This window comes from Kitasatospora sp. NPDC004615 (assembly GCF_042873545.1).
Classification (GTDB): Bacteria; Actinomycetota; Actinomycetes; order Streptomycetales; family Streptomycetaceae; genus Kitasatospora.
In genome coordinates, this window is record NZ_JBIALQ010000005.1 from 449516 (window position 1) to 505090 (window position 55575).

Here is a 55575-nt window from a genome sequence, read left to right on the forward strand (position 1 = left end):
TGAACCACCCGGTGAGGACGGAGACGAGGGGCGCCTCGGTGGTGGCGGCGAGCTGGTCGGCTGCATTGGCGTGCGAGGTCGCGGCGTCGAGGTCGCCGAGGGCCGAGGCGGATTGCAGGCGGACGAGTCGGCCGAGCACGGCGAAGTTCGGCAGCTCGTGCCGGGTGGCCAGGTCGAGGATCTCGGCGCCGGTCCTGTCCCGTGCGGCCGCGAGCCCGGGGCTGCTGAATGACTGCAGGAACACCCCATTGAGGGCGAAGGCCAGCAGGGCGGGATCGGCCAAGTCCCGTGCCAGTTCCTCGGCCTGACGCGCCGCCTGCTGCGCGTGCTTCAGCTCGGTCCCGGACAGATCGGCGCTGCGGCTCTCAACGGCGACCGTGGCCAGGAGGCGGGCGCGCAGGTCGGCGGGGCCGTCTGGGCCCAGCCCTGTGAGCGTGCGCTCGGCAGCCGCGACGACGGCGCGGGACTGCTCGGGGTCGTCGGCCCGGCTCCAGATGGCGGGCACGTCGTAGGCGCCGATGATCCGGGCGGTCAGGGAGAGGTCTCCCGTGCGTTCCGCCGCCTGGATGGCGGCGAGGCGGTCGCGCCGCGAACGCACGAGGGCGTCGCCACCCGCCAGTGCGAGGGTACGGGCCAGATCCACGGTGGTGCGCGGGCCGAGCCGGACACCAGGGCCGGTCCACGCCGTACGTGCTCCTTCGGGGGGCGCGGACCCGTTGAGGATGTCCGTCTCCAGGCGCTGAAGGTCGCCACCGGGGTCGAGTCCGAGTTGGTCGACGAGCATCGCGCGGGCACGGCGGAGGGTGGCCAGCGCGTCGGCCTGGCGGCCCGCGCGGTACAGCGCGCGGGCAAGCAGCTCCCAGGCCGGCTCGCGCCATGGGTGTTCGGCGACATGGGCACCCAGTTCGGCAACGAGACCGGCCCCTTCCCCGGAGTCGAGAAGGATCCGGGCGCGCAGTTCCACCCCCTCCAACCTCAATTCCTCCAGCCGGTTCCGCTCGCGCTGCGCCCATGCGGAGCCGGTCACATCGGCGTAGGCGGGTCCTCGCCAGGCCGCGAGTGCCGCGCCGAGGTCGGTCACCGCGGCGGGGTTGCGGCGGGCTCGGGCCAGGGTGTCCTGGAACCGCTGGACGTCCATGTCCTCGCGCGGCAGGCGCAGCGCGTAGCCGGGACCTTCGGTGACGATGACGCGCGGCGGATTGCGGGGCGGCCGGTCGGGTTCGAGGGCACGGCGCAGCGCGGCGACGAAGGTACGCAAAGCGCCAACGGCGCGGGCAGGCGGATCGGTCCACAGGTCATTGACAAGGGTGTCGGTGGTGACCATCCGTCCCTCGGCGGCGACGAGCCGGGCGAGTACCTCACGATGGCGGGGTCCGCCCAGGTCAACCGGGCTGCCGTCGTCGCGGAGGGCCCGCACCACACCGAGCACGTCGATTCGCATGCCCTCATCCTCCGTGCCGGGGGTCGGCTGCGCCCAACCGTACTGATCGGTTGCTGATCGCCGTCGCCCAGGCTGATCCGGTCAAGTCCCCGACCCGAAAGGGTGGTCCTTCATGACGCTCACCATTCCCGGCTTCGATCACATCCGCCTGCCCGGTGCGGACGGTGTGGAGCTGGCTGCAGCTGTCGGCGGCAGCGGCAGCCCGGTCGTGCTGTTGCACGGTTTTCCCCAGACCCACCTGATGTGGCGACACGTCGCCGAGCGGCTCGCCGACGAGCACACGGTGATCTGTCCTGACCTGCGGGGCTACGGCGCCAGCGACAAGCCGGCCGCCACCGACCCCGATGTGTACGCCAAGCGCACCATGGCCGCCGACGTCGTGTCCCTGGCGGCGGCGCTCGGCCACGAGCGTTTTGCCCTCGTCGGCCACGACCGGGGCGCCCACGTCGCCTTCCGGGCGGGGCTGGACCACCCCGAGACCATCACCCACCTGGGCATCCTCGACATCGTGCCGACGCTCGACATGTGGAACGTCCTGCATGGCGTCTCGGCGGCGGTCGGCTACCACCTCTTCCTGATGGCGCAGCCGCCGGGCCTGCCGGAGGCGATGATCGCAGGCAGCGCGGACGCGTTCTTCGGCTCGTTCCTCGACGCCTGGGCCAACGACCCGACCATCATGCCCGAGGACGTACGTGCCGAATACCTGCGCGCGAGCGCCGCGGCAGTGACGTCGATCGTCGCGGACTACCGGGCCTCGGCGGACATCGACGTCACGCACGACCAAGCGGACCTGGACGCCGGGTCGCAGCTGGCCATGCCCGTGACGGTCGTCCAGCAGGACTGGGGCGCGCACCTCGGCTACGACGCTGCCGGGGTGTGGAAGGCGTGGGCGCCGGACCTGGACCACCGGCTGACCCACTCCGGGCACTTCATGGCCGAAGAGGCACCCGACGAGATCGCAGCCGTGATCCGGGGCCTGCTGGCCCGCTGAGCCTCCTGCTCTCGACTCGTCGGCTGGGCCACGGTCGGTCGGCGAGCGCCAGGTTCTCGGCGATCAGCATTCTTTTCCTGCGCTGGGTCCCCAAGCGGTGCCGCCCGGCCTACCCGGGGTACAACGAACGGCCCAACGTCTTGGGTGCGCCGGCGGTCAGTTCTCTTCCTCGTCGTCCTCGGCCGCGGGGTCGCGGAAGGGGCGCAGGCCCTGGCCGGGGCCGCTGGCCGTGATGTTGAACAGGTAGCGGCCCAGGAAGTTGATGTGCCGGTCCTTGCGCGGGGAGAGGCGAGCTGCGTCCTCGTCCTTGATGTCGTGGCCCACGGCGCGGAGCCGGGCCACGGCGGCATCCAGGTAGCGGGTGTTCCACAGCACCACCGCACCGCGCCGAGCGCGTCCGACTCACCCAGCAGAGACAGGAACGGCCGGACGGTGTTGTAGCGCAGGGCCGGCTTCTCCCGCATGGCCGCCTCGGTCGACCCGTCGTCCTCCGGCACCAGGGCCTCCAGGGTCGCGACCGCCCCCGCGACCGCCGTACGCGGCACGGCCTCCTCGACCGCCGCCCACAACGCGCCGCTGGACCTGTTCGCGGTGCTGATGGCGAACCGGCTGATCAGCCCGGCCCGTCGGGCGTCGGACCGGGATCGTCTCGCGATGCTGCCGCAGTTGGAGAAGGCGGCCCGCATCCTGGCGAAGGCGTCGAAGATCCTGACCGAGGAGCTGGACCTGGTCAGCTCGGGCTCCGCTCAGGCGCAGCTCAGGCGCCGAGGTAGCGCAGGACGGCCAGGACGCGGCGGCTGTAGCCGGCGGTGCGGGGGAGGTCGAGTTTGTCGAACAGGGCGTTGAGGTGTTTTTCGACGGCGCTCAGGGAGAGGTGCAGGCGGGCGGCGATCGCGGTGTTGGTGTGGCCCTCGGCGAGGGCCTCCAGGACGGTGCGTTCGCGGGGGGTGAGGCGGGCCAGCGGGTCGGCGTGCTCGGTGCGGACGACCAGGCGGCGCACCACCTCGGGGTCGATCACCGTACCGCCGGAGCCGATCCGGGTGAGGGCGTCCAGGAACTCGTCCACCTCGGCGACCCGGTCCTTGAGCAGGTAGCCGACCCGTTCCGCGCCGGACGCCAACAGCTGGGCGGCGTAACCGCGTTCGATGTGCTGGGAGAGCACCAGCACGCCGACCTCGGGCCGGCTCTCGCGGATCCGCACCGCGGCCCGCACCCCTTCGTCGGTGTGCGTGGGCGGCATCCGGATGTCGACCACCACGACGTCCGGCGGGTCGGCGTCGACCGCCGCGAGCAGGGCCTCGGCGTCGCCGACGGCGGCCAGCACCTGGTGGCCCTCCTCGGCGAGCAGCCGGACCAGGCCCTCCCGCAGCAGGGTCGAATCCTCGGCGACGATCACCCGCATGGCAGCTCCGCAGTGACGACGGTGGGGCCCCCGGCGGGGCTGTGGACGTGCAGTGTCCCGTCGAGCGCGGCGACCCGGCCGCGCAGCCCGGACAGGCCGCCGCCCGCCGGGTCCGCGCCGCCCCTCCCGTCGTCCTCGACCCGGACGGTGAGCCGCGCGCCGTCCCGCCCCACGACGACCTCGACGGTGTTGGCGGCGGAGTGCTTGGCGGCATTGGTGACGCACTCGCTGACCACGAAGTACGCGGCGGTGAGCACCGGTTGGGGCAGCATCCCGGCCTCCCGGCAGTGCACCCGCAGCGGGATCGGGCAGCGTTCGGCGAGGCCGGCCAGCGCCTCGTCCAGCCCGAGGGTGTCCAGCGCGGACGGGAAGACCCGCCAGGCGACCTCGCGCAGCTCGGTCAGCACCTCGGCCGCCTCCCGATGCGCCTGGCGCAGCAGCTCGTCGGTGCGCTGCGGGTCACCGCCGCGCCGGGCCCGGCCGAGCAGCAGCCGCAACGCGACCAGCCGCTGCTGGACGCCGTCGTGCAGGTCACGTTCGATCCGGCGGCGTTCGGCGTCCACGGCGTGCAGCACCGCGGCCCGGCTGTCGGCGAGTTCGGCGATCCGGTGGCGCAGCAGCTCGGCCTCGGACGGGCCGAAACAGTCGCGGGCCAGCCGGGCGTCCAGGTCGGCGAGCGAGGCCAGGCCCTGAACGGCGAGAAACAGCAGCACACCGCCGAGCAGCACCTGCCCGAACAGATCGGCCACACTCAGCGTGCCGCGCAGCGCCCCCGCCGCGAGCAGCACCACCAGAACGGCGCCGAACCCGATCAGACCGAGCACCAGCCCCGCCACCAGCCCGACCCCGGTGCGACGGGCCAGGTAGCGCAGCAACTCGCGGTCCCCGGCGCGGTAGTGGACGGGGAAGCGGTCACCGAACCAGACGGCCCGGCGCGCCCGTTCCACGGCGGCCAGCCGGACGGCCCCGCCCTGCAACGCGGCCCGGGCCCCCGGCCCGATCCCCGGCCACGGCAGCAACGGACCCAGCAGCGCACCCGCCACCACCAGGTACAGCGCGGCCGGCGGTGCGGTCAGCACCCCCAGCAGCCCGCCGAGAGCGCGCCGCGGCCACGGCGCCGGTGCGACGCCGTCCCCCACCACCATCGATCCCTCCCCCATGGACGGGAGCCTACTGTCCACCACGATCACCCCACCCCCACGGGCCACTTGAGCCACCACCACCACCACCACCGGCCATCGGCGACACCCCGGTTGCCCGCAGCGATCGCCCCACCACCCACCGCCGGCCCCCACCCCTACCGCCCGCGGCGGGCGTCAGCGGGCGCGGCGGTGGCGGGCGTCGCGGCCGCGCAGGCGCAGGCCGAGGTAGACGGCGATCGCGATCAGGGCGAGCACCAGGACGGTCTTGGAGAAGATTCCGACGTAGCCCTCGACCACGTCCCAGCGGTCGCCGAGTACGTAGCCGGCCATGACCAGCACGCTGTTCCAGGCGAGGCTGCCGATGGCGGTGAGTGCGGTGAAGCGGGCCAGGGCCATGCGTTCGACGCCGGCGGGGACCGAGATCAGGCTGCGGAAGATCGGCACCATCCGGCCGAGCAGGACGGCTTTGGTGCCGTGGCGGGCGAACCAGGCCTCGGTGCGTTCCAGGTCGGAGGCCTTGACCAGGGGCAGCCGGGCCCAGATCGCGTGCATCCGGTCACGGCCGAAGACGGCGCCGAGCAGGTAGAGGGCGAGGGCGCCGGCCACCGAGCCGGCCGTGGTCCAGCCGAGTGCGGACAGCAGGCTGATGGTGCCGCGCCCGGCGGCGAAGCCGGTGAGCGGGAGGATCACCTCGCTGGGCAGTGGCGGGAACAGGTTCTCCAGCGCGATGGCGAGTCCGGCGCCGGGCCCGCCGAGGGTGTCGACCAGGCCGGCCGCCCAGCCGGCGACGCCGTCGGTGGGTGCCTGCTCGGTCGCCAGGGAAGCGGTCGCCAGGGAAATGAGCTGCATCGCCGGGGTTCTCCTCACGAGTGGGTGGCCCGCGGGCCGTTCGCCCGGGGTCGTCACTCATCCTGGAATCCGCAGCTCACCGGCGGTACGCGGTTTCCCACCCACTCCGATTACGGGTTTCCGCACCCCCGTCCGGAACGGTTCCAGACATGCCGCGGCCCCCTGCGGAACGAGTCCGCAGGGGGCCGAAGGGCAGAGCTGGCCCGGAAGCCGGCTTAGTAGCCCTTCCAGTAGGCGCCGTAGCCGCGGGCGGCGGCCATGTTGTCCATGGAGCCGTAGCGGGCGTCGCAGTAGCGCGAGCTGGCGATCAGGTTGTCGACGGGGTTCCGGATGTCCTTGTGGCCGGGCAGCGAGTAGGCGCGGAAGGTCGGCTCGATCATCTGGGTCAGGCCGATCGACGGGGTGCCCTTCTTGGCGTTGATGTCCCAGTTGTTGACGGCGTTCGGGTTGCCGGAGGACTCGGCGATCGCCGCGGCGTGCATCGCCTTCGCGGACGGGACGGGCTTTCCGGCGGCGGCCAGCGCGTCGCGGGCCTCGGCGATCCAGCCGTCCAGGTTGTTGGCGTAGGTCGGCTTGGCCGGCGCGGGGGCGGGCGCCGGGGCGGGGGCCGGGGCCGGGGCCGGGGCCGGAGCGGGGGCGGGGGCCGGCTCGGGAGCGGGAGCGGGGGCCGGCTCGGGCTGCGGCTGCGGCTGCGGCTGCTCGGCAGGCTGCTGCTGCGGCTGCTCGGCAGGCTGCTGCGCGGCAGGCTGCTGCGCGGCGTTCTGGCCGTCGGTGGCGACCGCAGCGGTCGCGGCGGGGGCGGGCGACGGGCTGGCGAACGCCTGGGTGGCGGGCAGCAGGGCGCCGACGGCGATGGCACCGGCCAGGCCCACGCCGAGGAAGGCGTCGGGCATGCGGTGGTGGCCCATGCGGATCTGGCGGATCTGCGGCAGTCGGCCCAGGTTGTTCTTGATGCGTCGCATTTCGGGTACCTCCGAGAGTCGTGTTCCAGGTCACGCCGCACCCGGTTTTTGCCAAGGGGGGACCTCCGCAGGACTGCGGGGGTTCCTCGGCCCGGGACGGCCGGCCCGGCGGCTCGTGCTCACCGGGGACGCTGCGCCGCATGTGTGCTGCGGTCTGCTGCGCCGTGAAGCCCCGTGAGCAGCTGAACGGCTCGGGGCACAACCACGACATTGCCTGAGCGCCCAACCCGGCCGCAAACACCGCGAAATGGGACGACCCGGGCCGGTCGACCGGCCCGCATCCCTTGCGTCCCAAGGGAATTGGCGCGTCGTCGCGGCCGGTTTTCCCAGCTGCTTATGAGCAGCCTCACAGCCGGCTCCCAGGAAGCGCCAACCCCGCCCGGCGCCACGGAATTTGGGCCGGAGCCCAGTCCTGCCAAGGGTTCCGCGCCATCGCCGACCGGCCGCCCGCCCGCTCCGGGCCGCGGGGCCCTGTGACCCCGGCCACCGCCCGTCCGCTGTGACCCGGCCCTCACCCCGACCACCCACCGCAGCCGCCCGGCCACCCGTCGCGGCGGGGCTGTGACGGGGGCCACCGGCCACCCCTGCCCGGCTGTGACGGGGGCCACCGACCGCCCTGCCGCACACCCGCACACCCGCACACCCGCACACCCGCGCCCGGCTGTGGCCCGGGCCACCCGAACCGGCCGACGGCCGCCGCCGGGCTGTGACGGGGGCCACCGCCGACCCCGCCGAACGACCGTTCGGGCACGCCTGGTTGACTGCGGCGGGAGGTCAGGTGGAAGCGTTGGTCGCGGCGTTCGCGCCGATCTGGGTGCTGACTGCGGTCGGGTGGCTGGCGGCACGGACGGGGCTGCTGGGTGCGGACGCCGAGTCGGTGCTCGGCCGGTTCGTGTTCCACGTGGCGATGCCGGCCGCGCTGTTCACGGTGGTCGCCCGCACCGATCTGGCGGGGTTCGCCAACACCTCGATGCTGGCGTTCGCCGCCGGAACGCTGGCCGCCTCGGCGCTGGCCCTGCTGGCGGGCCGCCGACTGTTCAAGCGCGGACCCGCCGAGCGGACCATGGCCGTGATGGCGGCGGGCTACGTGAACTCGGGCAACCTCGGCATCCCGGTGGCCGCGCAGGTGCTCGGCGACGCGTCCTTCGTCGCACCGGTGCTGCTGTTCCAGGTGCTGCTGGTGACGCCCGTCATGCTGGCCCTGCTGGACTCCGCGACCGGTTCCGCCGCCCGACCGGCCGAGCGGCTGCGGCGCCTGGCGCTGCTGCCGCTGCGCAACCCGGTGATCCTCGGTGCGGGGCTGGGCGCGGTGTTCTCGGCGGCCCACTGGCACCTGCCCGGGCCGCTGGCGCACTCCATGGAACTGCTGGGCGGCGCGGCCGTCCCGGCGGCGCTGGTCACCCTCGGCCTGTCCCTGCACACCCCGCCCGGCGCGGCGGCGCAGCGTCCGGACCGGGCCGAGCTGGCCGTCACGGTATTGGTGAAGACCGTCGCCCAGCCGCTGGCCGCGCTGGCGGTGGGCGCGCTGCTGCTGCACCTGCCGGGGCCGCAGCTGCTGGCGGTGGTGCTCCTGTCGGCGCTGCCGACCGCGCAGAACGTGTACGTGTACGCCCGGCTGTACGGGGCGGCGCCGGCGCTGGCACGCTCCTCCGTCCTGGTCTCCACGGTGCTGTCGATGCTCACGCTGTCGGGCATCGCCTGGGCACTGGGCGGACGTTGAGCCCTCTCGGGCGTGCTGCACCGAAGTGCGGCAGGTCACAGGCTTCGCCCCGGCCCGGCCCGCTCACGTAGAGTTCGCCGGTATCCATGGGGAGATAGAGGAAGCATCCGCAGTGACGAACGCGCAGAGCCAGCCGGGCACCGAACCGGTCGAGGACGACATCGACTACGGCAAGGGCATCGACCCCGATCGCCTTGAGCTGTGCCTGAGCGTGATCGCCGAGCTGGACGAGATCCACGTGGACCACCCGGACGCGATCCGGGTCCGGATGGCCGTCGGCGGGATCTTCCGCACGCTGAAGCAGCGCCGCCGCCAGGAGACCCGGGCCCGCAAGACCGCCAACGACCGCGCGGTGACGTCCCGGACCGCGACGGGTGCGCCGGGCCGGATCGACGACGAGACGGCGGGTGTGTTCGGTCTGAGCACCGAGACCACCAGCGAGCTGGCGGGCATCCTGGAGCGGGCCCGCTCCTGCTACATGTGCAAGCAGCGGTACACCGAGGTGGACGCGTTCTACCACCAGCTGTGCCGCAACTGCGCCGCGCTCAGCCGGCAGCGGCGGACCGCCCGCGCCGACCTGACCGGCAAGCGCGCGCTGCTGACCGGCGGCCGCGCCAAGATCGGCATGTACATCGCGCTGTGCCTGCTGCGCGACGGCGCGCACACCACCATCACCACCCGGTTCCCGAACGACGCGATCCGCCGCTTCTCGGCGATGCCGGACAGCGCCGAGTGGATCCACCGCCTGAAGGTGGTCGGCATCGACCTGCGCGACCCGGCGCAGGTGATGGCGCTGGCCGACGAGGTCGCCGCGGACGGCCCGCTGGACATCCTGATCAACAACGCCGCGCAGACCGTGCGCCGCTCCCCCGCCGCGTACCGCGAGCTGATCGCCGCCGAGTCGGCGCCGCTGCCCGCCGGCGTGCTGCCCGCCTCCACGGTCATCGGCCGGTACGGTTCGGGCGCGGTGGACGTGCCCGCGCTGCCCGGGCAGACCCGCACCGAGCAGCCCGCGGTGAGCGCCGAGGAGGTCACCTCGCTGGCGCTGGTGACGGGTTCGGCCTCGCCGGAGCGGATCGCGGCGGGCACCGCGATCGACGCCGGCGGCCTGGTGCCGGACCTGGCGGACACCAACAGCTGGGTGCAGACCGTCTCCGAGGTCGGCCCGATCGAGCTGCTGGAGGTGCAACTGTGCAACTCCACCGCCCCGTTCATCCTGATCAGCCAGCTGCGCCCGGCGATGGCCGCGTCCCCGGCCCGCCGCAAGTACGTGGTGAACGTGTCCGCGATGGAGGGCGTGTTCGACCGCGGCTACAAGGGCGCCGGCCACCCGCACACCAACATGGCGAAGGCCGCGCTGAACATGCTGACCCGCACCAGCGCGCAGGAGATGTTCGAGACCGACGGCATCCTGATGACCGCCGTGGACACCGGCTGGATCACCGACGAGCGCCCGCACCCCGACAAGATGCGCCTGCACGAGGAGGGCTTCCACGCCCCGCTCGACCTGGTGGACGGCGCGGCCCGGGTGTACGACCCGATCGTCCGCGGCGAGCTGGGCGAGGACCTGTACGGTTGCTTCCTGAAGGACTACCAGAAGGGCAAGTGGTGACGGAAGCTCAACTCCCGGTCGGTCCGCACCCGTTGCCGCTGGTCGGCGCGGGTGGCCCGCACCCGGTTCCGCCACTGGTCGGCGCGGGTGTGATCGTGCCGACCGGGGACGGCCGGGTGCTGATCGGACGGCGCACCACGGCCGGCGAGCCGCCGACCTGGAGCCTGCCGGGCGGCAAGGTCGACCACCCCGGCGAGTCCTTCGAGCAGGCCGCGGCACGGGAGTTGGCCGAGGAGACCGGCATCGTGCTGCCCGCCGAAGAGATGCGGGTGCTGGCGGTGCTGCTCGACCACGAGCTGGGCCGCACCCGGGTGACGGCGGCGGTGCTGGCCCCGCCGAGCCTGGCCGAGGCGCTGGTCACCGAGCCGCACGCGTGCGCCGGCTGGGAACGCTTCCCGGTGGACGCGCTCCCCGAGCCGATGTTCTACCCGTCCGCCCAGGTCCTGGCCGCCTGGCTGCCGAACCATCCGGCGCCCGGCGGCACTTGGCGCTACTCGATCTGACGGTCCGTCAGCTCCCGCTCACCGCGCGTAGCGTCGCGCCGCGAAACTTGCCCTACCATCCCACAACACCCGGTCCAGATGGTGCGGATGCGGATCGTCCGATTCTGCGAGCCGGCCCGCCGCGCCTCCCGGACCGCGCACCTCCGGCCCACGACCCCCTCGCCCCGCCACCGCTCGCCGCGCAACGCCGAAAGTTCGTCTGCCGCCGCACCCAACGCGACCTGCACGGACGTCCGTTCAGCGCTTTTCTCCGCGCCGCCCGGGTCGGTCACCGACCGACCGCGCCCCCACGATCTCCACGCCACGCGCACACCGCCGCCAGGTACCGGTTCGCTGACGATGCGGCAAACACTGGGGCTTACCAGGTGGTCGGCGGCGTGCGGTATGTGTATCGTCGCAATGCGCTATCAGGGACTTACCGCGGGCAGCAGCTGGGGGCGGCCATGGCAATCCAACTACCACCGGGGCTCAATGCCATCGTGGGCCTACTGGGCGTACGGTTCCCCGGTGCCAATGAAGATGAACTGAACCGGCTGGCCGACCAGTTGGAGAAGTTCGCGGGCTCTCTGGACTCCGCCCAGATGACGGCCGACAGAGCACTGACGATGCTCCACGAGGTGTATCAGGGCTCCTCGGCCGACCGGCTGGCGGAGTTGTGGAGCACCATCACCAAATACTCCAAGGTGATCGTCGAGGCCTGCCACACGATATCCAAGGTGCTGCGGGCCGCAGCCCTGGTGGTCGAGGGGGCGAAGACCGCGTCGATCGTCCAACTGGCCAGCATCCAGGCGAGCTTCGCGGCCGCGTCCTCCACCGGTCCGTGGAGCTCCGCGGCGGTCCTGCGGCTCGGCCGCGAGATCATGAAGCAGCTGCTGAACCAGGCGGTCAGCCGGCTCGCCCACACGCTGCTCCAGCCGATCGAGGACATGATCGTCAAGGCGGCGCAGCAGATCGCGCCGACCCCGTCCAACAACTCCAACGGACAGGGCTTCAGCGTCGACCTCGACCAGGTCGCCTCCTGCGCGGCCGATCTGCGCCGCGGCGCGGACGACATCGAGTCGCACGGCCTGGACTTCAAGCGCATCGTCTCGGGCCTGAAGCTGGGCGAGTCCGGCGACCCGTTCGGCCGGTTGGCCATCCAGATCGCGGAGAAGATCCTGCAGACCATCGCCGAGGACGTGCTCAAGCGCATCCTGGGCTCGTTCCGCGACACCGCGGCCAAGATGGACAAGATGGCCGGCAACCTCAGCGACAACGAGGACAGCAACCGGACCTCGCTGAACAGCATCGCCTCCCTGGTGGCGAACCCGCTCAGCCCCAACCTCGCGACCGGCACCGGGGTCAACTCGGTCGGCAGCAGCTCGCATATCGGCGGAGGCCGCGGCTCGGCCGACGCCGGACTCGCCGCGTTCGCCGCGCTGTCGCCCAAGCTCGGCCCGATCGGCGGCGGAGGCTCGCGCGGCGGCAGCAGCGGCAGCGGGCTCGACATGCTGGGCCTGAAGAGGCCGAACCTCGGCGCCGTCGGCTCCGGCAGCCACGGCGGTGGCGGCGGCGGTGGCGGCGGGGCGGGCGGCGGCTCCGGATCCGGCTCCTCGGGTTCGGGCGAGGGCATGGCGGGCGGCTTCGTCACCCGGCTCTCCACTCCCGGCGGCGCCGGCGCCAAGGGTGGCGCCCTGCGCCTGGGCACCAACCTGGACAACGGCCACGACGGCGCTTCCGGCGTCGGCGGCAGCGGCTCCGGCGGCAGCGGCGGCACCGGCACCAGCACCGCGGGCCTGTCCGGCCGTCCGCCGATGGCCGGCGGCATGATGGGCATGCCCATGGCCGGCGGCGGCTACGGCCCGGTCGGCGGCGGCAGCGGCATCCGCGGCGCCCAACGGCGCGGCGGCCAGGTCGCCGGCGACAGTGCCGGCGGCAGCGGTGCGAACGGCGAGAACCCCGCCGACGGCGTCATCGCCGACGCGAGCTCGGTCGGCGCGGGCATGCACTCCTCCCTGCAACTCGGCCGGGTCGCCCCGGCCCGCAAGGAGCCCGGCGAGGAGCGCGCCGAACGCGACGACCGCTACGACGACGACTTCGACGCGGACCTCTCCGACCTCCCGGACTTCACCGAGTTCTCCGACCCCGCCTGATCACCGCACCACCCCAAGGGCCCCGCGCCCGGGCCACCGCCCGGGCGCGGGGCCTTCGGCATGCCCCGGCAACGGACCTGACGGCCGGCCACTTCATCGCACGCCCCATTCCCCACTACTGCCCCTCGCGCCTCATCACACCCCCTGCGTTCCTCTCTTCCCTCCCCCGTGTTTCCTCTGTACCACTTCCCTTGAATTGACCGTGAACGGTAAACTTTCCCCCTTGGTGGTGTGGACCACGAACGAAGGCGGTGGCTAGGGTCGATTCCGGCCCGCACCCTCGAACCTGCGACGGGACATGTCCGTGACCGACACTCTGGCGGCAACCGATGCCGACGGCGCCCGCTACGAAGCCGACCGGCTCGACGCGACCGCCGCCTGGGTGGCCCGGCACCGTCCGCCCGGCAGTGGGGCGCTCGCCGAACTCGGCGCCCGGGACGGCGCGTTGACCGGCCGCTTACTCAGGGCTGGCTACACCGTGCACGCCGCCGAGCCCGACCCGGCACTGCGCCAGCGCCTGCTGTCGGCTTTCGGTCGCCGCACCCGCCTGCGCCTGAGCGCGGCCGATCTCGCCGCCCCGCCCCCGGTGCGCCGCCGTTTCGGTGCCGTGCTGCTGATCGAGGCCCTGCAGGCCGGCCAGGACCTGGAGTTGCTGCACGCCCTGCCCACCGACCTGCTGTTCGTCGCGCTCGCCCCGACCGCGCTGGACGTGTGTCTGCGGCCCTGGCTCTCCGCCCAGCAGGGCTGGCTGCTGGTCGAGGAGATCGATCTCGCAGCCCCGCGCGCCGCCACCCGCCGCCCGGCCCCGGGCAGTCGCGGCATCCTGCTGCGTCGGGCATGCTGACGGCATGTCGATTCCCGGAACCTACGCCGACCGCACCGCCCTCCCCCAACTTGTCGTCCGGGCGGTCGAGTTGGCCGAGCGGCTGGGCTTCACGAAGTCCTGCCGCCCGGAGCAGGGGCGGCTGCTCCGGGCGCTGGCGGCAGGCGCAGCCGGCCGGATCGGCGAGACGGGCACGGGCTGCGGTGTCGGCCTCGGCTGGCTGCTGGCGGGGCGGCGGCCGGGGGTGCGGGTGGTGAGCGTGGAGCGCGAGGCCGAACGAGTGGCGGCCGTACGGGAGTTGTTCGCCGACGTGCCCGACCTGGAGATCGTGCACGGCGACTGGACCTCCATCGCGCCGCACGGCCCGTTCGACCTGCTGGTCCTGGACGGCGGCGGCAACGGCAAGCAGTCGCCGCCCGCCGACCCGGATCTCCTGCTGACCCCGGCGGGCACCCTGGTGGTCGACGACCTGACTCCCCTCACCGCCTGGCCGCCGACCCACCAGGGCCGTCCGGACGCCGGCCGCACCGCCTGGTACGACCACCCGTCCCTGCTCACCACCGAGGTCCGGCTCGCCCCGGACCTCGCCACCCTGCTGGCCACCCGCCGCCCGTGAAGCCCGTGAGGCGTGAGGACCGTGAGGCGTGAGGACCGTGAGGCGTGAGGCCCGTGAGGCGTGAGGCCCGCCGTCAGTACCCGACCGCCTCCCGGAGCAGCAGCACGATGCCCTCGCTGAACCGGGTCGGGCTGTTGAACACCACCAGCTGGTTGACGGCGCTGGGCACCCCGTAGGCGGCCTCGGTGCGGGCGGTCTCCAGCGGGAGGGAGTGCTCCTCCAGGCGGCGCAGCGCGGTGGGCAGGTCGGGGACGATCTTCTGCGCGCCGATGATCCAGATCACCCGGGCGGCGCCGCCGGTGTAGGCGGGCAGTTGGCTTCCGCTGCCGGAGGCCACCACCAGGGAGCCGGTCTCGGTGAGCGCGGCGACGCTGCCGATGACCACGTCGGGGGTGGCGAGCAGGTGCCGGATCCCGTCGGCCTCGGTCTCCCGGTCCATGGTCAGCACGCGGGGCTTGACGGAGCGGGGGTACTGGTCGCTGTTGAGGTCGTCGTCAATGCCGGACAGCCGGAGCGTCTCGCTGGCCGTGGTGAACACGCTCGCCTTCTCCGGGACGAGTTCCCGGACGCGGGCGCGGGCGGCTTCGAGGTCCGGCAGGATCTCGACTCCGAAGCCGCGGGCGGCGAGTGCGTCGGCCGCCCGCTCCAGGCGTTCGGCGGTGGCCGGTTCGGTCCAGCGGGCCGCGGGCGCCTCGGCGGTCTCGCCGGGGGCGGATCCGGCGAGCGGGGTGGTGTCCAGGTAGCGGAGTTCGTAGACCCGCTCGGTGAATCGCCAGCCCTCCGAGGTGCGCCGGTAACTGTCGTGGTAGATGGCGTAGTTGAGGCCTTCGATGCCGTTGCGGGTGCGGGCGATCTCGTGCATGTGGGCGCGGCCGGTGGCGGTGTCGCCGTCGATGGTGATGGCGCCGGGGTGGGTGTTCTGGACGAAGAACACCCACTGTTCCTGGAGCTTCTCGCCGCCGAGCCGGATCTCCTCGGGGCCGGTGAGCTCGATCGGGATGTTGGGCATCCGCAGCACGCCGTCCGCGGTGAACAGCGCGGCGAGGCGGGCGCGGTCGCGCATCGTCACCGCGTCGGTGAACTCGGCCTGCAGCGCCTGGATCTCGACGCGGTCGGCGATCGCCTGAAACGTGGTCATCGGATTCTCCGTTCGTCTTCCTGACCAGTACGACAGAGCAGCCGCGCGAAATGTGACGCGGCGGCGCGACGTCACATTCCGACGCCCTGCGCGGTCCTACCGATGAGGGACGAGAGCCACCGAGAAGGAGACGGACGCGTGCGGAACCCCCTGGACCACCAGCCCCACAACGACCGCGACGACCTGGACGCGATCATGGGCGAGCGTCGCCGGCTGACCAATCTGGCGTACCGGCTGCTCGGTTCGCTGGCCGACGCCGAGGACGTCGTGCAGGAGACGTACGCCCGCTGGTTCGCGCAGTCCGAGCGGCAGCGGGCCGAAATCGAGTCACCGGGCGGGTGGTTGACGACGGTGGCGGGCCGGATCTGCCTCAACCTGCTGGGCTCGGCCCGGGTGCGCCGGGAGCGTTACGTGGGCGAGTGGATCCCGGAGCCGTTGCCCGCCCACCGCGAGGGGGCGGGCGGCGCGGCGGCCGACCCGGCGGACCGGATCACCCTCGACGAGTCGGTCCACATGGCGTTCCTGGTGGTGCTGGAGTCGATGACGCCGGCCGAGCGGGTCGCGTTCGTGCTGCACGACGTGTTCCAGTACCCGTTCGCCGAGGTGGCGCAGGTGCTGGGCCGATCCGCCGCGGCCTGCCGCCAGTTGGCCACCTCGGCCCGCCGCCGGATCCGCTCCTCGCCGTCGCCGACCACACCGGCCGGCGCGCAGGCGGGCATCGTGCGGAGCTTCAAACGGGCCTGGGAGAGCCAGGACGTCCGGTCGCTGATGGACCTGCTCGACCCCGACGCCACGGTGATCGCCGACGGCGGCGGCCTGGTCGGCGCCCTGCTGGAGCCGCTCACCGGCCGCGACAACATCGTCCGCGCCTACCTCAGCATCGCTCACTTCATCCCCGCCATGACGTTCCTGGAACGCACCGTGAACGGCCAGCCGGGCCTGATCGCCCAACTCGACGGCGTCACCGTCACGGTGTTCGCGTTCCGGATCGTCGACGACCGAATCACCCACATCTGGGGCATCCGCAACCCGGAGAAGCTCCGCCCGTGGACGGACGCGGACGCTCCGGCCTAGACACCGACTTGGCCTGGGTGCCGAATCGGCCTATTTGCCGGTCCGGCCGTCCAGCAGCTCCCGCACGATGTCGAGGTGCCCGTTGTGCCGGGCGGTCTCCTCGATCAGGTGTAGCAGGACCCACCGCAGGTCCATGTGCAGGCCGCCGCGCATCGGGCGGACGGCCTTCGCGTCGAGGTCGTGCTCGGCGACCAACTTCCGGAAGCGGACGGCCTGTTCCTCGTACTCCGCGAGCAGCTGCTCCAGCGGTACGTCGACGGCCGTCCGCATCTCCGGGTCGGGGTCCTCCTCGGTGGCGTCGACCAGCGGGCCGGCGTCCTCCCCGCCGAGGAAGACCACGTGGAGCCACCAGTGCTCCACCCACCGCAGGTGGCTGATCAGCCCGCACACCGTCATCAGCGGGGAGTCGGGCAGCGGCGAACGCCGCGCGTCCTCCGCGGAGATTCCCTCGCACTTGGACCGTGCGGTGGCCCGGGCGTAGTCGAGGAAGGTGGTCAGCTGCGTGCGCTCGTCCCAGGCGGGAGGCGTATCGGTTCGCTCAGTCATCGCGCGCAGTCTGCCCGACCGCTGACGATCGGTCGACGAGATTTCAGCCGACGCGGCGGGAGCGCCTCAACTCCAGTGCGCACAGCACCGTGCCGGCCAGGCCCACCAGCATGGCCACGAAGGCGCCGCCGAGCCCGTTGCCGGTGCCGAGCCCGCCGGACGCGGTGGCCGCGACCACGGCGCCGAGGGCCGTGCCGGCGATCGCCGCGCCCAAGGCAGCGGCGGCTCCACGCCGCCCGGGCCCGACGGCGGTCCTGCCCTTGCTGCGGGCCAGCGCGAGTCCGCCGGTGACGGCACCGGCCAGCGCCAGCAGCGCCGCCACGATGGCCCAGATCCGTCCGGCGCCGAAGGTGGTCACACTTGCTGCGACGGGTGCGTCGGCGGTGGCCGGTGCGGCGAGCGCGACGGCGGCGACGAGGACTGCGCAGGCCACAACGGTCAAGCGTCGTACGGACATTGGGGTGCCCCTCTCCTTCTGGCGGTGACCCCGATCCTGTCCGCGGCGCCCGCCCCGGTCGTCCGGCAGGCGCAGACAATCGGCGCTGCTGCGGGTGCCGCAGGGGCTACGGATGTACCGCGAACGCAGCAGCCGGATGATCATCCGCTCGGATGACCCGCCCGCGCGGGCCTCCCGGCTAGGGTGCCGCGCATGGGTAGCGGACGGTCCGGCCTGCGGGCCGTAGCCATGGACTGGGTGATCGCCGTCGGCGTGGCGGTGGCCCTGCTGGTCACCGGACTGTCCGAGCCACACGGCGCGACGGGCCCCGACCTGCTCGGCTTCGCGCTGCTGGCGGCCGGCGGGCTCGCGCTGGCGGCGCGCCGCCGGGCGCCGCGCACCGTCCTGGCCGTCACCGGGCTGTGCGCGGCGGGGTACCAGGCGGCCGGGTTCGACGTGCCGGCCGTCGCGTACCTGTTCGCGGTGTACGCGGCCGTGCGGGCGGGCCACCGCTGGTTCACGGTGGTGGCGAGTGTCGCCATGCTGGCCTCCCTCCCCGCCGCCGCGCTGCTCTCCGGCCTGCACGACACCGGCCAGGCGTTCGCGCAGGCCCGGGGCGCCCTGCAGATCGCCTGGCTGATCGCCGCCGGGGCCGCCGGGGAGGCGCTGCGGCAGGCCGAGTTCCGGGCGGACGCGGCCGAACGCACCCGCGAGGAGACGGCGTTGCGCCGCGCCGACGAGGAACGCCTGCGCATCGCACGGGAGTTGCACGACTCACTGACCCACCAGATCTCGGTCATCAAGGTGCAGGCCGAGGTCGCCGTCCACGTCGCCCGCCGACGCGGCGAGCAGGTGCCGGACGCCCTGCTGGCGATCCAGGAGGCCGGACGTGAGGCAGCACGCGAACTGCGCGCCACGCTCGAGGCGTTGCGCGACGACGACACCGCCCCGCCGCGCGGCCTCGAAGACGTTCCCGACCTGGTCGAGCGGGCCCGCACCTTCGGCCTGCACGCCACACTCACCGTCGAGGGCCAACTCCCGGACGTACCAGCAGCGGTGGGCCGGACCGTCTACCGGATCGTCCAGGAGTCGCTCACCAACGTCGCCCGCCACGCCGACGCCGCAACAGCCTCTGTACTGATCGATTGCCGCCCCGACACCCTGACGGTCCGCATCGACGACGACGGCACAGCCATGCCAACTACCGCCCCGACAGCGGGCGTTGGCCTGCTCGGCATGCGCGAACGGGTGACCGCCCTCGGCGGCCGCCTGCGCGCCGAACCCCGGGACGGCGGCGGCTTCACCGTGCAGGCCGAACTGCCCGTGGACCGGGCCTCGTGATCCGCGTCCTGCTGGCCGACGACCAGCCACTGATCCGCAGCGCCTTCCGCGCCCTCCTCGAACTCGAGGACGACATCGAGGTGGTGGCCGAAGCCGCGAACGGCCAACAGGCCGTGGAACTGGCCCGAACACACCTGCCCGACGTCGCACTCGTCGACATCCAAATGCCCGGCACCGACGGCATCGAGGCAACCGCCCGCATCGCCGCCGACCCCACCCTCACCGGGGTCCACGTCGTCATCCTGACCAACTACGACCTGGACGAGTACGTCTTCCACGCACTGCGCGCGGGCGCCGCCGGATTCCTCGTCAAGGACATCCTCCCCGACGACTTCCTGCACGCCGTCCGCGTCGCCTCCCGCGGCGACGCCCTGCTCGCCCCGTCGATCACTCGCCGCCTGATCGACCGCTTCGTCGCCCAACCGCCAATCGCCTTCACCAACACCGGACTTGAAGAGCTCACCGCCCGCGAACGCGAAGCCGTCACCCTGGTCGCGCAAGGCCTCTCCAACGACGAGATCGCAGCCCGCATGGTGATCAGTCCGGTCACGGCGAAGACCCACATCAACCGAGCCATGACCAAACTCCACGCCCGCGACCGCGCCCAACTCGTCGTCCTCGCCTACGAATCCGGCCTGGTCACCGCCCGCCACCCCTGACCGCCACGGCCCCCAGCCCCCCCGATCAGCACGGTCGGGCACCGACGCCCACCACCAGCACTGGCGGCTGATCCCCGTGGGCGCCCGGGCGTTTACGAGATCGCCAACCGCAGCAGCGGTCGGACCGCGCCCACCGGAACCGCCAGTGGCAGTTGCTCCCCGCGTGATGCCCGACAGCAGGTGTCAGACCGCGACGGCGGCGCTCTCGGCCACGGTCTCGGCGTCGGTCAGCGCGGCGAGGTGGCGCTCGGCGTCCAGCGCGGCGGAGGCGCCGGTGCCGGCGGCGGTGATCGCCTGGCGGTAGACACGGTCCACGACGTCGCCGGCGGCGAAGACGCCGGGGATGTTGGTGCGGGTGGAGGGGGCCTCGACCTTGAGGTAGCCCTCGGCGTCGAGGTCGAGCTGGCCCTTGAACAGGTCGGTGCGCGGGTCGTGGCCGATCGCGATGAACAGGCCGGTGACGGGGAGCTCGCGCAGATCACCGGTGTTGGTGTCCCGGAGGGTCAGACCGGTCAGCTTCGGGTCGCCGTGGATCTCCTCGACCGCGCTGTCCCAGGCGAAGGTGATCTTCGGGTCGGCGAAGGCGCGTTCCTGCATCGCCTTGGAGGCGCGCAGGCTGTTGCGGCGGTGGACCACCGTGACGCTGCGGGCGAAGCGGGACAGGAAGGTGGCTTCCTCGAGGGCGGTGTCGCCGCCGCCGACGACCGCGATGTCCTGGTCGCGGAAGAAGAAGCCGTCGCAGGTCGCGCACCAGGAGACGCCGCGGCCGGAGAGCTTGTCCTCGTTCGGCAGGCCGAGCTTGCGGTGCTGCGAGCCGGTGGTGACGATCACGGCGCGGGCGCGGTGCACGGTGCCCTCGGAGTCGGTGACGGTCTTGATGTCGCCCGTGAGGTCGACGGCGATGACGTCGTCCGGGACCAGCTCGGCGCCGAAGCGCTCGGCCTGGGCGCGCATGTTGTCCATCAGCTCGGGGCCCATGATGCCGTCGCGGAAGCCCGGGAAGTTCTCCACCTCGGTGGTGTTCATCAGCGCGCCGCCGGCCGTGACCGCGCCCTCGAACACCAGCGGCTTCAGCGAGGCACGCGCGGTGTACAGCGCAGCGGTGTATCCGGACGGGCCGGAACCGACGATGATCACGTCACGGACGTCACTGGTGTAGGTCATGGAAATCAACTCTCCGTGTTCTGGGGTGCGTTGGCGTCGATATCAGCGATCAGCCCCTCAATCAGGGTGCGGATCGCGTCGCGGATCGGGCGGACGGCCTCGACGCCCTGCCCGGCCGGGTCGTCGAGCTTCCAGTCGAGGTACTGCTTGCCGGGGAAGTAGGGGCAGGCGTCGCCGCAGCCCATGGTGATCACGTAGTCGGACGCCTGGACGGCCTCGGTGGTGAGGATCTTCGGCCGCTGGTCGGAGATGTCGATGCCGACCTCGGCCATCGCCGCGACGGCGGCGGGGTTGACCTCGCGACCGGGGGCGGAGCCGGCGGAACGGACCTCGACGCGGTCACCGGCAAGGTGGGTGAGGAACCCGGCGGCCATCTGGGAGCGGCCGGCGTTGTGCACGCAGACGAACAGCACGGAGGCGAGCGGCGCGGCGGTCATGGGTGGGCGGTTCCTTCGTTCGATCGGAAGTCGCGGGCCGGAGCAGGCCCTTCGAACAACGGCGTCCGGGCCGATACGCGGCAACGAGGGCAGGATCACACAACAGCTCAGCTGCCACTGATATCAGCCAGGACTGATGCGATAGTATCAGCACATGGTGATGTCAGTCGAGAGTGATGTGAACGGCACAGTGGACCTGCTGAAGGCCCTGGCCGACCCCCTCCGCATGCGGATCCTGACGCTGCTCGCGCACGAGGCGCTCTGCACCAGCCACCTCGTCGAGGAGACCGGCGCCAAGCAGACCAACCTGTCCAACCACCTGAAGATCCTTCGGGAGGCCGGCCTGGTCGACACCGAGCCCTGCGGCCGCTTCACCTACTACAAGCTCCGCCCCGACGCCCTGGAGGCCCTCACCGGCCTGCTCGGCGGTCTCGCCGCCACCGCCCGCGCCACCGCGAGCGCCGACACCAAGAGGTCCTGCCCGTGACCCCGACCAGAACCACCGCTCCCCCGGATCACCCCGAGGCCGGACCGGTCGGCAAGCTCTCCTTCCTGGACCGCTACCTCGCGGTGTGGATCCTGCTCGCCATGGGCCTCGGCCTGGGTCTGGGCCGGACGATCCCCGGCCTGAACGACGCGCTGAGCAAGGTCGAGGTCGGCGGCATCTCGCTGCCGATCGGCCTCGGGCTGCTGGTCATGATGTATCCGGTCCTCGCGAAGGTCCGCTACGACCGCCTGCACACCGTGACCGGCGACCGGAAGCTGATGGTCTCCTCGCTGGTGATCAACTGGCTGGTCGGCCCGGCCGTGATGTTCGCCCTGGCCTGGATCTTCCTGCCGGACCTGCCCGAGTACCGCACCGGTCTGATCATCGTCGGCCTGGCCCGCTGCATCGCCATGGTGATCATCTGGAACGACCTGTCCTGCGGCGACCGCGAGGCCGCCGCCGTCCTGGTCGCGCTGAACAGCGTCTTCCAGGTCGTGATGTTCGGCGTGCTGGGCTGGTTCTACCTCGACGTGCTGCCGGGCTGGCTCGGCCTGTCCCAGGACAACCTGCACTTCTCCGTCGCGAAGATCGTCGTCAACGTCCTGGTCTTCCTCGGCATCCCGCTGGTCGCCGGCTTCCTCACCCGCCGCCTCGGCGAGCAGAAGCTGGGCCGCGAGCGCTACGAGCAGAACTTCCTGCCGAAGATCGGCCCCTGGGCGCTGTACGGGCTGCTGTTCACGATCGTGATCCTGTTCGCCCTCCAGGGGAAGACCATCACCTCCCAGCCGCTCGACGTCGCCCGGATCGCCCTGCCGCTGCTCGCCTACTTCGCGATCATGTGGTTCGGCTCGTTCGCGCTCGGCAAGGGCCTCGGCCTGGCCTACGACCGCACCGCGACGCTGGCGTTCACGGCGGCGGGCAACAACTTCGAACTCGCCATCGCCGTCGCCATCGCCACCTTCGGCGTCACCTCCGGCCAGGCCCTCTCCGGCGTGGTCGGCCCGCTCATCGAGGTCCCCGTCCTGATCGCCCTGGTGTATGTCTCCCTCGCCTGGCGCAAGAAGTTCGCCGTCAGGACCACCACTTCTGTGGAATCGTCGCGCTGAAGCCCCGCAGGTCGCCCGCACCCCCTTTCCGGCGCGGGCGACCCGCCCCGCCGCACCCCTGGAGCAACAGCGATGACCTTCCCCGACCGCCACACCCAGGTCCTGGTGGTCGGTGGCGGCCAGGCCGGTCTCGCGGCCGGGTACTACCTGCGCCGCGCCGGACTCGACTTCGCGATCCTCGACGCCGCCCGGAGCCCCGGCGGCGCCTGGCAGCACTACTGGGAGAGCCTGCGCCTGTTCTCCCCCGCCGCCTTCTCTTCCCTGCCCGGCCGCCCGATGCCCCACCAGCCGGGGCACGAGTACCCGGACGCCGCCCACGTGGTGCGCTACCTCGCCGAGTACGAGGAGCGCTACGAACTGCCCGTGCACCGCCCGGTCGACGTGACCAGCGTCGAGAGCGCCCCCGACGGGCTCATCGCCCTTACCAGCCACGGGACTTGGCGAGCGGACGCGGTGATCTTCGCCACCGGCTCCTGGCAGCGCCCATTCACCCCGTACGTCCCCGGCCAACGCGACTTCGCCGGACACCAACTCCACACCCACCACTACCGCACTGCCGCCGGGTTCGCCGGGCATCACGTGGTGGTCGTCGGCGGCGGCAACTCCGGCGCCCAGATCGCCGCCGACCTCGCCGACGTGGCCACCGTCCGCTGGGCCACCCGCCGCCCGCCGCACTTCCTGCCCGACGCCATCGACGGCCGGGCCCTGTTCGAACTCGCCACCCGCCGCGTCAACGCCGCCGCGCGCGGCGAACATCACGGCGGCGTCGCCTCGCTCGGCAACATCGTCGCCACCGAACCCGTCCGCCGAGCCCGGGACAGCGGGCTGCTCGCCGCCCACCCAATGTTCGAACGACTCACCCCGACCGGCCCGGTCTGGGCCGACGGCAGCACCTTCAACTGCGACACGATCATCTGGTGCACGGGCTTCCGCCCCGACCTCGCCGCCACCCGCCCGCTCGACCTCGGCCGCGTCAACGGGCACATCCCCACCGACGGCACCCGCGCCCTCGCCGACCCCCGCATCCACCTGCTCGGCTACGGCGACTGGACCGGCCCGGCCTCCGCCACCCTGATCGGCGTCGGCCGCACCGCGCGCAGCGCCGTCCAGGAGATCAAGACGCTGCTGGGCTGACGACCCGCACAATCCGACATCGGCTCAGGACGTGAGCGGAGCGCTCGACCCACCCGCGTACGCGCACCGGTCCGAGACCGCGCCCGCCGCCACCCGGCCCAGCACCGCGCCCGACGCGACGACCGCGACGACCGCGACGACCGCGACGACCGCGACGACCCGATGGGACGCGAGCCCGGCCCGGCCGAACTCCTCCCAGCCCGAGGCGTACGTCTCGGCGTCGGCCGCACCGCCTGCCCCGCCCGCACCGCCGTCCAGCAGATCGACGCGCTGTTGAAGGAGCGGTCAGCAGGTGGCGGCGAGCAGCCCGGCCATGGCGGCCAGCACGCCGGGCGCGACGCGGTAGTACACCCACGTGCCGCGCCGCTCGGAGGTCAGCAGGCCGGCCTCGCGGAGCTTCTTCAAGTGGTGGGAGACGGTCGGCTGGGACACGCCCACGTCCTGGATGTCGCACACGCACGCCTCGCCGCCCTCGTGCGAGGCGACCCGGGAGAACAGCCGCAGCCGCACCGGGTCGGACAGCGCCTTGAACATCGCGGCCATCCGCTCCGCGTCCGCCTCCGACAGCGCGGCCGACGTGACCGGCGGGCAGCAGGGCACGGCCGACGCGTCAACGATCGGCAGCTCCACGGAAATCAAGTTCGACATATGTCTATGTTGACACCCGTCGAATCAGTGGGCAAGCTCGACTGTATCGACGAGCGTGGAATCAGCGCTCATCCCTCACGCGACCGCACCACCCGGAGAACCGAGATGAGCGAGCACCCTCCCGTCCCCCAGCTCCCCGTAGCCGTCATCGGCGCCGGACCGGTCGGCCTGGCCGCCGCCGCCCACCTGATCGAGCGCGGCATCGAACCCGTCATCCTGGAGGCCGGACCCAACGCCGCCACCGCGGTGCGCGAGTGGTCGCACGTGCGACTGTTCTCGCAGTGGGCCGAGGTCGTCGACCCCGCCGCCGAGAAGCTCCTCGCCCCCACCGGCTGGGTCCACCCCAACGCCGACGCCTACCCGATGGGCGGCGACTGGGTCGCCAAGTACTTGCAGCCGCTCGCAGACGTCCTCGGCGACCGCGTCCGCTACAACGCCCGCGTCACCGGCGTCGCACGAGCCGGACGGAACCGCATCGTCGACGCCGACCGCGCGGCACAGCCGTTCACCGTCCACCTCCGGCACGCCGACGGCTCCGAGGAACGCATCCTGGCCCGCGCCGTCATCGACGCCTCCGGCACCTGGTCCACCCCCGGCCCGGCCGGCGGCAACGGCCTGCCCGCCCTCGGCGAGCGCGCCGCGAGCGCGAAGATCTCGTACTACGTCCCGGACTTCACCGACCCCGCCACCCGCAAGCGGTACGCCGGCAAGCGCACCGCCGTCGTCGGCGCGGGCGCGTCCGCGTTCACCGCACTCGCCATGCTCGCCGACCTCGCCAAGGACGCCCCCGGCACCCACGCCGAGTGGATCCTGCGCCGGGGCATCTCCGGCTCCACCTACGGCGGCGGCACCGCCGACCAGTTGCCCGAGCGCGGCGCGCTCGGCCTGCGCGCCAAGAAGGCCGTCGAGGACGGGTACGCGAGCGCGCTGACCGGCTTCCGCACGGCGGGCATCGAGAGCGAGGGCGAGCAGCTCGTCCTGGTCGACGAGGACGGCCGCCGCAGCCGGCCCGTCGACGAAATCATCGTGCTGACCGGTTTCCGCCCCGACCTCTCCTTCCTCGACGAACTGCGCCTCAACCTCGACGAACGCCTCCAGGCCCCCGTCTTCCTCGCCGAGCTGATCGACCCCAACCAGCACTCCTGCGGCACCGTCTACCCGCACGGCGCACGCGAGTTGGCGCACCCCGAGCAGGACCTCTACCTGGTCGGCATGAAGTCCTACGGCCGCGCGCCGACGTTCCTCTCCCGCACCGGCTACGAGCAGGTCCGCTCCATCTCCGCCCTCCTCGCCGGTGACACGGAGGCCGCCGCCCGCGTCGAACTCACCCTCCCCGAGACCGGAGTCTGCGGCGGCGCCGGCCTCTTCGACGACCCCGACGCCACCCAGGGCGCAGGCGGCTGCTGCTCCACCCCCGCCGCCGAGCCCGAGACCGTCACCGCCCAGCCCGAAAGCGGCTGTTGCCCCACCCCCGCCGACTCCGAGCCCGCCACCACCCACGCCGACGCCGGTGGCTGCTGCTCCACGACGGCCGAGCCCGAGCTCCTCACCCTCGGCAGCAAGCCGAAGCCGATCCCCCTCGGAGCCCAGGAGCCCACCACCTCCACCAACTCCTGCTCCCCTAGCGGCAGTTGCTGCTGACCGTGGCGAACACCACCCACACCACCACGCACGGGGCAGCGACCGGAACGCCCCTCCGGTCGCGGCCGCGCGCCGCGCTGCCCGCCCTGTGCATCACCCAGATCACCGGCTGGGGCATCCTCTACTACGCCTTTCCCGTCCTGCTCTCGCACATCACCCGCTCCACCGGCTGGTCCACCCAGGCCACCACCGCCGCGTTCTCGGCCGCCCTGCTCACCTCCGCCCTCGCGGGCATCCCCGTCGGCCGGCTCCTCGACCGCCGCGGCCCACGCACCGTGATGACCGCGGGCTCCGTACTCGGCGCCGCCGCCCTGGCCGGGGTCGCCCTGGCGCCGAACCTGCCGGTCTTCTTCCTCGCCTGGTTCGCCGTCGGCACCGCGATGGCCGCCACCTTCTACCAGCCCGCGTTCGCCGCCCTGACCCGCTGGTACGGCCCGGACCGGGTGCGCGCGTTGACCACCGTGACGCTCGCGGGAGGTCTCGCCTCCACCGCCTTCGCGCCCCTCACCGCCGCCCTGGCCGGCCACCTGTCCTGGCGTTCCACCTACCTGACGCTCGCCCTGCTGCTGGCCGCCGTCACCGTCCCGCTGCACGCACTCGGGCTGCGCCACCCCTGGCCACCACCTCCCGAGACGTCCGCAACTCCCGTCCAGGGCAGGGCGGTCGAGCGCGACCCCGCCTTCTGGCGGCTCTCCGCGGCCTTCGCCTTCTCCGCCCTCGCCATGTTCACCGTGATCTTCGGCCTCGTCCCGCTGCTGACCGCACGCGGCGCCGGCCCCACCCTCGCCGCCTGGGCGCTCGGCCTCGGCGGCCTCGGCCAGACCCTGGGCCGCACCCTGTACGCCCCGCTCGCCAGCCGCATACCCGTCCGGGCCCGCACCGCCGTCCTGATCGCCGCCGGCGGCGCCACCACCCTCGCTCTCGCCGCAACTCCCGGACCGGCAGCCCTACTTGTCGCGCTGGCCGTCCTCGGCGGCACCGTCCGCGGCAACCTGACCCTCCTCCAGGCCACCGCCGTCGCCGACCGCTGGGGGACCGCCGCCTACGGCCGCCTCAGCGCCCTGCTCGTCGCCCCCGCCACCGTCGCCGGCGCCCTCGCCCCGTGGGTCGGCTCCGCCCTCGCCGGACCGGTCGGCGGCTACCCCCACCTGTTCCTGCTGCTGACCGCGGTCTCCGCCCTCGCCACCCTCCTGGCGCTCGCCTGACCGTCAACGCGCGCCACCCGGTAGCGATCTCGCCGGCCCGACCCCCTGTAACTTCCTGAAATCAGGCGAAGGAACCACGATGAGCACCGCCCAGGAGAACTCCGAACCTCCACCGGCGACGGCGTTCACCTGACCGCCCAGGGCGAGGACGGGACGTACGCGGCAGGCGAGCCGACCGTCAAGGCGACCACCGCCGGCGGACCGGTCGACCTGGTCGGCTTCGGCGGCCTCGGGGTGTACGTGACGCGCAACCTGTTCCGCCACTTCCGCACCCGTCAGGGCCTGTCCGGTGGGCAGCGCCGCCGCCCACCGGTAGCCACCGCCGGCGTCACACGAGTTGCGCGACCCCGCCGTAGCAGCCCGCCTGCGCGTCCGTGACGGCCGCGTCCCCGGCGCCGTCGGGGCGCCACCGGGGGCTGGCGACGACGCCCGGCGTGAGCAGCCGCCAGTCCTGGAACAGCCCGACGATCTCCGCCTGGGTGCGGGCCTGAAGGTCGGTGCCGGAGTTGCGGTAGACGTTCTCCATCCGGGCGGTGGCCTCGGGGTCGAAGTCCGCGGTGAAGTGGCTGATGACCAGGTAACTCCCCCGTGCGAGACGCGAGATGAACGACTCGACCACATCGGTGGCATTCTCGCCCGGCCGGTCCGCGACGAAGTGCAGCAGCGCGACCATGCTGAGCGCGACGGGGCGCTCCAGGTCCAGCGTGTCGGCGGCGGCGTCGAGTATCGCCCCGGCGTCCCGGACGTCGCCCTGAACGTACGCGGTGCGCCCCTCGGGGGTGCCCTCCAGCAGCGCCTCGGCATGCGTCAGGACGATCGGGTCGTTGTCCGCGTAGACCACCCGGGCCGCGGCGTTGACGCCCTGGGCGACCTCGTGCAGGTTGGGCGAGGTCGGGATGCCGGTGCCGATGTCCAGGAACTGGTCGATGCCGAGTTCGGCGATGGTCCTGGTGGCGCGCCGCATGAACGCCCGGTTGGCGCCCGCGGCGAGCCGGGCGTTGGGGAAGGCGTCGAGCGCCCGGCCGGCGGCCTCCCGGTCGGCGGGGAAGTTGGTCACACCGCCGAGGTAGTAGTCGTACATTCGGGCCGAATGGGCCTGGTGGATGTTCAGATTGATGCCGATCTGCGGCGTCTGGTGAGCGGTTTCGTCAGCCATCGCGCGTCCCCCCTGGTCGCTGAGTCTTCGTCAGCGCTCGGGTGACGCGGCAGGACGCGCCACCCAGCGCGGAACTCATAAGATCATGCCCATGGAACAGCCGGGCAACCGGCCAGGTCGCGCCCTGCCGACTGCATGCCCACCCCGGCCCCGGCCAACCCCCGCCGAGGCCGAACGACCGGGTACGACCCATGTCGAGCCCCCAAGTGGCCGCCCGGCTTTCACTTCTGTGCCCCTGATGTTCGTGGAGTTCCGTTTTCACCACAGGGATCCCGATACGCTGAAATGGTGGTGTGAGGGGAGCGACAATCCCCTCGTCGAGGCATCGGCGTCTGGCGCGAAGGGGGCGCGGGCCACGATCCGATCGGCGCGGGAGAGACTCTCCCGCTGGGAGGGGTGACGGTGGACCCGGAGTTCGGATTGGCGGTACCGCAACGGCGCGATCAGCTGACCTTCGACGCGTTCTGCGAGACCCACGAACAGGCGTGGCTCGGTGCCGCGCGGGCCTGCCGGCTGTCCGACGAGCAGGCCCACGCGGTGGTCGACGCGGTACGCGACTGGCTGTGGGGCGACTGGCAGATGCTGCTGCGCGAGGCGGCCCCCGCGGCCTCCGCATGGAAGGTACTAAAGGACGAGATCGCGAAGGCGGGCCTGGCGGCGACGGCCACCGGCGACGAGCACTGGCCCCACGACCAGTGGCGGGTGGCCATACGCACGGCCATGCACCGCATGCGAATGGAATTCACCCCGGACGTGCACGGCACCTACGAGGCGATCCTGTCACTGCCCGAGCGACAGCAGGACGTGATCATCCTCCGCTACGCTCTCGATCTCCGGGACGAAACGGTCGCGGAGTACCTGGGCTCGACGGTGGGGACGGTGCGCTCCAACGCCCGCCACGCCGAGGACCGCCTCAAGGAGAAGCTCGCCCGGAGGAACGCGTGAGTGGTAGATCCGCGGCAACCGAAGTGATGCTGGAACGCAGCCGGGGAGCCGCCCCGGCGCCGCTGCGCCTGGCACACCGTCAGGCCCGGCACGAGCTCGGCATGCTGTGCTCGCTGATCCTCGCCAACCCGGCGGCGGCGAGTTCCCTGGCCAAGCTCGTCGACAGCGAGGTCGAACGCCCGGACGGCGCGCTGGTCCTGGGCGTCCTGCTGAACCTCGCCGACTACGAGGAGGGTGCCCGCTTCTGGTGGGAGTTCGCGGCCGGCGGCGGCAGCCACCTCGCCGCCTCCTGCCTGTGGTTCCTGCACCAGTCGCGCGGCGAGCCCACGGACGCCAACTTCTGGCGTCTCCAGGCCGAGGCCCTGGCCGAACTCCCGCAACCCGACTGGCGGTTGACCTCCTCCGACCGCCCCCTGGTGTCCCGCAGCGTCCGCGCCGAGATACTCGCCCTCTGCAAGCAGGGCATGTCCCCGCGCCTCCCCCCGCGCCTGGCCGCCGTCCTCAAGTCCCTCCCGGTGGAGGACGACAACGGCGACTGGCCCGAAATCCCGCACTGGAGCCCCGACGTCGTCCACCACCTGCGCGCCGCCGCCGACGACGCCCCCCGCTGACCAGTCGGTCAGGAACGGGTGACGTCCTCGGCGATGCCCGCCAGGACCGCCTCGATGCCGGTGCGGAGGGCGGTGAGACGGGCGCCGACGATCGCCTCCTCCTGGTCCGGGTTGGCCTCGATGAAGGCGTGCAGCGGAGTGCGCAGGTTGCCCATCCGCATGCCGTGCCGCACCCGGGTGCCGGCGCCCTCGGGGGTCAGCTCGTAGTACCAGCGGGCGAACGCGTCGCCCTGGGCGGTGCCGATCTCCGGCAGGACCGACCAGCCGAAGCGCTCGTTCGGAGTGAATTCGGTGATCCGGTTGACCACCTGCCACTCGTACCCGTCCGGCCGGGCATTGTGCCCGGCGAAGTGGGCACCCACGACGGGCCCGTCCGCGTCCTGGAGCCACTCGGTGCGCTGGAGTTCCGGGCTGAAGCGGGGGGAGGTGGAGATGTCCGCCACCAGCTCCCAGACCCGCTCCGGCGGGGCGGGAATCGTCGCCTCGACCACCACGGCGAATTCGTCGGAGAGTCGCACGGTTGCCTCATTCCTGTTCACGTCGACCGGCCCGGCTCCCGCCGGGTCCCTGCTCCCGCAAGGGTGTCATGTACCGTCCGGGCCACGGGCGTTGGGGCGCGATCGGGTTCGACCTAAGGTCTGCTAAGCCCGGGAGCGGTTCAGCTCGGGTAACGTCCCGCACGTCGCGGCGCTCGGCATAGACACGATCAATGGCTTCCATGGACGGCAACTCTTGGACGCTATGCGCGCTGGTCATGCATGGTGGATCTCACCAGCCCACAAGGGTCGATCGCCACCGAGAGGAGTGACCCATGCAGAACCTCACCGAGGGCGTCGCCCGCTTCCAGAGGGACGTCTTCCCGGCCAAGGCGGAGCTCTTCGCCCACCTCGCCACCCACCACACCCCCGACACGCTGTTCATCAGCTGCTCCGACGCCCGCGTCGTCCCCGAACTGATCACCGGCACCGAGCCCGGCGACCTCTTCGTCATCCGCACCGCCGGGAACCTCGTCCCCGCCTACACCCCCGAAGCCGACGGCATCTCCGCCAGCATCGAATACGCGGTGGCCGCCCTGAACGTGAAGGACATCATCGTCTGCGGTCACTCCGCCTGCGGCGCCATGACCGCCCTCGCCGAAGGCCACGACCTCACCGCCGCCCCCGCCGTCGCCTCCTGGCTCCGCCACGCCGACGCCTCGATCGCCCGCACCACCAAGGCCGGGGACGTCGACGCCCTGGTCCGCGAGAACGTCCGCGCCCAACTCGCCAACCTCGCCACCCACCCCTCCGTCGCCAAGACCCTCGCCGCCGGCACCGTCACCCTCCACGGCTGGGTCTACGACATCCCCACCGGCAACGTCGACGACCTGACCGCCCCCACCACCGCCGCCGCAGCCTGAGAACCGAGGAACCCACCGTGGACTTCGCCCAGCGCACCATCGACATCGCCCGCCAGAACGTCATCGAGGGCGGCCGCCCCTTCGCCACCGTCATCGTCAAGGACGGCGAAATCCTCGCCGAAAGCCCCAACCTGGTCGCCCAGACCGGCGACCCGACCGCCCACGCCGAGATCCTCGCCATCCGCGACGCCTGCACCAAGCTCGGCACCGAACACCTCACCGGCACCACCATCTACGTCCTCGCCCACCCCTGCCCCATGTGTCTCGGCTCCCTCTACTACTGCTCCCCGGACGAGGTCGTCTTCCTCACCACCCGCGACGCCTACGAGCCCCACTACGTCGACGACCGCAAGTACTTCGAACTCGACACCTTCTACAGCGAGTTCGCCAAGCCCTGGCAGGAGCGCCGCCTCCCCATGCGCCACGACGACCGCACGGACGCCGTCGACGTCTACCGCCTCTGGCAGCAGCGCAACGGCGGCGAACGCCACGTCGCCGGCGTCCCCACCGCCGAATAACCGACGCGATCGGGACCCCCACCCGCCCCCACCCATCGGACGAACACACAGCCCGGCACAGGCCATCGGGAGCGCCCGGCCAGGACCGAGCCGGGCGGCACCCCCACAGCCCTCGCGGCAGCAGGTCAGCGACAGCGGGCCGGGTCCACCACACTCGTCAACTCCGTCCCCTTCAGCAACATTTGACCTCCCCCTCCCCGCCGATCGCGCCTTCGATACGGTGACGACCATGACCGACACCTTCGCCCCGCCCGCCGACGCCGCCGACGCGATCGCAGAACGGGCCGTCCACCTGCGCCTCGAGGCACACCGCGCCTCGCACGCCGCCGCCGAGTGGGGCGGCAACTACAACTTCCAGGCGGACATGGCCCATCACCTCAAGGCCGCGCAGGACGACGTCTTCCTGGAATGCCTCAGCCAGGTCCTGGGCACCGACGAGCCCGCCGCCGAGGCCTACATCGCAGGCTGGGCCACGAGGAACGGAATCGACCCGGACCCGGCGACCGTCCGCATCCAGGACATGCCGACCGCCAGCCAGCTCTTCATCCAGCGCGCCGAAGCAGAAATCCTGGCCACCCTCCGCGAAGCAGGCACCGCCGGGCTCCCCAGGAAAACCCTGCTGCCCATGCTCGCCAAGCTCGGGTGGCGCGAGGAGGAGACGTGGATCAAGCGAACCCTCAACGCGGGCACCATGGTTGAACGCCAACGCGGGCGCAGCACCGTCTACGTCCACAGCGCCGCCACGGCTCCCCACCCCGAAGGACCGGCCGAACCGACGCCGTGACCAATCGGCGCCCAATCGCTGCACCCGAGTCCACAACAGGCGTCTCCGCAGGTCAGCGCGCCCGCCCCCGCGCCTTCAGCGGCGTGTCGGGAAGCTCCGGAGCCCGCAACCGAGGCCCGTCGTAGCCGTGCACCTCCCCGAACCGGGCCCCCTTCTCCCAATCGGCCCGCGCCTGCGCGATCTCCTCGCCGGTGCGGCCGATGAAGTTCCACCACATCACCAGGCGTTCCTCGAAGGGCTCGCCACCCAGCAGCAGCACGGCAGCGTCGGTGCGGGCCCGGACGGAGAGTTCGCGGCGCCCGCACCCCAGGTACAGGATCGACCCCGGCTCGACCGGCACGCCGTCGATCTCGGCGCTGCCGGACATCGCGAGGACGGCGTACTCGAAGCCCTCCTCGACGGGCAGGCGGTGGGCGGCGCCCTCGCGCAGCGTCAGGTCGGCGCCGGTGATCGGGGTGTACGTGGTGCCGGGCGAGGTCGCGTCGTCGAGGGTGCCGAGGATCAGGTGGGCCGCGAGGCCGTCCGCGGTGACGACGGGAAGCTCGGGGTGGTGTTCGAACGAGGGGGCGGTGTGCCGGTACGCGTCCGGCAGGGCCACCCAGAGCTGGGCGCCGTGCAGGAGGCGGGCGTGGTCGCGCGGCGACTCCTCGGAGTGCGCGATGGCCCGTCCGGAGGTCATCAGGCCCAGCTCGCGCGGGCGGACGGTCTGCAGGCTGCCAAGGCTGTCGCGGTGCAGGATGCTCCCCTCGTGCAGCCAACTGACGGTCTGCAGGCCCATGTGCGGGTGCGGAGGCACTTGCATGCCGGGCTCGTCGGCGATGTCGTCGGGGCCGTAGTGGTCGACGAAGCACCAGGCGCCGACCATCCGCCGGCCGAGGTTCGGCAGCAGTCGGCGCACCACGGTGGACTCCCCCAGCGGCACCTGGCGGCCGGTCAGCAACTCCTGGACGGGGCCGGTCACGGCCTGCTGCCCGCACACCGCGGGGGCGGGCTTGAGATCGAGGTTGCTCATGGCGGCCAGTATCGGCCGCCGTCCCCGCCGCCCACCGCAGCGACTCGTCAGCGAGCCCCGAGCAGCGCCATCGCGTCCGGCATGACGCGTCGCCAGAACCCATCGGTGTGCTCGCCGCGCGGGAAGTGCGCCTGGACGCCGCGCACGCCGGTGAGCTTGCGGGCGGCGGGGCAGAACGGGTCCTCGGTGCCGCACCAGACTCCGGTCCGGTCGACTTCGCCGAGCTCACCGAGGTGCTGCAACGGCTCGTGCTCCCGCCAGTCGGCCTCGTCCCGGTACGCGCCGACGGTCCGGGCGTCGCCCCAACCCCGGAACAGCGCCGGGCCGAGCAGCGCGACCGCCGACAACCCGCCCCGACAGGCGCGCGCGTACTGGAGCGCGCCGGAACCACCCATCGATATACCCAACACCCTGGTGGGATCCGGTAGTTGACGGCTCGCCAACCAGCCGGGCAACTCCCCGGTGAGCATCGCCATCGGATCGTCGCCGGGACTGCGCGCATGCCAGTAACTGTCGCCACCGTCCACCGCCACCACCCGGAACGGCGGGACACCGGCCGCGACCGCAGCCGCCAGGAACTGCGGCACCCCGAGATCGACGAACGACGCCGCACCGCTCCCGTGCCCGTGCAACGCCAAACAGACCGGCAGATCGGCCTGGTCCGCCCCCGGCGGGTCCATCACGACGATCCGCACCTCGCGGCCCCGGGCCCGCGAAATCTCGCTCTCGCTGCGCACCCGCCCACCCGCGACCCCGGGCACCACCCCGTCCCGCCCGGTCATCCTGAGCGCCCGCCGAACCCGGGCACCCCCGGGCAGCACATCCTCGACCATCCCCCCACCGACCGCACCCGCCCCGACCACCGCAACAGCCAGCGCCCCCAACAACCGCCGCCGCCCCAAACTCGGCACCGCCGTCACCCCATCAACTTCCGCCGCCACCCGCACCCTTGCTCCGCCCCACCATCGACCTGACACCCGCCAATTGACCGGACGCCGCATCACGGGACGCCGGACAGCCACGGTCCGGTTTCACGGGATCGGGCCGCAGCGGGGCGAGTGCCGGCAGTGCGCTGCGCCTGCGATGCGCGGACAGGTCGCCAGCGGGAAAGCTGTGCATGGTGGATGCTGCGTTGACCGCCCCGGCAACCACCGCCGGAACTCGAGTGGCGCAGGCGCCAGTCACGGACGCCTGCGCCGGTCTCCGCGACCGGGTCCGCCGCCTCGGCCCCGGCCCCGGCCCACCGGCCCGAACACCGAGCACCGAACACCGAACACCGAGCACCGAGCACCGAGCACCGAGCACCGAGCACCGGCAGGCCGACCCACCCATCACCGTCACCGTCCGACCCCAACGGCCAACGCCGGCAGGGCCGCCCGCCCCTCAGCCCGTGCCATGCCGTCAGTACCGTCAGTGCCGCCAGTACCGTCAGTACCGTCAGTGCCGTCAGTGCCGGCAGCCCCACCCGGCCGCCGCCGTCGCCGTCTCGGCCTGGGCCCGCAGGGCGCTGACGGCGGCGGCCGGGTCCGCCGCGCCGTACACCGCCGAGCCCGCGACGAAGACGTCCGCGCCCGCCTCCGCGCAGGCCTCGATGGTGGCGGGGGCGACGCCGCCGTCCACCTGGAGCCACAGGTCGAGGCCGTGCTTGTCGATGAGCTGCCGGGTGCGGCGGATCTTGGGCAGCATGATGTCGAGGAAGGCCTGGCCGCCGAAGCCGGGTTCCACCGTCATGATCAGCAGCATGTCGAGTTCGGGGAGCAGGTCCTCGTAGGGCTCGATCGGGGTGGCGGGCTTGAGCGCCATCGAGGCCCGGGCGCCCTTGGCGCGGATCTCGCGGGCGAGGCGGACGGGTGCGGCGGCGGCCTCCACGTGGAAGGTGACGGAGCCGGCGCCGGCCTCCACGTACTGCGGGGCCCAGCGGTCGGGTTGTTCGATCATCAGGTGGCAGTCGAGCGGGATGTCGGTGGCCCGGGCCAGGGATTCGACGATCGGCACGCCCAGCGTGAGGTTGGGGACGAAGTGGTTGTCCATCACGTCGACGTGCAGCCAGTCCGCGCCGCGCACCGCCTCGGCTTCCTCGGCGAGGCGGGCAAAGTCCGCGGACAGGATGCTGGGGCTGATCTGGGCCATGATCGACCACCTTCGTGCGGGGGCTGGAACGCCGCGGGAAACGGGTACTTCGGCCCCATCATCCCGCGCCCCGTCACCCGCAACCGCACACCGCAACCCCCGGGTGACCGTCATCACACCCCGGCCGAGGTTACCGTGGCGGCCACCGTGGCCATCAGCCCCCTGTACCAACCCCCAGCCCCACCCCACCCGTCAATACCCATCAATACCCATCAATCCGACAGCGCCCGAGGAAGGCCTCCCCCATGTCCGCTACCGCCGCCGCCCACCCAGCCCGCGCACTGTGGCGGCTCTACGAGCCGGTGTACGCCGTCACCTTCCTCCAGCCCGAGAGCCGCGCCGCCTTCGAGGCGGTGGGGCTGGACGGCAGCTGGCGCGGCTACTTCGCCGGCCGCGCGGCCCCGTTGGGTGCGGTGGACGCGCCACAGGTGATCGCCGCGTTCTTCAGCTTCTCCCCGACGATGGTCGAGCAGGCCGTGCCGGACGTGTGGACGCACGCGAGCCCCGAACAGGCGCTGGCCGCCCGGCTCCAGAGCTCGGAGGCGGTGCTGGCCCGGCTGCTGGAGCCGGTGAAACCGGAGCAGGTCGACGCGGCGGCGACCGCGCTGGACGAGGCGGTGGCCCAACTCGACTGCGCGGGCCGGGTGTTGGCAGCCGCCAACGCCGCACTCCCCCGGCCGACGAACGTCTACGGGCGACTGTGGCAGGCCGCGACCGTGCTGCGCGAGCACCGCGGCGACAGCCATGTGGCGGCACTGGTCGCGGCGGGGCTGGACGGCTGCGAGGCCCCGGTTCTGCACTGCGCGCTGGACGCCAGCCGCGAGGTGCTCCAGCCGATGCGCGGGTGGACGGACACCGAGTGGGAGGCGGCAGCGGCGCGACTGGTCGAACGGGGCTGGCTGACGGCGCAGGGGACGGCCACCGAGCTCGGCCGCATCCAGCACCGGTCCATCGAGGCCGCCACCGACCTCGCCGCCGGCCGCGTCTGGGAAAGCATGCCGCAGGACGAACTCGACCACCTGAAAGCCGACTTGAAGCCGATCGCGGCGATCTGTCGCGATCGGATGCCGATCAACCCGCTCGCGATGCCACCGGCGGACCACTGACCCGACCGAACACCGGCGCCCCGCCCTGTCCGAAATCCGCTTGCCGGTACCCGCGCGGAGGAGGCCGCCGAGCGCCCCGGCACCCGGACAACCCGGCCGCGGCACACAGAAGTTCACACGGCGGCAACACATGCCCTTCCCGCCGCCGACCCGCTCTGGCAGGCTCACGAAGCAGCTGGACCCGCACAGCTCGACCCTCACCGAAAGGCGTCCGATGACCCAGGTCGTCCACCCCGCACGTGCCCTGTGGTGGCTGTTCGAACCCGTTCACGCGCTCACGTACTTCTCGCCGGAGGCCCGCGCCGCGTACGAGGCGGCGGGGCTGCGGGGGTACTGGCGCGGATACTTCGGTGGGCGGTCGGCGCCGCTCGGCGCGGTGGAGGCGGCGCCGGTGGTGGCCGCGTTCTTCAACTTCGCGCCGCAGATGGTGGAGCGGGCACTGCCGGAGATCTGGGGGCGGGCGACGCCCGAGCGGGCGCTGGAGGCCCGGGTGGAGGGTGCGACCGGTGCGCTCGGGCGGGTGCTGGCGGAGGTGAAGCCGGATCTGATCGACCGTTCGGTGGAGCTGCTGGAGCGTGCCGTCGAGGGCCTGGACTGCGCGGGGCGGGTGCTGGCCGCCGCGAACGCCGCGCTCCCGGCGCAGGACGGGCGGCTGGCCCGGCTGTGGCAGGCCACCACGGTGCTGCGCGAGCACCGCGGCGACGGACACGTGGCGGCGCTGGTCGCCGAGGGGCTGGACGGCTGCGAGGCGCTGGTGGTGCGCTGCGCGCTGGACACCCGCCGGGAGACCATGCAGCCGCACCGCGGTTGGACGGACGCCGAGTGGGACGAGGCGACGGAGCGCCTGATCGGACGTCAGTGGCTGGCGGCGGACGGTTCGCTGACCACCGAGGGCCGCCGCCGCCACCTCGCGCTGGAGGCCGCCACCGACCTGGCCGCGTCCCGGGTCTGGGCACACTTCCACCGCACCGAGCTCGACGAACTCGCCGACGCGCTCCGCCCGATCTCCACCGCGTGTCGCGCCGACCTGCCGCCAACCACCCCGATCGGCCTGCCGAACGCCTCCTGACCACCCATCTCGGGCCGCCGCCGTTCGAGTGTCAGTACGGCGGCGGCCCGAGCAGAACGCCGCGGCCCGCGTAGAACCGGTCGAAGTCGGCCCAGGGCACCCGGGCGGCGCGCTGGGATTCGTCGGGGAAGCCGGACGGGTTGTGGATGTACAGCGCGTCGTCGTCGGCGCCGACGGCCAGCACCAGGTGGCCGCCGGGGCGGGGGACCTCGGGGGCGAGGGTCCGGATGGCGGGGTGGACGGAGATCATCGGGAGGACGCCCCGGGCGAGTTCCTCCGGCAGCCGGTCGACGGGCAGCGGGCTGATCGCCTGCGCGTCCAGGCCCCAGCGGGTGCGGACGTAGTCGGCGAAGGGCGAGTGGATCAGCCCGTCGAGCCGCCCGTCGGGGTGCCGGATGTACGCGCCGGCCAGTTCGCACTCCTCGGCCAGCCGCACGGACGCGGGGGCGACGCCCCACCAGTGGTCGAGGACCATCCGCAGGCAGGCCATTCCGCACAGCCGCCAGGACCAGTACTCGTACTCGCCCTCGTCGGCCGCACCCGAGCGTTCCCACAGCGGGTCGTCGGCGGCCCGCAGTGTGCCGTCCAGGATGTCGGGCACGAGTTCGGGCGACTCCCACTGGGAGTAGTAGGGCACGGCATGGCTGATCGGCTTCACCCGGTCATCCTGACGTACTTTCATCCCGATCCGGCGCACCCTCGCCCGCGACACCTCAGAACCCCTCCACCACCCGAACAGCGGCACCCCGTACCTGCTCACCCGCACCCAGCCGAGTGACCGCCCACTCAACTCCCTGCCGTGCGATGATCGTTGCTCCCCACCGGACGGAGCCGGCAGTGAACGAAGCCCCACCGAACCTCGAACTCGGACCCCCGGCGCTGGTTCGAGAAGGCGCTGTGACCGGGCCCGTCGTCAGCCTGTGGCGGGCGGGGCTCACCGCCGTGCCGGACCACGTGTGGCAGCGCACCGACGCCGAGGTGCTGATCCTCGCCGAGAACGCGCTGACCGAACTCCCGGACACCATCGGCGACTTCACCGCGCTGCGCACGCTCGACCTGGGCCACAACGCGTTCACCGCCGTCCCCAAGCGGCTCGGCGACCTCACCGGCCTGCACGGGTTCCTCTACCTGCACGACAACCGGCTCACCCGGCTGCCGGCCACTCTCGGCCGGCTCCACCGCCTGCGCTACCTGAACGTCGGCGACAACCCGCTCACCGAACTCCCGGACACCATCGGCGACTTGGCCGAGCTCATCGAACTCCGGGCGCAGCGCTGCCAGTTGACCAAGCTCCCGGAGACCCTCGGCGCACTCTCCCGGCTCCGCGAGCTGCGCCTGGAGGCCAACTCCCTGACCACGCTCCCGGATTCGCTCGCCTCACTCCTCCAGCTGCGCTGCCTCGAACTGCGCGGCAACGCCCTGACCAGCCTCCCCCGCGCCCTCGCCGCCCTGCCGCTGCTGCGCGAACTCGACCTGCGCGGCAACCCGTTGGGGCCGCTGCCCGACTGGCTGGCCGAGCTGCCCGCCCTGGAGAAGCTCGACCTGCGGTGGACGCCGTCCGCACCGGACCCGCGACTGGTGGAGCGGCTCGAACGGCGCGGCTGCACGGTCTGGTACTGACCCCCGGGAGCACAGAACCGCCCCCCGGGGGCCCGGGATCACCAGGCGTAGTGCTCGGGGGCGGTGCGGTGGCCGGGGAAGATCTCGTCCAGCCGCTCCAGCGTCTTGGCGTCCAGCTCGACATCCAACGAGCGTACGGCGGCGGTCAGTTGCTCCTCGGTGCGGGGGCCGATGATCGGCGCGGTGACGGCGGGGCGGCTGCGCAGCCAGGCGAGCGCGACGTCGCCGGGCTGGTGGCCGAGTTCGTCGCACAGGTCCTCGTACGCCTGGATCTGCTCGCGCCGCTCGTTGAGGGTGTCGACGGCCCGGCCCTGGGTGCGGCGCACGCCCTCGCGTTCCTTGCGCAGCACGCCGCCGAGCAGGCCGCCGTGCAGCGGCGACCAGGCGATCAGGCCGAGGCCGTAGTGCTGGGCGGCGGGGACGACCTCCAGTTCGACGCTGCGCTCGATCAGGTTGTACAGCGACTGCTCACTCGTCAGGCCGAGGAAGTGCCGGGCCCGGGCGGCTTCTTGGGCCTGGGCGAGGTGCCAGCCGGCGAAGTTGGAGGAACCGACGTAGATGATCTTGCCCTGGAGGGTGAGCACCTCCATCGCCTGCCAGATCTCGTCCCAGGGGGTGGCCCGGTCGATGTGGTGCATCTGGTACAGGTCGATGTGGTCGGTCTGCAGGCGGCGCAGGCTGGCGTCCACGGCGCGGCGGATGTTGAGCGCGGAGAGCCGGCCTTCGTTGGGCCAGTCGCCCATGTCGCCGTAGAGCTTGGTGGCGATCACGGTCTTCTCGCGCCGGCCGCCGCCCTTGGCGAACCAGTTGCCGATGATCGTCTCGGTGAGGCCCTTGTTCTCACCCCAGCCGTAGACGTTGGCGGTGTCGAAGAAGTTGATGCCGTGCCCGTGCGCGGCGTCCATGATCCGGTGCGCGTCGGCCTCTTCGGTGTGCACGCCGAAGTTCATGGTCCCGAGGCACAGCGGGGAGACGGACAGGCCGGTGCGGCCGAGGTGGGTGTACTCCATGACCCCAACCCTCTGCCGCCCCGGACCGGTTGTCCAGTGCGCAACACCTTTACCAGGATTGACGCATCCTCAGCGCCCGGCGCGGGCGAAGTTCCGTACGGCGAGCGGCACCGCGATCGCCAGCAGCAGCGCGCACCAGCCGAGCGCGGCGGCCACCGGGTGCTGCGCGGGCCAGGCGTCGCCGGGCGCGGACGGGTTGCCGAACAGTTGCCGGCCGGCCTCCACCACGGAGCTGACCGGGTTCCACTCGGCGATCGCGGCCAGCCAGCCGGGCATCCCGCCGGTGGGCACGAACGCGCTGGTCAACATCGACAACGGGATGGCGAGGACGGCGAGTTGACCGGCCGTCTCCTCCTTGCCGACGGCCAGGCCGAGCGCGGTGCCCAGCCAGCCGCAGGCGAACCGGAACAGCAGCAGCAGGCCGAACGCGCCGAGCGCCGGGCCCAGTCCGTGCCGGATCCGCCAGCCGGCGGCCAGGCCGACCAGCGCGGTCGGCACCAGGACGACGGCGGCCACCAGCAGGTCGGCCAGCGCCTGCCCGGTGAGCAGGCCGAGCCGGGACACCGACATCGACCGCAGCCGGTCGGTGACGCCCCGTCCGGCGTCCCGCGCGCCGCCGACCATGGCGGGCATCACGGCGTTCACCGCGACCATCGCGAACAGGCCGGGCATCAGGTACTCGCGGTAACCGCCGCCCGGCACGTTCATCGCACTGCCGAACACGTACCCGAACACCCCGACCATCGCGACCGGCACCATCAGCGAGGACAGCAGCAGACCGGGCGAGTGCCGGTAGATCAGCAGAATCCGCCGGGCGGACGCAGCGGCGTCCACGGGCATCGTCAGCGCACTCATGCGGCCATCTCCGTCTCCGTCACGGCGCCCGCGCCGGTCAGCGCGAGGAACACGTCGTCCAGCGAGGGGGTGCGCAGCGCGACGTCCCGCGCGACCACCCCGGCAGCGTCCAACTCCCGTACCAGGTACGGCAGGACGAGCGGCCGGGCCGGGTCGGAGACGGCACTGACGCGGTACTGCGCTGCGTCCACCTCCGGTGCGCCGCCGGTGAGCACGGCCAGCACGGCGCGGGCCCGTTCCAGGTCGGCGCCCTCGGGCAGGGTGAGTTCGACCAGGGTCCCGATCGCGGCCTTGAGTCGCTGCGGGGTGTCGTCGGCGACGGCCCGCCCGCGGTCCAGCACGGTGATCCGGTCGGCCAGCCGGTCCGCCTCGTCCAGGTACTGGGTGGTCAGCAGGACGGTGGAACCCTGTGCGGCCAACTCCCGTACCGCAGACCAGATTTCCCGTCGGCTGCGCGGGTCGAGCCCGGTGGTCGGCTCGTCCAGGAACAGCACCCGCGGCCGGGTGATCAGGCTCGCCGCCAGGTCCAGCCGGCGGCGCATCCCGCCCGAATAGCCGCGCACCAGCCGATCGGCTGCCTCCTCCAGCGCAAACTCCGCGAGCAGCTCCGCCGCCCGCGCCCGGGCCTTCGCCGCTCCCAAGTGGTGCAGCCTGCCCAGCAGTTCGAGGTTCTCCCGGCCGGTGATCCCCTCCTCGACCGCCGCATACTGCCCGGCCAGCCCGATCACCCGCCGCACCGCCGCAGCCTCCCGCCGCACCTCGTGCCCGCACACCCGGGCCTCCCCCCGATCCGGCCGCACCAGGGTGGCCAGGATCCGCACCAACGTGGTCTTCCCCGCCCCGTTGGGCCCGAGCAGACCGCACACCGCCCCTTCCGGGACGTCGAGTTCGAGTCCGTCCAGCGCGCGTGTGGCGCCGAAGGTCTTGCCCAGGCCGCGAACGGCAATGACCGGGTCGCTCATGGCAGGCCCTTTCTAGGTACAACGTACGTAGTGTCGCTCCGCAGGAGATTACTGGGTACGACGTACGGAGTAAAGCCTCCGGGTCGGCGGACGCACCGACGGATGCCAGGCAGCGACAGCGAGTTGGACCGGGCGGACCTCGGACGGCGTCCGCACCGACGCCGGTGGGGCGCGCGCGGCGATCCCGACTACGGGCGGAGCAACGGCGTCCTCGGCCGGCGCCCCTCACCCAGGCCCCGATGGCGACGGGCCGACGCTCCGGGGGCGGGCCCGCCGCGACGGCCGACCGGGCCGACGCTCCCGGGTCCGGAGCCGGGCGGCGTATCCGGAGATCGCCCACTGCTCACCCAACTCCTCCGGCGCGGAAAGCGGTTGTTCCGGCACCGGGGCAACCGGGGTCTTCATCTGCCGCACAACGTCGACGCATCGACGCACCACGCTACGGCAGGCGCACCACGCCCCCCGGGCCGACACGGCCGCACCGGACCGCACCGGCACGAGGCGCCGACCACGCTACTCGCGCGGCGGCGCCCGGCGCGGAGCGGTCAGTCCTCGACGTCGAGCTCCGCGAGAAACTCCGGCACTTCCTCCAACTCCTCCGCGAACGTCTCCGGATCGTCCTCGACCAGCACGTGGTAGTGACCAAACGCTTCACGCAGCGCGCCCTCCTCCCGCCACACCGCGAGCCGCACCAGTCCCGCCGCCAGGACGGGCCGGGCCGCGGCCCCGGCGCGGAGCGGTCAGTCCTCGGCGTCGAGCTCCGCGAGAAACTCCGTCACTTCCTCCAACTCCTCCGCGAACGTCTCCGGGTCGTCCTCGACCAGCACGCGGTAGTGACCGAGCGCTTCACGCAGCGCGACCGCGGCCTCGGCGTCCCGGCCGTCCTCCGCCCGCCACACCGCGAGCCGCACCAGTCCCGCCGCCAGGGCGGGCCGGGCCGCGGGATCGGCGGCGGCCAGGTCTCGCCGGCAGGCGACCGACTCCTCGGCGACCGCCGCGGCCTCCGCCGGACGGTCCAGCTCGTGCAGGCCCATTGTCTGAATGTCCAGCACGTCGGCCAGCCACGCCGCAGGCGCGGGACCGCCGTCACGGGCTTCGAACAGCGCCCGGCCCAGCACGGTGCACTCCTGGGCGGCCGCCAGCGACTCGGCCGGGCGGTCCGCACCGAGCAGCGCGCCGGCCAGGGCGTGCAGCGCGTCGACGAGTGTCGGCAGCCACCGGTCCGGATCCTGCCCGGCCGCCCACCGCCGGTGCCCGACCGCCTCCCGCCAGGCCTCCGCCGCCTCGGCGAAGCGGTCCTGACGGGCCAGCGCCATGGCGACCGCGCCCCACCCGCCCGCGACCGCCGCCCCGAGCATGGCCGCCCCGGGCAGGTCCGCCGCCCGGGTCCACGCCACCGCTTCCTCGTTCACCGCGGCCGCTTCCGCGGGCCGGTCCAGCGCCAGGAGCCCGCCCGCCAGCAGACCTGCCGCCTCGGCCAGGGCGGCCCGGTACAGTTCCGGCCGGTCCTGCGCCAACGCTTCGAACTGCCGGAACGCGGCCACCCAGTGCTCCGCGGCCTCCGCCCACCGATCCGCCTCGGCCAGTGCCCGGCCCAGCATCACCACGACGCCCGCCGACAGTGACCGGTCGGCAAGCGGGGCGTCCCCGGGAAGCGGCCGGGCCCACTCCGGAATCTCCCGGCTCACCACCAGCACCTCCTCCCACCGCCCCAGCGCACCCAGGTGGAGCAGGTGGGTCGCCAACACCCGCTTCAGCAGCGGCTGGCAGGTGCGCGGATCGTGCGCCGCTGCGGCCCGCAGCAGCCCGGCGGCCTCCTCGGTGGCCGCAACTGCCTCCGGCAACCGGCCCGATGCCACCAGAGCGCCGGCCAGGCCCCCCAACGCCCCGGCCATTTCGACCCGTTGGCCATCGGCCGGGACGGCCGCCCGGAACAGTTCGACGGCCTCCGCCCCGGCGGCCAACGCCTCCTCGGCCCGCCCCGCCGGCACCAACGCCTCCGCCAGGCTGCTCAGCGCCAGCGCGAGGCGGGCCGGGCGATCCGGCGATCTGCGCAACAGTCCGACCGCTTCCTCGGCGTCCGCCAGCGCCTCCTCCCACCGACCCAGAATCAGCAGGCTGCCTGCTCGAAGCGTCAACGCACCGGTGAATTCCACCAGTTGACCACCGTCCTGGCCCAAACGGCGCAACCGCTCCACCACTTCGGTGCCCGCCGTCACCGCCTCCGCCCAGCGGCCGGAGGCGGAGAGCATCGCCGCCCGGAGACTCGCCACCCGTCCGTACAGCTCCGCGTGCCGGTCGGGATCCGCCTCGGCCAGCGCCTCGCCGATCTCCACCGCCTCCCCGAGGTCCGTCAGCGCCTCCGCCCACCGACCGGCTGCCCGTCGTCCCTCGGCCAGTGCGTGCAACGCCTCCACCAGGGCAGGCCCGAACGCCTTCGACAACCGGCCCGCCACCGACCGGAAGTACGCCACCGACTCCGCCCCGGCCACCAACGCCTGCTCCGACTCGCCCAGTTCACCCAGACCGGTGGCGAGGCCACCCAGCGCGATCGCCAACTGCTGTTCGACCAGCTCCGGTTGGACGGCTAGCCCCCGCCGGCATACCGCGACGGCCTCGCGCGCCACCTCCACCGCCCGCGCCCACTGCCCGTCAGCACCGAGGCTGGCCGACTGGACGTTCAACGCCAGGCACAGGCCCATCAGATGGGCGGCCGGGTTGCGGTCGGCCAGCGCCCGGCAGCGATCCACCGCCTCCTCTCCCACCAGCACCGCTTCGTCCGTCCGGCCGGCGCCGCAGAGCCCCTTCGCGTACAGCGTCAGCGCCACGCCGAGCGCGCCCGGCGGCACGCCGGGCGCCCGGTGCTCCTCGACCGTCCCGGCGATCACCGACAGCGCCTCCTCGTCCCTGCCGCTCTCGCTCAGCGCGCCGAACAGTGCGAACACGGCGGCGGCCGACCGCTGCCGGGCGCCCGGGGCCCGGCCACCCGTGGCCAGGGACTCCCGGCCCAGCGCCACCGCCTCGTCCCACTCGCCCAGCGCGCAGAGGCTCAGGGCCCGCAGCCCCAGCGCCTCGGCGAGCAGCTGGTCCCGCCCGCCGCCAGGCGGTAGCGCACGGAATCCGGCGGAAGCCAGCTCGGCGGCCGCCAGCGCCTCCCCGTACCGGCCCTGGGCATGCAGCGCGCGGGCACCGTTCGTCAGCGCCATCGCCTGGCCGAGCGGGTGCTCCCCGACCGCCCGGAACTGCTCGGCCGCCTCCCGGGTCGCCGCGAGCGACTCCTCCCAGCGGCCCAGGTCGCTCAACGCCTTGGACAGCACCACCAGGGACCCCGCCAGCGTCTGCCGGTGCACCCCGGAACCCAGGCCGGCCAGCCGGCGGTGGTGCCGCACCGACTCGGCCGCCGCCTCCAACGCCGCCTCCCACTCGCCCAGTCCGCCCAGCTGGACCGCGAGATTGTTCAACTCCTTCGCCAGACTGTGCAGATGGGTGTCCGGATCGTCCTCCGCCAGCGGCCGCAGCCGACCGACTCCCTCCCGGGCGAGCGCCGCGGCCTCCTCGGGGCTGCCCGCCTCGCCCAGGATCCGCGACAGGCCTGCCAGCATCTGCCCCAGGCCGGGCTCCGCCGCCGCGTCCGGCCCCCGCAGGCCCGCCACCGCCTCCCGCGCCGCCTCGGCCGCCTCCTCGGGCCGGCCCGCACTGCTCAGGCATCCGGACAGCACCCCGAGGGCCAGCACGCGGACCAGCACGATCTCCCGGTCCGGATCCGCCTGCGCCCGCAGCCGCTCCACCGCCTCCCGGGCCACCGTGACCGCCTCCCCGATGAGCCCGGCATCGGCCAGGCCCGCCGCCTGCAGGGCCAGCATCAGCGCCAGGTTCGGCAGATACGCCCACGCGTCCGCGGCGGCCAGCAGGCGGAACCGCTCCACGGACTCCCGGGTGGCCTGCGACAGCTCCGCGTCCGGCGGCCGCACCGCCAGCCCCGAAACGGCCGCGTCCAGCGGATGGTCGCCGTCCAGCCCGGTCAGTCCCCGGCCCACCACGACCGCCTCCCGGAGCACCGGCAGCGACTCCTGGTTGCGACCCGCCAGCAGCAGCACCTTCGACAGCGTGCCCAACGCCAGTGCGAGCCGCGGCAGTTGTTTCTCCGGGTCGCGCTCCGCGAGGCGCCGCCGCAGCTCCACGGACTCCCGGGCGGTCGCCACCGCTTCGTCGAGACGCCCGACCTCACCGAACGCCTCGGCGAGGTCCCGCAGCGCCGCCGCCAGCGCCGATTCCCCGCCGCCCGGGTCCGCCGCCCGGCACTCGTCGACGACCCGTTGTCCGAGCTGCACCGCCGTGTCCGCCAGCACCACGCTCACCGGCGGGAACAGCGCCTGCAGCAGCCGCAGTTCGAGAAGCGAACGGCCGCGGTCCTCGATCACGGCGCGCAGCGCGGCGACCAGCGGCGCGGGCCGGGCGCTGCGGGTGGCGGCGTCGACCACTGCCCGGGCCAGCCGGTCGTGGTGCCGGACGCACAACTCGGTGAGGTGCCGGTCCAGACCGCCGGCCAGCAGCGGGTCCGCGGCCGCCCGCACGTAGACGGTGACGAGCTGCGCCCGCTGGGCCCGGTCCGCCCCCGCCACCAGCCCGCCCGCCAGGCCGGGGTCGGCCAGCAGCACCCGGGCCACCTGCCGCTCGGCGAGCCGGTCCGGCTGCAGGGCGCCGAAGGGGTGCGGCGGAGCCACCGGGTACAGGTCGGCGAGCCAGCGGGTGACGCGCTCGCGCATGTCCGTCGGCTGGTCCGCGACCACCGGGACGCGCAGCCACAGCTCGCGTGCCTGCTCCAGGGTCGCGGCACCGCACAGGTGGGCGGCGGCGAGCGCCGCCTCCAGGGTGTCCGGCGACAGCACGGAAGCGAGCCCGCGCGCCTGCGCGGCACGCACCCAGTAGCTGCGCTCGTGGTCGAGCAGCCGGTCCTCGACCCGCTGCGCGCCGCCCCGGTGCGCGCCCGGGCGGGCGGCGTCCAGCAGGTCCGCCAGTGCGGTCATGTGCAGGGTGAGAGGGTTGCTGTACCGCTTCCCGCCGAGCCCGCCGGGGCCGGTCTGCGCCGCGGCGAGCGCCGCCCAGTCCGGCCCGTCGCACCCGGGCAGCGCGGGCAGTGCCGCCGCGAACCGCTCCACCACCGCCCGGTACAGCTCCGGCCGGTCCGCGGGCAGATCGTCCTCCAGCCCGCCCAGCGCCCACTCCGGCGCGCCGTCCAACTGCTCCCCGATCCGGCTGCGCAGGTCGCGTTCCCACCAGTCGCCGCGGGCGCGGGCCAGCAGCAGGACCTTGAACGGTCGGCTTCCCGAGTGGTCCGCCGCCGCCCGGACCAGCCCGACCAGCTGTTCGGTGCGGCTCTCCGCATAGTCGAGCACCACCAGCAGCGGCCTGGTCACCTCGCGCAGCTCGAGCAGCTCGTCGGCGCCCAGCGCGGGCTGCGGCCAGAGCACCGCCCAGCCCCGCGCGGCCTGTTCACGGGCGAACTCCTGTGCCAGCCGGGTCTTGCCCTGGCCGGCCGGCCCGTGCACCAGGCAGGCATCGAACCCGGCCGGTTCGGACCAGTTCCGCAGCTGCCCCAGCAGCGCGTCCCGGCCGTGGAACGGGACGATCCGGCGGGTGGCGTGCAGCAGCGCCGCGGGCGAACGCGCCGGCGCGCCGTACCGCTCGGGATGGGCCGCCTGGTCCGCCAGTTCGTGCAGTTCTACGGCCTCCAGATCGGCGACCAGGAGGCCGTGGGCGGCCAGCGCGGCCCCGAACGCCGGATCGTGGTGCAGCGCGTACGCGGGCGACAGCACCAGCTGACCGTTGCCGCTGTACGCGCGCTCGGCCGTCACCACGCCGGTCAGCAGCGGCCCGCAGAACACCGCGCCGCCCGACATCCCGCCCCACACCGGCACCGGCCGGTCCCAGCCCGGCGCACTCTCGCGCACCGTCATCACGTACCGGTCGGCGACGTACCCGGTGCCCGGGTTCAGCCACCCGGACGACTGCTCCACCTGCGCCGCCCAGCCGTCGCGCTGGGCATGCTCCGGCAGGCCCCACGCCTGGCAGTCCACCCCGGTCCGGTCGGTGACCAGCCGCCCCCAGCGCACCGGCCGCGGCTCGGCCCAACCCGGGCCGTCGTCCACCCGCAGCAGCGCCGCGTCGTCCCGGCCCCCGACGTGGCCGCACCACACCACGACCGCGCCGAACGTCCCCGCCTCCCCCGGCCGGAACACCCGCACCCGCACCCCGACAGCCGCCGCGCCCCCACCCGACGGCCCCGCCACCGCGTGCGCCGACGTCAGCACCAGCCGCCCGCCGATCGCACAGCCGGACGCCGGCCCGGCCAGCGCGTCCACCCCCACCACCCGTCGCCGATCCACCCGGCCCCTCCCCTCGCCCGCGGTGTACCGCCGGCCCCGGACGGGACCGGCGAACGCAGCCCTGCCCGACGGCCCGCTACTCCGGGATGCGGTCCGAGGTGTCACCCGGACCCGACGGACGGGTCGGGTCGCCGTGCACCAGCAGGTCACCACCGTTCGCAGCGCGCGGGGTCAGCGTGAACGAAACCCGGTGCGTCCGGCCGCGCGAAGCGCCCGCCTCGACCTCCGCGCCGACCGCGAAAATCTTGAACCCGCCCTTCGCCTTGGTGTCGGCCCGCAGTTCGACCTCGAACTCCATCTCCACCGGCCCCACCGCGAACACCAGATCCGGGTGCTCACCCCCGACCCGGGCCGCCGCCAACAACTCGTCCCGCACCGCCGCCACCGCATCCACCAGCGGAATGTCCATGCCCAACCCTCTCTGACGTCCTGCCACTTCGGCGGGCACCACGGTAGGCCGCCGCCCCCCGTGCCCGCAGCGGAATACGTCCGTCACTTGCGTAGACTGACCGCCGAGGTGATCCAACAATGTCGTCCGGCGAGGAACCCGAGCTGATCTGGCTGCGCCCGGAACACTCCGGCCGCGGCCCCCGCCCGGCACACAGCCGGACGTCGATCGCCCGGGCAGCAGTCGACCTCGCCGACCGCGAGGGCCTGGACGCGGTGACGATGCGCCGGATCGCCGCCGAACTCGGCGCCGGCACCATGTCGTTGTACAACTACGTGCCGAAAAAGGAGCACCTCTTCGACCTGATGGTCGACGTGCTCGCCGGCGAATACGACCTACCTGAACACCCCACCGGCGACTGGCGAACCGATCTCACCCTGCTCGCCCACCAGTTGCGAACCGTCCTCACCCGACACACCTGGGCCACCACCCTGATCGCCCACCGCCCCGGCCTCGGCCCGAACGGCCTCCGTGTCACCGAGTACCACCTCGCCGCACTCGCCGGAACCCCCCTCGACGGCACCGCCAAAATGGAAGCCTTCTCCCAACTGACCGGCTACGTCTGCCAATTCACCGACTGGCAACACCGCTCCACCGCCGCCGGCCACCGCTGGCTCACCGACCTGGTCCGTTACCTCCAGACCGCCACCGCCACCGGCCAGTACCCCCACCTCGCCGCCACCCTCGCCGAGAACGCCGCCCCACCCGACACCGACACCACCTTCGAACGCGGCCTCCAACGCCTCCTCACGGCCCTGGTCAAGGGCTAGGGGCGCTGGGGGTACCCCCAGCGAAGCGAGGGGGCGGAACTGCGCGAAGGGGAACGCACCCCGCCGCAAGATCGCGACGCACGACAATCACTTGCACGTGCTCGCGACCTCACGGACCGGTGAGCGCTCGCGCAGCGCCGAACCTCAGGCAGTCCGCCGCAGCAACGCCAGATACATCGCGTCCGTCCCATGCAGGTGCGGCCAAAGCTGAACGTCGGGCCCGTCCCCCAGCTCCGGCACGCCCGGCAGCAGCGGCCGGGCGTCGACCCACTCCACGTCCTCGCGGCCGCGCAGCACGTCGTCCACCACGGCGCGCGTCTCGGCCAGGTGCGGCGAGCACGTCGCGTAGCCGACCACGCCGCCGACCCGCGCCGCGTCCAGCGCGTTCCGCAGCAACTCCCGCTGCAGCGGCCCGAATCCGGCAATGTCCTCGGGTCGTCGGCGCCACCGCGCCTCCGGCCGACGTCGCAGCGCACCCAGACCGGAGCACGGCACGTCCACCAGCACCCGGTCGAACGCCCCTTCCTGCCAAGCCCCTTGCGTACCGTCCGCCGTAATGACCGCATACGGCCCGGGATTCCCGTTCAACGCACGCGCCACCAGCCGGGCGCGGTGCGGCTGCTTCTCGGAGGCGACCAGGGCCGCCCCGCGCGAAGCGGCGATCGCACCGAGCAGCGCGGCCTTGCCGCCGGGGCCGGCGCAGCCGTCCAGCCAGAGCCGGTCGGGGCCGTCCACGGGGGCGTTGGCGAGTGCGAGCGCGACCAGCTGGCTGCCCTCGTCCTGCACGCCGGCCCGGTTCTCGCGGACGGCGTCCAGCCCGGCGGGGTCGCCGCCCTCGGCGAGCCGCAGCGCGTACGGGGACCAGCGGCCGTCCTCGGCCTCCGGCAGCGCCTCGCGCAGTTCGGCGACGTCGGAGCGGCCGGGGCGGGCGACGAGGGTGACCTCGGGGCGGGCGTTGTCGGCCTCCAGCAGGCGCTCCATCGCGGCGCGGCCGGAGTCCTCGGGCTGCCAGCGGCCGAGCGCGTCCCACAGCGAGGAGACCACCCAGCGCGGGTGCGAGTGCACGACGGCAAGGTGGTCCTCGGCGTCGTCCTCGTACGGCGGGGCGACCTGGGCGACCCAGCCTTCCAGGTCCTGCGCGCTGATCTTGCGCAGCACGGCGTTGACGAACTTGGCGCGGCCGTCGCCCAGCACCACGCGGGCGAGTTCGACGGTCGCGGAGACGGCGGCGTGGCTGGGGATGCGGGTGCCGAGCAGCTGGTGCGCGCCGAGCGAGAGGACGTCCAGCACCGGCGGGTCGACCTCGCGCAGCGGGCGGTCCACGCAGGCGGCGATGATCGCGTCGTAGGTGCCCTGGCCGCGCAGCGTGCCGTAGACCAGCTCGGTGGCGAGCGCGGCGTCGCGACGCTCCATGCCCTTGCGCTCGGCCTCGCGGAGCAGCGACGGCAGGATCAGGTTGGCGTACGCGTCGCGCTCGTCGACGGCGCGCAGCGCGCGGAACGCGACGATCCGGGCCGGGTCCTTCTTGGGGCGACGGTGCGGACGGGGGGCGCGCTTGGCGCCGGCGGGGGTGCTCAACGGGTGCCTCGAAACAAAGTGCTGCGGATCAGGTCCGACCCGGCAGCGCGGCCGGGCCTCACCCCGAAGTCTAGGGCGCGACCCGGCCGAACCGGACATCAACCGGCGTCAGCCCTCGAAGCGCTCGCCGGACTCGATCCGCGCGCCGCGCGCCCAGTCGGCGGCCGGCATCGCCTTCTTGCCCTGCGGGCGGACCTCGCCGAGCTCCACCTCGTGACTGCCGGTGCCGACCCGCACACTGTTCTTGCTGACGGCCAACTCCCCTGCCGCCAGGCCGACTTCACCGGGCAGCAGCCGCACGGGGCCGGTCACCTTGAGCCGCTCGCCGCGGAACGTGGTCCACGCGCCGGGCGCGGGCGCGCAGCCGCGCACCACCCGGTCGACCCGCAGCGCGGGGTGGGTCCACTCGATCCGGGCGTCCTCGACGGTGATCTTCGGCGCCAGCGACACCCCGTCCACGGGCTGCGGCTCGGGGCGGGCCTGGCCGTCCTCGATCGCGTCCATGGTGCGCACCAGCAGGTCCGCGCCCGCGTGCGCGAGCCGGCCGAGCAGGTCGCCGCTGGTGTCGGTGGGCTTGACCGTCTCGGTCAGGACGCCGAACACGGGGCCGTCGTCCAGGCCCTCCTGAATCCGGAAGGTGGACGCGCCGGTCACCTCGTCGCCCGCCATGATCGAGTGCTGGACGGGGGCCGCGCCGCGCCACGCGGGCAGCAGCGAGAAGTGCAGGTTCACCCAGCCGTGCACCGGGATCTCCAGCGCACCGGGACGGATCAGCGCGCCGTACGCCACCACCGGGCAGCAGTCGGGGGCGATCTCGGCCAGCCGGGCCATGAACTCCGGCTCACTGGGGCGGGCCGGCTTGAGCACCTCGATGCCCGCCTCCTCGGCGCGCTGCGCGACGGGGCTGGCCACCAGCTTGCGCCCGCGCCCGGCCGGCGCGTCGGGGCGGGTCACCACGGCGACCACCTCGTGCCGGGAGGCCAGCAGGGCGTCCAGGGCGGGAACGGCTACCTCGGGGGTGCCGGCGAAGACGAGACGCACGGGCATGGGCCTTTCTTGAAGTCACACCGACCAGCAGGAAGTCCCACTGGTCAGAACATCGGATTGCCGGAAAATGATCGTCACTTGATCGGGCCTCCGGCTCATCGGGCCTTCGGCTCATCGACCCCCGCGACAATCCCGCAATCCCGTCGAAACACGTCGGAACACATCGGAACACGTGGAAACACGTGGAAACACGTGGAAACACGTCGAAACGCGGAGCACCAACGGGCGCTCGGCGTCGAACCCGTCAGCGAATGACGCCGAACGTGGAATGCGGCGAGATCTTCACCGTCGGCGCCGGAGCCCCGCCCCAGTCCGCCTCCCGGATCGCCTTCATCGCCGCCTTCCGGGTCTCCCGGTCCAGCCGGTCGATGAAGATAATCCCGTCCAGGTGGTCGGTCTCGTGCTGGATGCACCGCGACAGCAGCTCGGTGCCCTCCACCGTCACCGGGTCCCCGTACATGTTGAAGCCCTTCGCCACCACGCCGAACGCCCGCTTGGTGTCGAACCGCAGCCCGGGCAGCGACAGGCAGCCCTCGGGGCCGTCCTGCTCCTCCTCGGTCAACGACAGGTCGGGGTTGATCAGATGCCCCACCACACCGTCCACGTTGTACGTGAACACCCGCAACGAGACGCCCAGTTGCGGCGCCGCGAGGCCCGCGCCCGGCGCCTCCAGCATGGTGTCCGTGAGGTCCTTCACCAGCCTCCGCAGCTCCTTGTCGAAGGTGACCACCGGCTTCGCGGCGGACCGCAGCACGGGGTCACCGAAGATCCGGATCGGCTGAACTGCCAAGACTGCGACTCCCTCTGCACCCGGAACGGGATGTGAACAACGACCTACCGGGAAGTCTATGCAATCCCCGTCACCTGTTCGGAGCGGTCACCGACAAATCCCGACTCGCACTCCGGGCGTGACCCAACGACCCGACGTGCGTTGGTCAATGCGAATTGACCGGGACGCGCGAGCGCCCCGAGCACGCGACCCGACCGAGAGGTGGCAACCAGGCCATGGCCGAGCAGATCAACCACGACGCCCGGGCCAGGGCGTCCCTTCACCTGCTGGTGCGGGACATCGAGCGGGTCCGTCGCCAGGTCGACGCCCTCCGCACGCTCACCGCCCAGCTGGGCAACGTCTACCGCCCGCGCCGCCCCAGCACCTCCGCCGGCTTCGTGGTCTACGGCCGGGCCCCCGCCCCCACCGTCCGGCTCGCCCAGGAGCTGCGCGAAAGCGTCGAAACCCTGGTCGCCGCCGCCGTCGAGTTCGACCGCGCCCTCGGCTTCTCCTGGGACTCCGTCGGCTCCGCCCTCGGCGTCACCAAGCAGGCCGTCCACCGCCGCTACGGCGTCCGCCGCCCCACCACCGAACTCCTCCCCGCCCCCCGCGAAACCGAGACGGCGCCCCCGGCACCCCCCGCCCCCCGCCCCCCGATCCCCCAGGCCCGCCAGGCCAGCCCCTTGATGCCCCAGCGCACCCGGTAAGGAAGCAGGGGCGCGGGGAGCTGCGCGAAGGGGAACGCACCCGCCAGCAAGATCGCGACGCACCACAATGACCTGCACGTGCTCGCGGCCTCACGGACCGGCTTGCGCTTGTCGCCCAGCTCTCCCCGCGCCCAAAAATTTCGTACCCATTCCCCCCACCCCGGTGGTCCCCCTCCCCCTCCCGTCCAAGAATCGATCTCGCACGCCATCCTGCGCCGACGAGAGGGATCGATCCCATGGCCGTGGCCAATACCCCGATGAACCTGACCCGTGCCGCCCATGTCGGCATCTCCGTCTCCGACCTGGACACCTCGATCGAGTTCTACCGCGCCCTGACCGGCCGGGAGCCGGTCGTCGCCGACGAGACCATGCACAGCGTCCCGTTCGGCCTCTCCCAGGGCCTGCCATCGGCGAAGCTCCGCTACGCCACCATCAACCTGGACAACAGCCTCGGCATCGACCTGATCGAGTTCCAGCAGCCGATCGGCTACCGCACCAACGGCGCGGCCAACCGCCCGGGCTCGATGCACCTGTGCTTCCGGGTCGACGACTTCGACGCCGTCCTCGGCCGGATGAAGGAGGCGGGGTACGGCTTCCTCGGCGACGACTACACCTTCCAGGCCGGCGAGGTCACCCCGGAGTCGGCGCTGGGCACCAAGGTCGCCTACTTCAACGACCCGGACGGCACCAACCTGGAGATCATCCAGCCCAAGGGCGGCTTCGCGAGCTGACGTCGACACCCCGCGAGCCACGGACCCGACTCAACCGATGTCTGTCGGGTCCACCCGGATCCGCACCGTCTCCGCCCCTCGCAGCGCCAGCCGGGCGATCTGCGCCGCCTTCAGTGCCGAAGCCAGCGCGGCGCCCTGCCCGGGCGCGACCCGCACCAGCGCCCGCTCGGCGGTCTCGCCCTTGGGCCCGCCGTACACCGGCACCGGCCCGAGCACGTCCGCGCCCTCGGGCAGCCGCACCAACCCCAGCAGGTCCTCCACGGCCTGTGGGGGTCCCGTCACCGCGGCCATCCGGGACACCGGCGGGAACCGGAGTTCCTCCCGCTCGTCGAGTTCCATCCCGGCGTGCCCGGCGGGATCCCATCGCACCAGCGCCTGCACGGGCCTCGCGGCCGCCTCGGCGACCACCACCACCGTCCCGCCGTCCCCGGCCGGACGGACCAGCGAGGCGGCCGTCAGCCACCGCCGCACCGTCTCCTCGCCGGCCCGCAGGTCGGGCCGGTTCAGCAGCGCCCACCCGTCCAGCAGCAGCGCCGCCGCGTAACCGGGCCCCTCCGCCACCGGCTCCGCGCCCGGCGTCGAGATCACCAGCGCCGGAGACGAAGGGACGGAAGCAAGGATCGCGTCCCGCCCGGACGTCCGCACCGGCACCCGCGGGAACGCTTTCCCGAGCTCCTCCGCCGTCCGCCGCACGCCCACCACCTGTGCCCGCAGCCGGAACGACCCGCACTCCAGGCAGTGCCAGTCACTCTC

Annotated in this window: 53 protein-coding genes and 2 pseudogenes (2 of these 55 only partly in view); 26 read left to right on the plus strand and 29 right to left on the minus strand. The window is 73.0% G+C overall.

What is annotated here, in order from left to right; genetic code table 11:
• Positions 1 to 1441, minus strand: the 5' portion of a protein-coding gene (locus ACFYS8_RS19970; protein ID WP_387642832.1) for a BTAD domain-containing putative transcriptional regulator. It extends 497 nt beyond the left edge of the window; the window shows 1441 of its 1938 coding nt (coding positions 1-1441); its start codon is at positions 1439 to 1441; its stop codon lies off the left edge, out of view.
• 112 nt (positions 1442 to 1553) lie between these two features.
• On the opposite strand from ACFYS8_RS19970, the gene ACFYS8_RS19975 reads away from it, so the two are divergent.
• Positions 1554 to 2432 (plus strand): alpha/beta fold hydrolase, encoded by an 879-nt coding sequence (locus ACFYS8_RS19975; RefSeq protein ID WP_387642833.1) that lies wholly within the window; start codon positions 1554 to 1556, stop codon positions 2430 to 2432.
• Between the two features lie 156 nt (positions 2433 to 2588).
• Here the strand turns inward: ACFYS8_RS19975 and ACFYS8_RS19980 are convergent.
• The 6 genes and pseudogenes from ACFYS8_RS19980 to ACFYS8_RS20005 all read right to left on the minus strand — a co-directional run.
• A pseudogene (locus ACFYS8_RS19980) lies at positions 2589 to 2813 on the minus strand (Tn3 family transposase); the annotation flags it as partial.
• 2 nt (positions 2814 to 2815) lie between these two features.
• Positions 2816 to 3007, minus strand: a pseudogene (locus tag ACFYS8_RS19985) (hypothetical protein); the annotation flags it as partial.
• Positions 3008 to 3189: 182 nt separating this feature from the next.
• Positions 3190 to 3834 (minus strand): response regulator, encoded by a 645-nt coding sequence (locus tag ACFYS8_RS19990; RefSeq protein WP_387642834.1) that lies wholly within the window; start codon positions 3832 to 3834, stop codon positions 3190 to 3192.
• Positions 3825 to 4994: a sensor histidine kinase gene (locus tag ACFYS8_RS19995; protein WP_387642835.1), complete on the minus strand. Its 1170-nt coding sequence runs from the start codon at positions 4992 to 4994 to the stop codon at positions 3825 to 3827. Before ACFYS8_RS19995 ends, ACFYS8_RS19990 begins: the two co-directional genes overlap by 10 nt.
• Positions 4995 to 5150: 156 nt before the next feature.
• A complete protein-coding gene (locus tag ACFYS8_RS20000) occupies positions 5151 to 5825 on the minus strand; it encodes a DedA family protein (protein ID WP_387642836.1) in 675 nt (224 codons plus the stop codon).
• Positions 5826 to 6040: 215 nt separating this feature from the next.
• Positions 6041 to 6787, minus strand: a complete 747-nt coding sequence (locus ACFYS8_RS20005) for a transglycosylase SLT domain-containing protein (protein WP_387642837.1) — start codon at positions 6785 to 6787, stop codon at positions 6041 to 6043.
• 778 nt (positions 6788 to 7565) lie between these two features.
• On the opposite strand from ACFYS8_RS20005, the gene ACFYS8_RS20010 reads away from it, so the two are divergent.
• From ACFYS8_RS20010 to ACFYS8_RS20035, 6 genes are all read left to right on the plus strand, one after another.
• Complete coding sequence (locus ACFYS8_RS20010; RefSeq protein ID WP_387642838.1) at positions 7566 to 8507, plus strand: AEC family transporter; 942 nt, start codon at positions 7566 to 7568, stop codon at positions 8505 to 8507.
• A 112-nt stretch (positions 8508 to 8619) separates the two neighbouring features.
• Positions 8620 to 10119, plus strand: a complete 1500-nt coding sequence (locus ACFYS8_RS20015; protein WP_387642839.1) for an SDR family NAD(P)-dependent oxidoreductase — start codon at positions 8620 to 8622, stop codon at positions 10117 to 10119.
• Positions 10116 to 10622 carry an NUDIX hydrolase gene (locus ACFYS8_RS20020; protein ID WP_387642840.1) on the plus strand — a complete coding sequence of 169 codons (507 nt, stop codon included), beginning with the start codon at positions 10116 to 10118 and terminating at the stop codon, positions 10620 to 10622. The genes ACFYS8_RS20015 and ACFYS8_RS20020 overlap by 4 nt, the downstream gene beginning before the upstream one ends.
• Positions 10623 to 11203: 581 nt before the next feature.
• Positions 11204 to 12754: a hypothetical protein gene (locus tag ACFYS8_RS20025; RefSeq protein WP_387642841.1), complete on the plus strand. Its 1551-nt coding sequence runs from the start codon at positions 11204 to 11206 to the stop codon at positions 12752 to 12754.
• Between the two features lie 304 nt (positions 12755 to 13058).
• Positions 13059 to 13598, plus strand: a complete 540-nt coding sequence (locus ACFYS8_RS20030) for a hypothetical protein (RefSeq protein WP_387642842.1) — start codon at positions 13059 to 13061, stop codon at positions 13596 to 13598.
• Positions 13599 to 13602: 4 nt separating this feature from the next.
• Positions 13603 to 14193: an O-methyltransferase gene (locus tag ACFYS8_RS20035; protein WP_387642843.1), complete on the plus strand. Its 591-nt coding sequence runs from the start codon at positions 13603 to 13605 to the stop codon at positions 14191 to 14193.
• 73 nt (positions 14194 to 14266) lie between these two features.
• Here the strand turns inward: ACFYS8_RS20035 and ACFYS8_RS20040 are convergent, their stop codons facing one another.
• The gene (locus ACFYS8_RS20040; protein ID WP_387642844.1) at positions 14267 to 15331 is read right to left on the minus strand and encodes an LUD domain-containing protein; all 1065 of its coding nucleotides are present in this window, start codon (positions 15329 to 15331) and stop codon (positions 14267 to 14269) included.
• Positions 15332 to 15526: 195 nt separating this feature from the next.
• On the opposite strand from ACFYS8_RS20040, the gene sigJ reads away from it, so the two are divergent.
• Entirely contained in the window at positions 15527 to 16405 is an 879-nt protein-coding gene (gene sigJ, locus ACFYS8_RS20045) for an RNA polymerase sigma factor SigJ (protein WP_387643034.1), read from the plus strand.
• Between the two features lie 30 nt (positions 16406 to 16435).
• Here sigJ and ACFYS8_RS20050 read toward each other — a convergent pair whose 3' ends face one another.
• A complete protein-coding gene (locus ACFYS8_RS20050) occupies positions 16436 to 16951 on the minus strand; it encodes a DinB family protein (RefSeq protein ID WP_387642845.1) in 516 nt (171 codons plus the stop codon).
• A gap of 43 nt (positions 16952 to 16994) precedes the next feature.
• Entirely contained in the window at positions 16995 to 17408 is a 414-nt protein-coding gene (locus ACFYS8_RS20055; RefSeq protein ID WP_387642846.1) for a DUF6223 family protein, read from the minus strand.
• 192 nt (positions 17409 to 17600) lie between these two features.
• On the opposite strand from ACFYS8_RS20055, the gene ACFYS8_RS20060 reads away from it, so the two are divergent.
• Together ACFYS8_RS20060 and ACFYS8_RS20065 are read left to right on the plus strand one after the other, a co-directional pair.
• Complete coding sequence (locus ACFYS8_RS20060; protein WP_387642847.1) at positions 17601 to 18728, plus strand: sensor histidine kinase; 1128 nt, start codon at positions 17601 to 17603, stop codon at positions 18726 to 18728.
• A complete protein-coding gene (locus tag ACFYS8_RS20065; RefSeq protein ID WP_387642848.1) occupies positions 18725 to 19387 on the plus strand; it encodes a response regulator in 663 nt (220 codons plus the stop codon). The genes ACFYS8_RS20060 and ACFYS8_RS20065 overlap by 4 nt, the downstream gene beginning before the upstream one ends.
• Positions 19388 to 19570: 183 nt before the next feature.
• On the opposite strand, the gene trxB is transcribed toward ACFYS8_RS20065, so the two are convergent.
• Both trxB and ACFYS8_RS20075 read right to left on the minus strand, forming a co-directional pair.
• A complete protein-coding gene (trxB, locus tag ACFYS8_RS20070; protein WP_387642849.1) occupies positions 19571 to 20551 on the minus strand; it encodes a thioredoxin-disulfide reductase in 981 nt (326 codons plus the stop codon).
• Positions 20552 to 20556: 5 nt separating this feature from the next.
• Positions 20557 to 20988, minus strand: a complete 432-nt coding sequence (locus ACFYS8_RS20075) for an arsenate reductase ArsC (protein WP_387642850.1) — start codon at positions 20986 to 20988, stop codon at positions 20557 to 20559.
• Between the two features lie 154 nt (positions 20989 to 21142).
• Here ACFYS8_RS20075 and ACFYS8_RS20080 point away from each other — a divergent pair, with 154 nt between their 5' ends.
• From ACFYS8_RS20080 to ACFYS8_RS20090, 3 genes are all read left to right on the plus strand, one after another.
• Positions 21143 to 21475 (plus strand): ArsR/SmtB family transcription factor, encoded by a 333-nt coding sequence (locus ACFYS8_RS20080; RefSeq protein WP_387642851.1) that lies wholly within the window; start codon positions 21143 to 21145, stop codon positions 21473 to 21475.
• A complete protein-coding gene (arsB, locus tag ACFYS8_RS20085) occupies positions 21466 to 22581 on the plus strand; it encodes an ACR3 family arsenite efflux transporter (RefSeq protein WP_387643035.1) in 1116 nt (371 codons plus the stop codon). Before ACFYS8_RS20080 ends, arsB begins: the two co-directional genes overlap by 10 nt.
• A gap of 72 nt (positions 22582 to 22653) precedes the next feature.
• Positions 22654 to 23715 (plus strand): ArsO family NAD(P)H-dependent flavin-containing monooxygenase, encoded by a 1062-nt coding sequence (locus tag ACFYS8_RS20090; RefSeq protein WP_387642852.1) that lies wholly within the window; start codon positions 22654 to 22656, stop codon positions 23713 to 23715.
• 285 nt (positions 23716 to 24000) lie between these two features.
• Here the strand turns inward: ACFYS8_RS20090 and ACFYS8_RS20095 are convergent, their stop codons facing one another.
• The gene (locus tag ACFYS8_RS20095) at positions 24001 to 24363 is read right to left on the minus strand and encodes an ArsR/SmtB family transcription factor (protein ID WP_387642853.1); all 363 of its coding nucleotides are present in this window, start codon (positions 24361 to 24363) and stop codon (positions 24001 to 24003) included.
• A gap of 105 nt (positions 24364 to 24468) precedes the next feature.
• On the opposite strand from ACFYS8_RS20095, the gene ACFYS8_RS20100 reads away from it, so the two are divergent.
• The gene (locus ACFYS8_RS20100) at positions 24469 to 26004 is read left to right on the plus strand and encodes an NAD(P)-binding domain-containing protein (protein WP_387642854.1); all 1536 of its coding nucleotides are present in this window, start codon (positions 24469 to 24471) and stop codon (positions 26002 to 26004) included.
• A 2-nt stretch (positions 26005 to 26006) separates the two neighbouring features.
• Positions 26007 to 27209, plus strand: a complete 1203-nt coding sequence (locus tag ACFYS8_RS20105; RefSeq protein WP_387642855.1) for an MFS transporter — start codon at positions 26007 to 26009, stop codon at positions 27207 to 27209.
• A 328-nt stretch (positions 27210 to 27537) separates the two neighbouring features.
• Here the strand turns inward: ACFYS8_RS20105 and ACFYS8_RS20110 are convergent, their stop codons facing one another.
• Entirely contained in the window at positions 27538 to 28365 is an 828-nt protein-coding gene (locus ACFYS8_RS20110; RefSeq protein WP_387642856.1) for an SAM-dependent methyltransferase, read from the minus strand.
• Positions 28366 to 28767: 402 nt separating this feature from the next.
• On the opposite strand from ACFYS8_RS20110, the gene ACFYS8_RS20115 reads away from it, so the two are divergent.
• Positions 28768 to 29310, plus strand: a complete 543-nt coding sequence (locus ACFYS8_RS20115) for an RNA polymerase sigma factor (protein ID WP_387642857.1) — start codon at positions 28768 to 28770, stop codon at positions 29308 to 29310.
• Positions 29307 to 29921 (plus strand): hypothetical protein, encoded by a 615-nt coding sequence (locus ACFYS8_RS20120; RefSeq protein ID WP_387642858.1) that lies wholly within the window; start codon positions 29307 to 29309, stop codon positions 29919 to 29921. Before ACFYS8_RS20115 ends, ACFYS8_RS20120 begins: the two co-directional genes overlap by 4 nt.
• A gap of 8 nt (positions 29922 to 29929) precedes the next feature.
• Here ACFYS8_RS20120 and ACFYS8_RS20125 read toward each other — a convergent pair whose 3' ends face one another.
• A complete protein-coding gene (locus ACFYS8_RS20125) occupies positions 29930 to 30439 on the minus strand; it encodes an SRPBCC family protein (RefSeq protein WP_387642859.1) in 510 nt (169 codons plus the stop codon).
• Positions 30440 to 30732: 293 nt separating this feature from the next.
• On the opposite strand from ACFYS8_RS20125, the gene ACFYS8_RS20130 reads away from it, so the two are divergent.
• The 3 genes from ACFYS8_RS20130 to ACFYS8_RS20140 all read left to right on the plus strand — a co-directional run bounded on the left by ACFYS8_RS20130 (position 30733) and on the right by ACFYS8_RS20140 (position 32622).
• A complete protein-coding gene (locus ACFYS8_RS20130; RefSeq protein WP_387642860.1) occupies positions 30733 to 31320 on the plus strand; it encodes a carbonic anhydrase in 588 nt (195 codons plus the stop codon).
• A gap of 17 nt (positions 31321 to 31337) precedes the next feature.
• Positions 31338 to 31838, plus strand: coding sequence for a nucleoside deaminase (locus tag ACFYS8_RS20135; protein ID WP_387642861.1), 501 nt, complete (start codon positions 31338 to 31340; stop codon positions 31836 to 31838).
• Between the two features lie 229 nt (positions 31839 to 32067).
• Complete coding sequence (locus ACFYS8_RS20140; protein WP_387642862.1) at positions 32068 to 32622, plus strand: hypothetical protein; 555 nt, start codon at positions 32068 to 32070, stop codon at positions 32620 to 32622.
• A 52-nt stretch (positions 32623 to 32674) separates the two neighbouring features.
• Here ACFYS8_RS20140 and ACFYS8_RS20145 read toward each other — a convergent pair whose 3' ends face one another.
• From ACFYS8_RS20145 to rpe, 3 genes are all read right to left on the minus strand, one after another.
• On the minus strand, positions 32675 to 33634 hold the full coding sequence (locus tag ACFYS8_RS20145; protein WP_387642863.1) for a pirin family protein: 960 nt from the start codon (positions 33632 to 33634) through the stop codon (positions 32675 to 32677).
• A 47-nt stretch (positions 33635 to 33681) separates the two neighbouring features.
• A complete protein-coding gene (locus ACFYS8_RS20150) occupies positions 33682 to 34416 on the minus strand; it encodes an alpha/beta hydrolase (RefSeq protein ID WP_387642864.1) in 735 nt (244 codons plus the stop codon).
• 664 nt (positions 34417 to 35080) lie between these two features.
• Positions 35081 to 35767 carry a ribulose-phosphate 3-epimerase gene (rpe, locus tag ACFYS8_RS20155; protein WP_387643036.1) on the minus strand — a complete coding sequence of 229 codons (687 nt, stop codon included), beginning with the start codon at positions 35765 to 35767 and terminating at the stop codon, positions 35081 to 35083.
• Between the two features lie 242 nt (positions 35768 to 36009).
• Between rpe and ACFYS8_RS20160 the strand changes: the two genes are divergently transcribed.
• Together ACFYS8_RS20160 and ACFYS8_RS20165 are read left to right on the plus strand one after the other, a co-directional pair.
• Positions 36010 to 36870, plus strand: coding sequence for a hypothetical protein (locus tag ACFYS8_RS20160; protein WP_387642865.1), 861 nt, complete (start codon positions 36010 to 36012; stop codon positions 36868 to 36870).
• Between the two features lie 214 nt (positions 36871 to 37084).
• The gene (locus tag ACFYS8_RS20165; RefSeq protein ID WP_387642866.1) at positions 37085 to 37939 is read left to right on the plus strand and encodes a hypothetical protein; all 855 of its coding nucleotides are present in this window, start codon (positions 37085 to 37087) and stop codon (positions 37937 to 37939) included.
• 31 nt (positions 37940 to 37970) lie between these two features.
• On the opposite strand, the gene ACFYS8_RS20170 is transcribed toward ACFYS8_RS20165, so the two are convergent.
• On the minus strand, positions 37971 to 38621 hold the full coding sequence (locus ACFYS8_RS20170; protein WP_387642867.1) for a C39 family peptidase: 651 nt from the start codon (positions 38619 to 38621) through the stop codon (positions 37971 to 37973).
• Positions 38622 to 38836: 215 nt separating this feature from the next.
• On the opposite strand from ACFYS8_RS20170, the gene ACFYS8_RS20175 reads away from it, so the two are divergent.
• On the plus strand, positions 38837 to 39559 hold the full coding sequence (locus ACFYS8_RS20175; RefSeq protein ID WP_387642868.1) for a leucine-rich repeat domain-containing protein: 723 nt from the start codon (positions 38837 to 38839) through the stop codon (positions 39557 to 39559).
• A gap of 38 nt (positions 39560 to 39597) precedes the next feature.
• Here the strand turns inward: ACFYS8_RS20175 and ACFYS8_RS20180 are convergent, their stop codons facing one another.
• The 6 genes from ACFYS8_RS20180 to ACFYS8_RS20205 form a co-directional block, all read right to left on the minus strand.
• Entirely contained in the window at positions 39598 to 40569 is a 972-nt protein-coding gene (locus ACFYS8_RS20180; RefSeq protein ID WP_387642869.1) for an aldo/keto reductase, read from the minus strand.
• 69 nt (positions 40570 to 40638) lie between these two features.
• Positions 40639 to 41424 carry an ABC transporter permease gene (locus ACFYS8_RS20185; RefSeq protein WP_387642870.1) on the minus strand — a complete coding sequence of 262 codons (786 nt, stop codon included), beginning with the start codon at positions 41422 to 41424 and terminating at the stop codon, positions 40639 to 40641.
• Positions 41421 to 42386: an ATP-binding cassette domain-containing protein gene (locus ACFYS8_RS20190; protein WP_387642871.1), complete on the minus strand. Its 966-nt coding sequence runs from the start codon at positions 42384 to 42386 to the stop codon at positions 41421 to 41423. The genes ACFYS8_RS20185 and ACFYS8_RS20190 overlap by 4 nt, the downstream gene beginning before the upstream one ends.
• A gap of 545 nt (positions 42387 to 42931) precedes the next feature.
• Positions 42932 to 43078 carry a hypothetical protein gene (locus ACFYS8_RS20195; RefSeq protein ID WP_387642872.1) on the minus strand — a complete coding sequence of 49 codons (147 nt, stop codon included), beginning with the start codon at positions 43076 to 43078 and terminating at the stop codon, positions 42932 to 42934.
• A 48-nt stretch (positions 43079 to 43126) separates the two neighbouring features.
• Complete coding sequence (locus ACFYS8_RS20200; RefSeq protein WP_387642873.1) at positions 43127 to 48772, minus strand: hypothetical protein; 5646 nt, start codon at positions 48770 to 48772, stop codon at positions 43127 to 43129.
• Between the two features lie 76 nt (positions 48773 to 48848).
• Positions 48849 to 49181 (minus strand): trypco2 family protein, encoded by a 333-nt coding sequence (locus ACFYS8_RS20205; protein ID WP_387642874.1) that lies wholly within the window; start codon positions 49179 to 49181, stop codon positions 48849 to 48851.
• A 119-nt stretch (positions 49182 to 49300) separates the two neighbouring features.
• On the opposite strand from ACFYS8_RS20205, the gene ACFYS8_RS20210 reads away from it, so the two are divergent.
• Complete coding sequence (locus ACFYS8_RS20210) at positions 49301 to 49990, plus strand: TetR/AcrR family transcriptional regulator (protein ID WP_387642875.1); 690 nt, start codon at positions 49301 to 49303, stop codon at positions 49988 to 49990.
• A gap of 144 nt (positions 49991 to 50134) precedes the next feature.
• Here ACFYS8_RS20210 and ACFYS8_RS20215 read toward each other — a convergent pair whose 3' ends face one another.
• From ACFYS8_RS20215 to def, 3 genes are all read right to left on the minus strand, one after another.
• Complete coding sequence (locus ACFYS8_RS20215) at positions 50135 to 51568, minus strand: RsmB/NOP family class I SAM-dependent RNA methyltransferase (RefSeq protein WP_387642876.1); 1434 nt, start codon at positions 51566 to 51568, stop codon at positions 50135 to 50137.
• A gap of 108 nt (positions 51569 to 51676) precedes the next feature.
• Positions 51677 to 52609, minus strand: coding sequence for a methionyl-tRNA formyltransferase (gene fmt / locus ACFYS8_RS20220; RefSeq protein ID WP_387643037.1), 933 nt, complete (start codon positions 52607 to 52609; stop codon positions 51677 to 51679).
• A 250-nt stretch (positions 52610 to 52859) separates the two neighbouring features.
• Positions 52860 to 53405 (minus strand): peptide deformylase, encoded by a 546-nt coding sequence (def, locus tag ACFYS8_RS20225; protein ID WP_387642877.1) that lies wholly within the window; start codon positions 53403 to 53405, stop codon positions 52860 to 52862.
• A gap of 215 nt (positions 53406 to 53620) precedes the next feature.
• Here def and ACFYS8_RS20230 point away from each other — a divergent pair, with 215 nt between their 5' ends.
• Positions 53621 to 54091 (plus strand): hypothetical protein, encoded by a 471-nt coding sequence (locus ACFYS8_RS20230; RefSeq protein WP_100585116.1) that lies wholly within the window; start codon positions 53621 to 53623, stop codon positions 54089 to 54091.
• Between the two features lie 236 nt (positions 54092 to 54327).
• Positions 54328 to 54822, plus strand: coding sequence for a VOC family protein (locus ACFYS8_RS20235; RefSeq protein WP_387642878.1), 495 nt, complete (start codon positions 54328 to 54330; stop codon positions 54820 to 54822).
• Positions 54823 to 54852: 30 nt separating this feature from the next.
• Here ACFYS8_RS20235 and ACFYS8_RS20240 read toward each other — a convergent pair whose 3' ends face one another.
• On the minus strand, positions 54853 to 55575 hold the final stretch of the coding sequence (locus ACFYS8_RS20240) for a primosomal protein N' (RefSeq protein ID WP_387642879.1). It continues 1374 nt past the right edge of the window; only the last 723 of its 2097 coding nucleotides appear in the window; its start codon lies off the right edge, out of view — the gene reads right to left on this strand; the stop codon is at positions 54853 to 54855.

What these genes read in the sequence shown, in the direction of transcription:
- ACFYS8_RS20095 (WP_387642853.1), bottom strand. Translation starts at nt 24,363, where the DNA reads ATGTCGAACTTGATTTCCGTGGAGCTGCCGATCGTTGACGCGTCGGCC.
- ACFYS8_RS20000 (WP_387642836.1), bottom strand. Translation starts at nt 5,825, where the DNA reads ATGCAGCTCATTTCCCTGGCGACCGCTTCCCTGGCGACCGAGCAGGCA.
- ACFYS8_RS19990 (WP_387642834.1), bottom strand. Translation starts at nt 3,834, where the DNA reads ATGCGGGTGATCGTCGCCGAGGATTCGACCCTGCTGCGGGAGGGCCTG.
- ACFYS8_RS20050 (WP_387642845.1), bottom strand. Translation starts at nt 16,951, where the DNA reads ATGACTGAGCGAACCGATACGCCTCCCGCCTGGGACGAGCGCACGCAG.
- ACFYS8_RS20060 (WP_387642847.1), top strand. Translation starts at nt 17,601, where the DNA reads ATGGGTAGCGGACGGTCCGGCCTGCGGGCCGTAGCCATGGACTGGGTG.
- ACFYS8_RS20160 (WP_387642865.1), top strand. Translation starts at nt 36,010, where the DNA reads ATGTCCGCTACCGCCGCCGCCCACCCAGCCCGCGCACTGTGGCGGCTC.
- sigJ (WP_387643034.1), top strand. Translation starts at nt 15,527, where the DNA reads ATGGGCGAGCGTCGCCGGCTGACCAATCTGGCGTACCGGCTGCTCGGT.
- ACFYS8_RS20230 (WP_100585116.1), top strand. Translation starts at nt 53,621, where the DNA reads ATGGCCGAGCAGATCAACCACGACGCCCGGGCCAGGGCGTCCCTTCAC.
- ACFYS8_RS20235 (WP_387642878.1), top strand. Translation starts at nt 54,328, where the DNA reads ATGGCCGTGGCCAATACCCCGATGAACCTGACCCGTGCCGCCCATGTC.
- ACFYS8_RS20040 (WP_387642844.1), bottom strand. Translation starts at nt 15,331, where the DNA reads ATGACCACGTTTCAGGCGATCGCCGACCGCGTCGAGATCCAGGCGCTG.
- ACFYS8_RS20090 (WP_387642852.1), top strand. Translation starts at nt 22,654, where the DNA reads ATGACCTTCCCCGACCGCCACACCCAGGTCCTGGTGGTCGGTGGCGGC.
- ACFYS8_RS20150 (WP_387642864.1), bottom strand. Translation starts at nt 34,416, where the DNA reads ATGACCGGGCGGGACGGGGTGGTGCCCGGGGTCGCGGGTGGGCGGGTG.
- ACFYS8_RS20055 (WP_387642846.1), bottom strand. Translation starts at nt 17,408, where the DNA reads ATGTCCGTACGACGCTTGACCGTTGTGGCCTGCGCAGTCCTCGTCGCC.
- ACFYS8_RS20100 (WP_387642854.1), top strand. Translation starts at nt 24,469, where the DNA reads ATGAGCGAGCACCCTCCCGTCCCCCAGCTCCCCGTAGCCGTCATCGGC.
- ACFYS8_RS20130 (WP_387642860.1), top strand. Translation starts at nt 30,733, where the DNA reads ATGCAGAACCTCACCGAGGGCGTCGCCCGCTTCCAGAGGGACGTCTTC.
- ACFYS8_RS20185 (WP_387642870.1), bottom strand. Translation starts at nt 41,424, where the DNA reads ATGAGTGCGCTGACGATGCCCGTGGACGCCGCTGCGTCCGCCCGGCGG.
- ACFYS8_RS20190 (WP_387642871.1), bottom strand. Translation starts at nt 42,386, where the DNA reads ATGAGCGACCCGGTCATTGCCGTTCGCGGCCTGGGCAAGACCTTCGGC.
- ACFYS8_RS20210 (WP_387642875.1), top strand. Translation starts at nt 49,301, where the DNA reads ATGTCGTCCGGCGAGGAACCCGAGCTGATCTGGCTGCGCCCGGAACAC.
- ACFYS8_RS20035 (WP_387642843.1), top strand. Translation starts at nt 13,603, where the DNA reads ATGTCGATTCCCGGAACCTACGCCGACCGCACCGCCCTCCCCCAACTT.
- ACFYS8_RS19975 (WP_387642833.1), top strand. Translation starts at nt 1,554, where the DNA reads ATGACGCTCACCATTCCCGGCTTCGATCACATCCGCCTGCCCGGTGCG.
- ACFYS8_RS20180 (WP_387642869.1), bottom strand. Translation starts at nt 40,569, where the DNA reads ATGGAGTACACCCACCTCGGCCGCACCGGCCTGTCCGTCTCCCCGCTG.
- ACFYS8_RS20145 (WP_387642863.1), bottom strand. Translation starts at nt 33,634, where the DNA reads ATGAGCAACCTCGATCTCAAGCCCGCCCCCGCGGTGTGCGGGCAGCAG.
- ACFYS8_RS20025 (WP_387642841.1), top strand. Translation starts at nt 11,204, where the DNA reads ATGACGGCCGACAGAGCACTGACGATGCTCCACGAGGTGTATCAGGGC.
- ACFYS8_RS20005 (WP_387642837.1), bottom strand. Translation starts at nt 6,787, where the DNA reads ATGCGACGCATCAAGAACAACCTGGGCCGACTGCCGCAGATCCGCCAG.
- ACFYS8_RS20080 (WP_387642851.1), top strand. Translation starts at nt 21,143, where the DNA reads ATGGTGATGTCAGTCGAGAGTGATGTGAACGGCACAGTGGACCTGCTG.
- ACFYS8_RS20205 (WP_387642874.1), bottom strand. Translation starts at nt 49,181, where the DNA reads ATGGACATTCCGCTGGTGGATGCGGTGGCGGCGGTGCGGGACGAGTTG.
- trxB (WP_387642849.1), bottom strand. Translation starts at nt 20,551, where the DNA reads ATGACCTACACCAGTGACGTCCGTGACGTGATCATCGTCGGTTCCGGC.
- ACFYS8_RS20075 (WP_387642850.1), bottom strand. Translation starts at nt 20,988, where the DNA reads ATGACCGCCGCGCCGCTCGCCTCCGTGCTGTTCGTCTGCGTGCACAAC.
- ACFYS8_RS20165 (WP_387642866.1), top strand. Translation starts at nt 37,085, where the DNA reads ATGACCCAGGTCGTCCACCCCGCACGTGCCCTGTGGTGGCTGTTCGAA.
- ACFYS8_RS20110 (WP_387642856.1), bottom strand. Translation starts at nt 28,365, where the DNA reads ATGGCTGACGAAACCGCTCACCAGACGCCGCAGATCGGCATCAATCTG.
- ACFYS8_RS20170 (WP_387642867.1), bottom strand. Translation starts at nt 38,621, where the DNA reads ATGAAAGTACGTCAGGATGACCGGGTGAAGCCGATCAGCCATGCCGTG.
- ACFYS8_RS20140 (WP_387642862.1), top strand. Translation starts at nt 32,068, where the DNA reads ATGACCGACACCTTCGCCCCGCCCGCCGACGCCGCCGACGCGATCGCA.
- ACFYS8_RS19995 (WP_387642835.1), bottom strand. Translation starts at nt 4,994, where the DNA reads ATGGGGGAGGGATCGATGGTGGTGGGGGACGGCGTCGCACCGGCGCCG.